This window comes from Altererythrobacter sp. Z27 (genome assembly GCF_052683155.1).
The window spans coordinates 841787-898331 of sequence record NZ_JBQYMC010000001.1; the positions used below are offsets into that span (position 1 = coordinate 841787).

Genomic DNA, 56545 nt, shown 5'->3' on the forward strand with positions numbered 1-56545 from the left:
GGCGCTCGTCATCAAGCACATAGACCGCGATCACCGGGCCAGCCTGCGCAGCGTAATAAAGCGCGGGATTGTCCGCCATGCGCAGATCGCGCCGCAGCCAGACGATTTGAGGAGAACTCAATCCTACCTCCGTTCGCCCTGAGCCTGTCGAAGGGCTGCTTTTCTTGAAGTGAAGGACTGGGCTTCGACAAGCTCAGCCCGAACGGTGTTGGGCAGTAAGCGATTTACCTGGAGGGAAGTTCCTCACATTTCACATCGGGCAATGAGACCGCGAAACGATCCCGCGCGCGCGGATCGTAAAAGCGGGCGTCGCGCAGGATGACCGAGCCGTCGGTTGCGCGTTCGGCAAATGGCGCGCGCGACCAGAGCATGAATGCGGCCGCCTCTCCAGACTGTGCCCCCGCATCGTCCGGCATACCGCACAAGACAATACCGGGTGCCCTGTAACCGTAACCAATGTCCTCACCGGACCATGTAGTGGAATACCAGCGACCGTCCGCTGACTCGATGATCCTCTCACGGACCCAGAATGCCAAGGGAGGCGGGCTGGCGATTGCCAGAACCGGATAAGGTTCTGACGAGGTGCCCCTCACGGTTTCATTGTAATATGTGATGGCCCAATTCATCCCGATATACGCAAGCGCCACTGCAATCGCGATCCGCGCCGGTCGCATCCACTCGCCGCCCTGCCTTTCGCGCCGCAGCGAGAACCATGTCGCAAAGCCCAGCAGCACCCACAGCCACACATCGATGATGAACAGCGTGTCGCCATAGAACCATTGGCTCGAAAACGGTTCGAGGAAGCGCACACCATAGACATTGAGCCAGTCGAGCGCCGGGTGGCTGAGCGTGGCGATGAAACCCAGCAGGAACAGCCATTTGAAATTGACCGGCAAGCGGTCCTTCGGGCGCGTACCCCGCCGCTCCTGCCAGCGATCATAACCCCACAACAGCCCTGCCAGCATCAGTGGCAGCAGCAACCATGCGATCGGGCCATGCGTGATCCCGCGCCGGAAACCGAGGTGCTCCACCCCCTCCAGCCAGAAGAAGCATGCCGCATCGACATCGGGCAGGTTCGCGCCGATGATCAGCGCGGGCATGGCCAGCCCGGTCTTCTTCTTCAGCCCGGCCTGCCCCAGCAGCGCGCCGACAAGGCTATGGGTGATATTGTCCATCGGGCGAAACTAACCGCGCTGGATCAGCCCTCCACCGTCCAGGTCTGCCCGCTGCCGAGCAGCTTGGCGAGGTTCGCTTCCTTGCCCGCAGTCGCCTTTGCGCGCTCTTCGGCCACGCCGCTTTCGAAGGTCGGGCGCGGATCGTCATAGAGCACGCCCAGCGCCATCGGGAACGGGCCGAACGGCAGTTCGACCAGCATGTGCGCGATCGAACGGTTGGTGACGTCGTGCACGATCACTCCGGCGGCTTCCCAGTCGCCGTCGGCCACGTCGACCACCTTGAGGCACAGGTTCTCATTGTCGAGCGCGATCCCCTGCGTGCCACCGGCAAACAGCATCGGCTGCCCGTTTTCGAGCCAGAGCTGGCGATCTTCCGCACCCTTGGGCGCGGCGAAATCGTTGAACACGTCCTTGTTGTAGACGATGCAGTTCTGGAAAATCTCGATGAAGGCGGCGCCCTGGTGCGCATGCGCGGCCTTCAGCACTTCGGGCAGGTTCTTGGACACGTCGAAGCCGCGGCCAACGAAGCGCGCGCCAGCGCCCAGCGCAAAGGCGCAAGGGTTGGCGGGCCGGTCGACCGAGCCGATCGGGGTCGACGGGCTGCGCGTGCCGATCCGGCTGGTGGGCGAATATTGCCCCTTGGTCAGGCCGTAGATCTCATTGTTGAACAGCATGATCTGCATGTTCACATTGCGGCGAAGCACATGCAGCATGTGGTTGCCGCCGATGGAAAGGCCGTCGCCGTCGCCGGTCACCAGCCAGATGTCGAGATCGGGATTGGCAAGCTTCACGCCCGTAGCAACCGCGGGAGCGCGGCCGTGGATCGTGTGGAAGCCGTAAGTCTCCATGTAATAGGGGAAGCGGCTGGAACAGCCGATCCCGCTGATGAAGACCGTGTTCGACGGGTCAGCGCCCAACTGCGGCAGCGTGCGCTGCACCGCCTTGAGGATCGCATAGTCGCCGCAACCCGGGCACCAGCGCACTTCCTGGTCGGTTTCCCAATCCTTGAGCGTGGTTTCGATCTTGGTCATCTCGTTCATGCCAAGGCCTCCTCAATCGCAGCTTCGAGCTCGTGGACATAGAATGGCTGTCCGCTCGTCTTGGTAATCGGTTGCGCATCGACCAAATACTGGTCGCGCAGCACGGTCTTGAACTGGCCGGTGTTCATTTCGGGCACCAGCACCTTGTCATAGCTCTTGAGCAGCTCGCCAAGGTTGCCCGGCAGCGGCCAGATATGGCGCACATGGATGTGGCTGACGTCGAGCCCCTTGTCGCGCGCGACGCGCACCGCACGGTGGATCGGGCCGAAAGTGCTGCCCCAGCCGACGACCGCGAGCTTGCCTCCCGGCGCGCCTATGCACACGTCCTGGTCGGGCACGCTGACCCCCAGCACCTTGTCCTTGCGGGCATCGGTCATCGCCTGGTGGTTGGCGGGCGAATAGTCGAGATGGCCGGTGTTCAGCTGCTTTTCGATCCCGCCGATGCGATGCATCAGCCCCGGCGTGCCGGGCTTGATCCACGGTCGCGCGCCCTTGTTGTCGCGCTTGTATGGCAGAAGCTGGTCGCCATCGTTCTTCTCGGTCAGGAACTTGGCCGGGAACGGCGCATAGCTGGCCGGATCGGGCACTTTCCACGGCTCCGCAGCATTGGCAATATAGCCGTCGGTCAGCAGCATGACCGGAGTCATGTATTCCACCGCGATGCGGCAGGCCTCGATGGCGCATTCGAACGCGTCTTCGGGGCTGCGCGCGGCGATCACCGGCAGCGGCGCATCGCCATTGCGGCCATAGACCGCCTGGTAGAGGTCGCTCTGCTCGGTCTTGGTCGGAAGGCCGGTCGAAGGGCCACCGCGCTGCGAATTGACGATCACCAGCGGCAATTCGGTCATGATCGCGAGGCCCATCGCCTCGGTCTTGAGCGCGATGCCGGGGCCGGACGAGCTGGTCACGCCCAGGCTGCCGGCATAGCTCGCGCCAATCGCGGCGCAGATCGCGGCGATCTCGTCCTCGGCCTGGAAGGTCGTGACGTCATATTGCTTGAGCCGCGCAAGGTGATGCAGGATCGCGCTGGCGGGAGTGATCGGGTAGCCACCGAAGAACATCGGTAACCCGGCGAGCTGCGCACCCGCAACCAGCCCGAGCGAAACCGCTTCGGCGCCGGTGATGGTGCGGTAAAGCCCCGGTTCGGCGGGCATCGCAGGCATGTGCACCTGCTTGAGCGGCCCCGAAAGCTCAGCCGTTTCGCCATAGGCGTGTCCGGCGTCGAGCGCCGCAATATTGGCTTCCGCAAGCTCGGGCTTCTTGGCGAACTTCGCACGCAACCAGTCATGGATCGGCTCGCGCGGACGGTCGAACATCCACAGCGCAAGGCCCAGCGTCCACATGTTCTTGCAGCGCAGCGCATCCTTGTTGCCAAGGCCGAAGGGTTTGACCGCTTCGATCGTCAGCGCGCTGATGTCGAAAGCCAGCAAGTCGTATTTGGCGAGGCTGCCGTCTTCGAGCGGGTTCGCATCGTAATGCGCCTTGTCGAGGTTGCGCTTGCTGAACTCACCGGTGTCGGCGATGATCAACCCGCCCGGCTTGAGCGCCGAAAGGTTGGTCTTCAGCGCGGCGGGGTTCATCGCCACCAGCACATCGGGTGCGTCACCCGCCGTATTGATCTCGCGGCTGCCGAAATTGATCTGAAACGCCGAGACGCCGAACAGCGTGCCCTGCGGCGCGCGAATCTCCGCCGGGAAGTCCGGAAAAGTGGCAAGATCGTTGCCCGCCAGCGCGGTGGAGAGCGTGAATTGCCCGCCGGTCAGCTGCATGCCATCGCCGCTGTCGCCCGCAAAGCGGACCACCACGGCATCGGGTTGCTGCGAAAGTGCCGGCTCGTGCGGCGTATCAGCGGCCTGGGTCGCCATGTGTATTCCTCGTCGCGCGCCCTGTCGGACAAGACGCCTTTCCATTGCTGGAGGCCACCTATTGCGCGGCTCCTGCTCCCGCAATGAAGTTTTTCTCCTCTAGTCACAAATGTCGAGTGGAAATGGAGGTGGCCCGACACTAACCTGTCGAAAAGAACGAGAGGAGAATACCCCAAATGGCCACCGAAACACCCTATGTCCGCCCCGATGTGAAGGCATTCATCGATGCGATGGCGGCTATCGGCGGCCCGGCGCTGGCCGATATGACGCTTGAGGAAGCGCGCGCCAGCTACATCGCGCTGCACGGCATGGCTGACCGCCCGGCGCGCGAACTGGCGGCGATCCGCAATCTCTCCTGCCCCGGCCCTGCAGGCGAAATCCCGCTGCGGCTGTACGACTCGCGCGAAGCGCGCGAACCGGGTCCGGTGATCGTGTTCTACCATGGCGGGGGCTTCGTGATCGGCGACCTCGACACGCATCACAATCTCTGCACGGAGATCGCCTGGCAGATGGACCTGCCCCTCGTGGCGGTCGACTATCGCCTCGCACCCGAACATGTCTTCCCCGCTGCGGTCGACGATTGCGAAGCGGCGGCGCGCTGGGTCGCGTCCTCGCCCGAAGCGCTGGGGCGCAAGGCCACCGGCATCATCAACATCGGCGACAGCGCAGGCGGCAACGCCACCATCGTCGTGACGCAGGCGCTCGCGTCCAATCCCGCTGCCGCGCCGGTGGTGCTGCAGGTGCCGCTGTTCCCGCTGGCAAGCGACTCGTTCGGCTCGTTCAGCCTCGACGAGTTTGCCGAAGGCTATATCCTGACCAAGGCCGCGATCGAATTCTTCGACGCAGCCTATGCGCCGAATCGCAATGACCCGCGCGCCATGCCGATCCTTGGCCGGCACGAGGGCACTCCGCCCACCGTCCTCGTCACCGCTTCGCTCGACCCGATCCGCGACTCGGGGCGCGACTATGGCGCGGCGCTGTCCAAGGCCGGGGTCGACCACGTCTTCCTCGAGATGAAAGGCGTGACCCACAGCTTCACCAATTTGCGGCAGGCAGTGCCCGGAACGCAGGCCGACCTCGAACGCGTGATCGCAGCGATGAAGCTGATGCTGGGCCGCGCCACGGAAGCGAACGCAGCATGAGCGAACTGGGTTACCGGCCCTGCGCCGGTTTCATGCTCGCCAACCGGCAGGGGATGGTCTTCGTCGGCCAGCGGATCGACTCGCAGCACCTTGGCGCGTGGCAGATGCCGCAAGGCGGGATCGACCCGGGCGAAGACGTCGCTGAAGCCGCGCTACGCGAGCTCGAAGAGGAAACCGGGATCGGCGCGCATCTGGTCGACATCATCGCGCGCACCCACGAACCGCTTCGGTACGACTTGCCGGAAGACCTGATCGGCAAGTTGTGGGGCGGCAAATATCGCGGGCAGGAACAACACTGGTTCCTGGGGCGCTACAAGGGCAATGACGAGGATGTGAACCTCGAAGCGCACGACCCGCCCGAATTCCACAGCTGGCAATGGGTCGATGCCGAGCGGCTTCCCGACCTGATCGTGCCGTTCAAGCGCGAAGTCTATCGCGCGGTCGTGCGCGAGTTTCGTTCGCTTATCTGAAAATCGGGATCAGTTCGGCTTGGCGGCGGTTTCGGCTTCGCTCGAAGCCACGCGCCGCTGCGCGCCCTGCCGGATGGTGGATTGCAATTGTACCGCCTCAGGGCAGCCGGCACCGCAGATCGTCTCGATCTGCGCGAGGTTGAGCTTGGCCTTTTCCAGCGCGCCCTTTTCCACCATCGCCTGCCCCTCGCCCGAAATCGCGGCGAGATTGCCCGGATCGCGCGCCAGCGCCTCGCGGTAATAACGGATCGCCTTGCCCTGCATCCCTTCGGCGCGAGCGGCCTTGGCAAGCTCAAGGAACACCGGCGTATGCCCCGGATCGAGCGCCAGTGCAGCTTCGAACGCGTCAACCGCGCCCTGCACATCGCCCTGCGTCAACGCGGCGCGGCCCTGTTCGATCATCGCGGCTGCGCGCGGATCGGGCAACCTGTCACCCGCATGGCCCATGCTCGCGGTAATCGCGAGAGCCAGGGACAGGGCGGCAGCGGCGGGCGCAAAACGCATGATCAGTTCCTTCGAGACATCCATCCGGTTGAGTGAAGGCTCAGCCATAATCGATATGGCTAACATGCTGAACCCAGCATGGCGACAAAAAACCCGTCCGTGCCGTCGTGAGACGGGCTGAGGCGGATCCCTTGCCTGTGCGGGCGGCCGAGCGGGAGCGAAATCTCCTGCGCTTTCCATTGCTTGTGACGGGTGAGGAAAGCCTCGATGCGGTCCGCGCCTTCGTCATCGAGCAGCGAACAGGTGATGAAGAGAATCCGTCCGCCGGGATGCACAAGCGTGGTTGCAAGGTCGAGCAGGTGATCCTGCGTGGCCGCGAAACGCGCAAGGCGGTCGGGGGTGAGTCGCCATTTAGCCTCAGGCTTGCGGCGCCATGTGCCCGTGCCGGAGCATGGCGCATCAACCAGCACCGCGTCGACCGTGCCCGCAATATCGGCCAGTGCGTCGCTCTCACGGCCCGGATCGAGCAGGCGGGTTTCGATCATCCCTGCCCCTGCCCGTTCGGCGCGCGGAGCAAGGCGCGAAAGGCGCGAGCGGTCGATATCGCAGGCGAGGAGCCGCCCGGCGTTTTCCATCGCAGCGGCCAGACCCAGAGTCTTGCCCCCTGCCCCTGCGCACAAATCGATCACGGTTTCGCCGGGCCTCGCCCCCAATGCGAGGCAGGCAAGCTGGCTGCCATGGTCCTGCACTTCGACCAGCCCGTCGCGCCAGGCGGGCCATTGTTCGACCTGCGTGCCGCTTTCGAAGCGCAGAGCTTGCGGGGCGGCGAGTTCCTCGCCCGCTTCGGGCAGTTCGATGGTCGCGCGATCGGCCTTGAGCGTGTTGACCCGGATGTCGAGCGGTGCACGTCCCATCAGCGCCCGCGCTTCGCTTTCCGACACACCCGAAGCGGCGAAGCGCTCCATCAGCCATTCCGGGGCGACGCCTGCCGCCGCTGGCTCTTCGCCCGCGCCGATTGCGGCGGGACCATATTGCGAGCCGTCGAAGCAGCAAGCCAGCGAAGGATCGTCCTGTACAAGCCGCAGCATCACGGCACGCCCGCTTTGCGGCACCGGCCCGCAGGCCCGAATGGCGGCATAGACCAGCTCGCGCACCGCGCGGCGATCTTTCGAACCGGCATAGCGGTTTTCCCGCGCCCAATCGGCGATCAGCCGGTCCGTCGGCGCACCTTCGCGCTTCGCCGCACCGATCACCGCATCGAGCAGTTCGATCGCGGCCTGGACCCGCGCAGCTGGAGTCATGGCCCGACCGTCACGGAATCAGCGAGAAGGATAGTTCGGCGCTTCGCGCGTGATCGCCACGTCATGCACATGGCTTTCCGAGAGGCCCGCATTGGTGATGCGGACGAACTTCGCACGCTCCTGCAGGTCGGCGATCGTGGCCGATCCGGTGTAGCCCATCGCCGCCTTAATGCCTCCGACGAGCTGGTGGATCACCACCGAAGCCGGGCCCTTGAACGGCACCTGGCCTTCGATCCCCTCGGGCACCAGCTTGAGCGCCGAAACGTCCTGCTGGAAATAGCGGTCGGCACTGCCGCGCGCCATCGCGCCCACGCTGCCCATGCCGCGATAGGCCTTGTAGCTGCGCCCCTGGTACAGGAAGGTTTCGCCCGGGCTTTCTGCAGTACCGGCCAGCATCGAACCGATCATCACGGTCGAAGCCCCGGCGGCAAGCGCCTTGGCGGCATCGCCCGAAGTGCGCAGCCCGCCATCGGCGATCACCGGCACGCCCGATTTGGCGGCCTCTGCGGCGCTTTCCATGATCGCAGTGAGCTGCGGCACACCCACGCCCGCTACTACGCGCGTGGTGCAGATCGAGCCGGGGCCGATGCCCACTTTCACCGCGTCTGCACCGGCATCGATCAGCGCGCGTGTCGCCTCGGCAGTAGCCACATTGCCTGCAATCACCTGCACCGAATTCGAGAGCTTCTTGGCACGTTCGACCGCGCGCGCCACGTCCATGTTGTGGCCATGTGCAGTGTCGATCACCACCACGTCGACTTCGGCATCGACCAGCGCTTCGGTGCGGGCGAAGCCCTTGTCGCCCACGGTGGTCGCCGCCGCGACGCGCAGCCGACCGGCAGCATCCTTGGTTGCATTGGGATAGGTCACCGCCTTTTCGATGTCCTTCACCGTGATCAGCCCGATGCAGCGATAGGCATCGTCCACCACCAGCAGCTTCTCGATCCGGCGCTGGTGCAGCAGGCGGCGCGCATCCTCCTGGCTCGTGCCAAGCGGCACGGTGGCGAGGTTGTCCGTCGTCATCAGCTCGCGCACCGGCTGCAGCGGGTTTTCCGCAAAGCGCACGTCGCGATTGGTCAGGATGCCCACCAGCTTGCCGTCATTATCGGTCACGGGAATGCCGCTGATGCGGTTCTGCGTCATCAGCAGCTGCGCTTCGCCCAGCGTCGCTTCGGGATGGATTGTGATCGGATTGACCACCATGCCGCTTTCGAAGCGCTTTACCTGGCGCACCGCGGCGCATTGCTCGGCAATGTCGAGGTTGCGGTGAAGCACGCCGATCCCGCCCAGCTGCGCCATGGCGATCGCCATGTCGGCTTCGGTCACCGTGTCCATCGCCGCCGACAACACAGGGATGTTGAGCGCGATCTCGCGCGTCAGCCGCGTCGCGGTGTTGGCCATGCTCGGCAAGACATCGCTTTCGGCCGGACGCAGCAATACGTCGTCGAATGTTAGGCCGAGGGGGATATCCATAAGCGCCACTTTCATACTGGTCCCGCCCCGCAGGGTCCGGGAGATTCGTGGCGGCCCATGTAACCGCACTTGGCGGCAGCCGCTAGAGGGGGAAGTGCGCTTTTTCGCGCCGCAGCATTTGCTTCAGGGATATTGCTTGGGATCGGCCAGCCGCCGGATCAGCATCTCGTGCAAGAACAGGTCGTCGACTGCCCCGCCCAGCTCGAGCTTGCCCGGCTCGTCCGAGGCCTGGTGGTATGTGCTCGACATGAAGGCGCGGAACCGCTCCTCGTCGCCAAATGCGTTGGACACCAAGACAGCGGGTACGTCGCGCTGCAGCAGCGCCCAGCCGTCCTGCCGCTGGAGGAAAGGCTCGGCCCGCTCTCGCGGCACCAGTTCGCGCCCGGCATCGGCGACAGCCTGGCGGACCACCTCGTCAAGCGCGGTACGCCCCTCGCCGATGAAGCCCACCGCACTGCCGCGCGGCCCGATCGCCACCGTGTCGAAATTGAACGCCGCAACGATGCTTTCGAGCGGAATCGGCGGCTCTTCGGCAAAGGCCCGCGCGCCAAGCAGGCCCCATTCCTCGGCGGTCGTGCCCAGCACATAGATGTCGCGCCCGAGCGGCGGGCCCTTGGCGAGCCGCTTGCCCAATTCGATCATCAGCGCCAGCCCGCTGGCATTATCGACCGCGCCATTGCACAGCCGGTCCGCCGCATCCTCGGGCCCGCAAGTGCCGAAATGGTCCCAATGTGCCAGCAGCAGGATCGCGCCCGCATCGGGGTTCGTGCCGGGCAGGCGCGCGATGAAATTGTGCGAGGGCACTTCGCGCCGCTGTGCCGTGGCCTCTACCGTGATACGCGCGTTGAGCTTCACCGCGGAAAAGCCGCTTTTCGCATTCGCCGCCGCGAGCAGCTCTTCCCATGCCTTGGCGCCCAGCGCCCGCGCCATTCCTGCCTCGGTCACGAACAGCGACAACTGGTCGTCGGCATCCATCGCGAGTTCCAGCCGCTCGCGCGATCGCTGCGCGCGCATGCGTTCGATTCTCGAACCGTCGCTCAGCACGGCCATGACTGCCACCGCCCCGCGTTCGAGCAATTTCCTGCGCGTTTCCGCCGCTGCCTGTGGCTCGCCAGCCAGGAACACGGCCACGCGGCCACGCACAAGATCCTGGCCCAAGTTTCCGCCGCCAAAGCCGACAAAGGCAAGTTCGCCCTGTTCGATCAGCCCGCGGCGGCGGTTTGTGAAGGCCGCGGCTTCCTCCGCCTCAAGCTCGACCTTTCGCCGACCGATCTGGAACTCGATCCGGCTTTCACCGCCAGCCACGCTGGCAAGCACGACCGGCGCGTTCCACGGGTGCGCGGGATCATTGGTTCCCGATACGAAACCTGCGCGTTCGAATTCGCTGCGCAAATAGTCGAGCGTCCTGGTCTCGCCGATCGTGCCGGGGCGGCGACCGCCGAATTCCTCGCTCGCCAGTATGTCGATATGCTGCGTGAAGCGAGCTTCGAGCGCGACGAATTCGGAATCCTTGATGCGACTGTCGACGGGCGCGGTGACGCAGGCCGAAAGTGCCAGCAACGGGGCCAGCAACAGGGCCTGCACCATGAAGCGCATCGCCCGCGTGCCTGCCCCTGTCACCCCCGTTTCGCTCACTCGGCGGTCCACCCTCCGTCTATGCTCCAGTTCGCGCCGGTGACGTTGCCGGCTTCCTCGCGGCACAAGAACGCAGCCAGCGCGCCAACCTCGTCGGGTTGGACGAATTTCTTAGTCGGCTGCTTTGCCAGAAGCACGTCGTTGATTACCTGCTCGCGGGTCAAGCCGCGCGCCTTCATCGTGTCGGGGATCTGCCCTTCGATCAGCGGGGTCCAGACATAGCCAGGGCTGATGCAATTGGCAGTGACGCCGGTCTGCGCCAGTTCGAGCGCGATCGTCTTGGTGAAGCCGTCGATGCCGTGCTTGCTGGCGTTGTATGCGCTCTTGAAGGGCGAAGCCGTCTTCGAATGGGCGCTGGCAGTGTTGATGATCCGCCCCCAGCCGCGCGCCTTCATACCCGGCACTGCAAGCCGCGTGGTGTGGAATGCAGCCGTGAGGTTGAGGCCGATGATCGCGTTCCATTTGTCGATCGGGAAATCCTCGACCGGCGAGACATGCTGCATCCCGGCATTGTTGACCAGGATGTCGACCACACCCGGTTCCGCCATCATCGCTTCGATCTCGGCCACATCGAGCAAATTGGCGGAGGAATGGGTCGCGCCCAATTCGTCGCAAAGCGCAGCAATTTCGCCTGCATCGCCAAAGCCGTTGAGGATGACTTCCGCGCCTTCAGCACTGAGCGCACGCGCAATGGCAAGCCCGATGCCAGAGGTCGAGCCGGTCACCAGTGCGCGCTTTCCCTGAAGGAACATGGGGTTCTCCTGAATAATCCGACGAATCGCGGACCAGCTTTGCCGTGACCCGCGTGCCTGTCCAGCGTTAACATAGGCCGGACCGGTAGCGAAGGGAGCGATTCGATGAAGCTGCGCAAATACGACACCGACAATATCCGCGTGCGATCGGGCAGAGACGGCAGCGGGTTTCCCGGCGGTCGCGGCGGCGGAATCGGGCTCGGTACGCTGCTACTCGCAGCGATCGCCTATTTCGTTTTCGGTGCGGATCCGATGCAGACCATCGGAACAATCCAAGACGCCCAGCAGGGCGCGCCCGCAACCGGGGAACATAGCGCGATGAGCGAGGAACAGGTTTGCTCGCAGGGCCCCTATGCGGTGGAAGCCTGCAACGCCCTTCAATCGCTCAACCAGACATGGGGGCCTGCCTTCCAGCGCGCCGGCATCGCCTTCACCGATCCTGTCCTCACACTCTATAGCGGCGGTGTGAACACGCAGGGCTGCGGCAGCGCCAGCTCGGCTGCCGGGCCGTTCTACTGTCCCGCCGACCTGGGCATCTATATCGACACCAGCTTCTACGACACGCTTGCACGCATGGCGGGCGATCGCGGCGATTTCGCCCGCTATTATGTGATCGCGCATGAATATGGCCACCACATCCAGAACCTGACCGGCCTGGCCGATCAGGTGCGCAAGGCGCAGCAGCAAAATCCGCAGCGGGCAAACGACCTGCAGGTGCGAATGGAATTGCAGGCGGATTGCTATGCAGGCGTCTGGGCGGGCAAGAACCGTGCGCTGATCGAGCCGGGCGACATGGAAGAGGGGCTGCGCGCCGCCAGCGCTATCGGCGACGACACGCTGCAGCGCAGCGCCGGGCAAATGATCAACCCGGAAAGTTTCACCCATGGCTCGAGCGCGCAACGCATGGATGCACTGCGCACCGGGATGGAGAGCGGCGACGATGCGGTGTGCGACCGCTATTTCGCCTGATGTCGCTTGCAAGACCAGACGGAGCGTCGGCCGAATAGAAAAGGCGGCGAAGGGTCACCCCTTCGCCGCCATTCCGGGTCTATCGCAAAGAGCGATCAGCCCTTCTTGCGCTTTTCCCATTCCTTGATCTGCGCATCGAGTTCCTTGAGCACTTCCTTGCGCACGTCTTCCGGCATTTCCTTGTTGCCGGCGATTTCGTCGCGAGCGGAACGCAGGCCGCTGATGGCGCTGGCCATGATCTCGCTCTTGCAGACCATCACCACCTTCTTGCCGTCTTCGCCGGTCCATTCGCTGGCGGGGCCCTTGCCGTCGCACTTCATCTCGACGCGGACCGGATGCTTGCCGTCCTTCATTTCCTTGATGATGAGATGCTGCTCGCGCATCGCTTCGTCGATGTCCTTATTGGCTTCGGCGAGGTCGCGGCGCATCTCGGCCATCATTTCCTTCATTTCAGCGTCGGAAACTTCCTCGCCATTGCGGACGATCCGGATCTTGCGGACTTCCTTCGGCTCATGGCCGTCAGCATGGCCTTCATGCTCCTGCACCATCTCGCGCTTGATCACGAAGGTCTTCACCGCATGTTCCGGAGCTTCCGGCGCCACGGGCGGTTCAGGCGGGGTCGGCGGCGTGGGAGCCGTCGGCGGAGTGGGCGGGGTCGGCGCGGCGGGGGCTTCCGGCGCGTCCTGCATGCTTTCAGCATAGGTGACCGTGGCAGTCAGCGGCAGTGCGACCAGCGCCGCTGCAAGCAGGCCGCGACCCGCCAGGCGGCGGCGCTGCGAGTGATTGTTCATTTTCAGGCTCCTCAAACGATGGATTATGGATTTTTCACCCAGCACCGGACAGGCCATGGGCGCAGCCAGCGCGACATTGGGACCGGCTGCGAAGCTGGCGATCACGCGGGCATAGGTTGCTAGGATTTCCGGTTCGGCGGCGGAAACCACGCGCGCATCGCAAGCCGCCTCCTGGTCGCGCCGCAGCGCCATCCAGCCAAGATGGCCCAGCGGGTTGAACCAGTGGAGTGCGAACAGCGGCTGCACCGCCATGTTGATCAGCAAATCATGCCCGCGATGGTGCGCCAGTTCGTGCTCGAGCGCGAGATCGCGCGCTTCGCGGTCCCAGCTGGCGAGGAAACCCACCGGCAGCGCCACCACCTTGTCGATCACGCCAAAGGCAAGGGGCGCGCTGGTGGAAGGGGTTTCAACCAGCCGCACCTTGCCCGCTCGGCCGACGTCGCGCGCTTCGGCCAGCATGTCCTGCCGCATCTCGCGATAGGCGCGGAAGCGCAGGAACAGGAAGGTCAGTGCCCCGGCCAGCCAGGCTGCGAGCACCACTTCAACCAATGTGAAGGGGAACATCGGCGCAGCTTCCGCGGCCATTGCGGGTTCGACCACGATGAACATCGTTTCCGAAGCCGCAGCGACGGGCGCGACCGGTTCAACCGGGGCCATCCACGCAGGCAGGGTCAGCGGGGGCAGCGCCAGCCGCAGCAGCGGCAGCGCCCACAGCGCATAGGCGGCCTGCGCACCGAAGCAGCGCGCCACTGGGCGGCGAATGACTAGCACCAGCGCGATCAGCGCGGCGGTCCAGATCAGCGTATCGAGCAGCCAGTCCGTCATTGCCGCAGCTCCTTCAGCAAGACTTCGATTTCAGCGAGGTCGTCTTCGGTCAGCGCTTCCTGTTCGGCCAGGTGGGCGAACAAAGGTGCGGCGCGCCCGCCGAACAGGCGCTCGACCAGGCGGCGGCTCTCACCACCGACATATTCGGCGCGCGCGATCAGCGGGGAATAGAGATAGCGGCGGCCATCGGGCGCGGCGGCGATCGCCTGCTTCTGCACCAACCGGCCCAGCAGCGTCTTGACCGTGGCGAGGCTCCACCCACGCTCGGCACATACCTCGTCGCACACTTCGGCAGCAGTGAGCGGGCTCTTCGCCCACAGCACTTCCATCACCGCATGCTCGGCATCGCTGATGCGTTCGGGCCTGTTGTCGTCACTCTCGGCCAAGGAATCCTCCCACGGGCGTTCACGCCGTTGATTACATCTGTAGTCACATCGACTACGGCTGTAAACATGAAGCCCTTATGAACGGGCGTTCATATGGCTTGCTTCTCGTCGAACGACATTTCACGATGGACGAATGACATATAAATTCGCTCCGCTTGCCGCCCTCGCCGCTGCCCTGGCTCTGATCTGCATTCCTTCGCTGGCGAGCGAGCCGATCATGCCGCAAACGGTCACTGTCGCGTTCGACCTCACCGATCCGGCAAACGAGACAATCGGCGAACTGACCTATCGCGGCGGGATCGAGCTCGAGCCGGGCGAGGAGAAGATCGGTGGCATTTCGGGGCTCGAATGGTCGGACGGCAAGCTCTACGCGGTGATGGATGACGGGCGCTGGCTGGTGATGACGACGCGCGAATTCGGCGACCGGCTGACCGACATCCTCGAACTGGAAACCGGCCCCCTGCTCGACACCGAGGGCAAGCGGCCAAGGCGCAAGGACAGCGCCGATGCCGAGGCCATCGCGCGCACCCCTTCGGGCGAATGGCTGGTCGCGTTCGAGCGCGACCATCGCATCTGGCGCTATACCGCGCTCGACCAGCCGGCACAGCCGGTCGATACCCCCATTGTCGGCCTCGTCGATGGCGCCGAGTCCAATGGCGGGCTGGAAACGCTCGCCACCACAGTTGATGGCCTACCGCTTGCTTGCGGCGAATGGGCAGGCGCGCAGAAGCCCAATTGCCTGCGCGATACAGGGTCCGGGCTCGAAAGCCTCGACATCGCCCCACCCGCCCCGCTCGATACGCTGGGCGGCGCGCCAACCGATGCCGACTGCGCCAGCAATGGCGTGTGCTATGTGCTGTTCCGCAGCTATTCGCGCGAGGCGGGCAATGGCGTGGCGATCGTCGCGATAGGGCCCGACGGTAATCGCGAGACTCTGGCGAGCTGGACGCAGCCGCTCACCATCGACAATTTCGAAGGCCTTGCCGTGCGCGAGGAAGGCAAGCGCACCTATCTCTACCTCGTTTCGGACGACAATTTCTCGAGCGCACAGCGCACGCTGGTGATGAAATTCGAAGTGAGCGCGCGCGCCGCCGCCACTCCCGGCGTTCCCGAAAAGGTCTACGCCACCACCAATGTCATCCTGCAAACCACGATGGGCGACATCACCATCGCACTGGAGACAGAGCGCGCGCCGATTACCGCAGCGAATTTCCTGCGCTATGTCGACGAAGGCCGCTTTGCAGGCGCTGCCTGTTATCGCGCCATGCGGGTGACAGGCGGCGAGCAGCCATCAGGCTTCGTGCAATGCGGCGCGCAGAACCAGCCCGACCGCATCCTGCCCCCGATCGCGCATGAATCGACCAGCGAAACCGGGCTGACTCACACCGATGGCGCGCTGTCGATGGCGCGCTTCGCGCCGGGAACGGCGACGGGCGACTTCTCGATCATGATCCGCAACCAGCACGGGCTCGACGCGCAGCCCAGCGCCGATGACCCGGAGCAGCGCCCCGGCTTCGCCGTGTTCGGCTATGTGATCGGCGGAATGGACGTGGTCCATGCAATCCACGCCACGCAGATCGATCCGGCCAAGGGCGAGGGTTTCCTCAAGGGGCAGATGCTGGCCGAACCGGTGAAGATTATCGGCGCCCGCCGCGCCGAAGCGGCAACCGCTCCCGAATAGCGCCTAGTCGCGCGCGACCGGTTCCGTCGCCAGCCTGCTCATCAACACTGCGGCCCGCTGGGCCTGGCGCGTGAGCGTCGGCAGGTTGATCGTTTCGCCCGGTGCGTGCGAGCGCGTTCCGCCCGGGCCGAGCCCGGCAATGCCGTCAGCCAGGTGCGCGACGAAATTGATGTCGCCCGCACCGCGGCCCGCGGGCGGATAAATGCCCATCTCGCCCAGCCCCATGTCGATGCTCACCGCATTGAGCTTGTCGAACAGAGCCAGATTGCCGTCCGTCGGCGGCATCGGCGGATAGCGGAAGGCGAACTCGATCGTCGCATCGGTTCCCGGCAGGTTGTCATCGACGATCGCCTGCATCGCAGCGGCGATCCGGTCGGTCTGCTCGATCGAGATGGTGCGCAAATCGCCGCGCGCCACTGCCGAGGAGGGGATGATGTTGGTCTTGCCCACGGCGCCCACCGAAAGCCCGTCATCCGATATCTCGGCAGGGGTACCGCCCGCGGCGACACCGACATTGAAGGTCAAATTTTCCTCAGGCAATTCCTGCCGGAACCGGTCAAGGATGCGCGCCAGCTCGTAGATCGCGCCATAGCTCACCCCTTCGCCGAAAATGCCCGAGCTGTGGCCGGAAGCGGCGGTCACGCGCAACGTCCAGTTATTGGCCGAACGGCGCGCGATCACCCCCATGTCGCGCCCGTCCATGCGCGAAAGCCCTTCGAAATCGAGCGCGACATCGGCCCATTCGGCCGCCTTGACGAGGTCGGCCCGAGCGAGGTCGACGGGATTGCCCGCCTCTTCCTCGTCGCCTGTCAGCGCCACGACGATATTCGCATCGGCCAGCGTGCCTGCGGCCTTCATCGCGCGCAGCGCCGCAAGGATCACCACGATCCCGCCCTTGTCGTCGCCCACGCCGGGGCCGATCGCGATGTCGCCTTCGCGCACGAAGCCTTCGAAACCGGAATCGGGTTCGAACACCGTATCCATATGCGCGATCAGCAGCATCTTGGTGGTGCCGGGCTTGCCTTCATGCCGGGCGAACAAATGCCCTGCCCTGCCCGCAGCCGACTGGTCGATCCATTCGACCTTGAAGCCGAGCGCCTCGAATTCGGGCGCCAGCATATGTGCGACCTTGCGCACGCCATCATGATTATGCGTGCCGCTGTTCTGCACCACGATTCGCTCAAGCAGCGCGACGTCCTGTTCGAAACCCGCTTCGACCGAGGTGGCCATCGCCTGTTCGGTTTCGGTCAGTTGGGCTGCGGCGGGAGTGGCGACGAATGCCGCAGCGACAAGAGCGAGCAGCGGCAAACGCGAAAGCCGCATCAATACACCCGCTTCTTCGGCTTGATGTATTCGATGTCGTCGGTCAGCGTGTATTCATGCACCGGGCGGTAAGCGATCTTCACATTGCCGCCATTGCCGCCCCAGCCGTCGAACCACGCCACGGTGTGCTTCATCCAGTTGGCGTCATCGCGATCGGGGAAGTCCTCATGCGCATGCGCGCCGCGGCTTTCCTTGCGGTTTTCGGCCGAGGCCATGGTGACGCAGGCCTGCGCCATGAGGTTGTCGAGCTCCAGCGTTTCGATCAGGTCGCTGTTCCAGATCAGCGAGCGGTCGAACACCTTGATGTCCTGCATCCGCTTGTTGGTCTCGGTCAGCAGCTTGACGCCTTCGGACATCAGCGCGCTGTCGCGGAACACCGCAGCGTGCTTCTGCATGGTCTTCTGCATTTCCTCGCGCACCTTCGCGGTGGGCGAGCCGCCATCGGCCTTGCGGAAGTGGTCGAGCCTGCCGAGCGCGAAATCGGCGCTGTCGGCGGGCAATTCTTCCTGCTTCGCCATCGGCGTGAGATTGGCCTTGAGATGCAGGCCCGTCGCGCGGCCGAACACCACGAGGTCGATCAGCGAGTTCGAGCCAAGGCGGTTCGCGCCATGGACCGAGACGCAGGCCGCTTCGCCCACGGCATAGAGCCCGGGCACGACATGGTCGGGATCGCCATCCGGGCCGACGGTCACGACCTGCCCGTGATAGTTACAGGGGATGCCGCCCATGTTGTAATGCACGGTCGGCGTCACCGGCAGCGGTTCGCGCGTCAGGTCGACGCCCGCGAAGATCTTGCCGCTTTCGGTGATACCCGGCAGGCGCTCGGCCAGCACCTTGGGATCGATATGGTCGAGGTGCAGGTAGATGTGGTCCTTTTCCGGACCCACGCCGCGCCCTTCGCGCATTTCGAGCGCCATCGAGCGCGAAACCACGTCGCGGCTGGCAAGGTCCTTCGCGGAAGGCGCGTAACGCTCCATGAAGCGCTCGCCCTCGCTATTGGTGAGATAGCCGCCTTCGCCGCGCGCACCCTCGGTGATGAGCACGCCCGCGCCGTAGATGCCGGTCGGGTGGAACTGGACGAATTCCATGTCCTGCAGCGGCAGGCCCGCGCGCAGCACCATCCCGCCGCCGTCGCCGGTGCAGGTATGCGCCGAAGTGGCGGTGTAATAGCAGCGGCCATAGCCGCCGGTCGCCAGCACTACGGCCTGTGCGCGGAAGCGATGGATCGTCCCGTCATCGAGGCACATGGCGATCACGCCGACGCAGCGGCGATTGGCGCCTTCGCCCGTCATGATCAGGTCGAGCGCGAAATATTCGATGAAGAAGTCTGCATCATACTTCAGGCTCTGCTGGTACAGCGCATGGAGCATGGCGTGGCCGGTGCGGTCGGCCGCGGCGCAGGTGCGCTGCACCGGCGGGCCTTCGCCCATGTTCTGCATGTGCCCGCCAAAGGGGCGCTGGTAGATCGTGCCGTCTTCGTTGCGGCTGAACGGCACGCCGGCATGTTCGAGCTCGTAAACCGCCGCCGGGGCTTCGCGCGCGAGATATTCGATCGCGTCCTGGTCACCCAGCCAATCCGACCCCTTGACGGTGTCGTACATGTGCCAGGTCCAGTGATCGGGCGTGTTGTTGCCCAGCGAAGCGGCAATGCCGCCCTGCGCCGCCACTGTGTGGCTGCGGGTCGGGAAGACCTTGGTAATGTTGGCGGTCTTGAGGCCCGCTTCGGCGGCGCCCATTGTCGCGCGCAGGCCGCTGCCGCCCGCGCCCACAACCACTACGTCATAGGTGTGATCGATGATCTTGTAGGCTGAAAAGTTAGCCATTACGCGGCTCCTGCAAGGGTGCCAGAGGACAGGGCGAGACGCACGACCGAGAAGACGGCGAATGCGCCGCCGCCGATCGTGGCGAGGTTGAGCAGCGCGATCACGCCGAATTTGGTGCCTGCGTTATGGACATAGTCTTCTACCAGCACCTGCAGCCCCAGCCGCGCGTGCCAGAAGCTGCTGACGATCAACAGCACCATGGCGGTGGCGGGGATTGGCCCGGCCAGCCATTCGCTGACGGTGGCATAGCCAAGGTCGGGCAGCCACAGGATGCTGCCCATCAGCCAGATCATCAGCACCAGATTGCCGATCGCGGTGAAGCGCTGCAGCAGCCAGTGGTGCGCGCCTGCATGCGCCGAGCCGAGCCCGCGCACCTTCCCGATGGAGGTTCCGTTACCCATTGCTAAATATCCTCAGCGCTGAAGAATGAGGGCCCAGAAGCCCGCAGTCAGGACAATGGCGATCAGCGGCGACGCGATCGACCAGAAACGGTTCGAATTGAGCTCGTAACCCGCGCCAATGTCGAGCACGAAGTGCCTGAGGCCGCTCATCAAATGGGTGAAGAACGCCCAGCTCAGGCCCACCATCACGACATAGCCCATCGGCGTGACCATGAATTCGCTGAAGGTAGCGTAATATTCGGGACCGCTCGCCAGCGCGCCCAGCCACCACACCAGCACGAACAGGCCGACCAGCGCCATCCCGTCGCCGGTGATGCGGTGGAGGATCGAGACCAGCATTGCCGGGCCCCATTTCCAGATCTGCAGGTGCGGTGAAAGCGGTCGGTTGGCCATGCTAACTTGTCCGTTTGCTCTTGTGAGCCCTCCCCTTAGCGCTCTCGTCGCGAGGTGCAAGGTCGGTTTGGAGCAGTGTGGCTCGACACCGCCTGCAAAGTTTCGGATAGAGCGCGGCATGACGCACATACTCCTCACCGGATCGAGCCGGGGAATCGGCGCTGCGGCGCGGCAGGCACTCGAATCGCGCGGCGCGACCGTGATCGGCCAGGCCACCGGGACAGGCGATGGCAGCCTGATCGCGGCCGACTTTGCCGATCCTTCCGCCCCGCAAGCGCTGTGGGAGGCGGCGCTCGAACGCGCGGGCGGCACGATCGATGTACTGGTCAACAACGCCGGATTGTTTCGTGCGACCCCACTCGATAGCTCCGACATCGAATGGCTCGATGGCTGGGAGGAAACACTGCGAATCAATTTGACCTCGGCAGCGCAGCTCAGCCGGTTGGCTGTGCGCCACTGGGAGGCGCGCGGCGTCCCGGGAAGGATCGTCCATGTCGCGAGCCGCGCCGGATACCGCGGCGATTCGCCCCAGCACTGGCACTATGCCGCGGCAAAGGGCGGGATGCTGGCGATGCACAAGACCATTGCCCGCGGCTATGCGGCGCAGCGGATCGTCAGCTTCGCGATCACTCCGGGCTTCACCGATACCGCGATGGCGGGCGACTATCTCGCCAGCCGCGGCGGGCCGGACCTGCTGCGCGACATCCCGCTGGGCCGCGTAGCCAGCCCTGGAGAGATAGCGAAAATCATTGAGTTCTGCACGCTCGATGCCCCTGAAAGTATGACTGGCGCCGTAATCGACGCCAATGGAGCAAGTTATGTACGATAGGATTATTTTTGCCGCCTGCGCCCTAGCGCTTGTCGGGTGTAACGCAGGCGTTGCTTCCAGCGAAAGCCCCGCGAAGGTCGCCGTTACACAGCCTGCAAGCGATCTCGTCCGCTTTGGATCGGAATGCGAGGACTGGGACGATTGGGACAAGCCGGCCAAGCCGTTCCAGATCCATGCGAACACATATTACGTTGGCACCTGCGGAATCGCCGCGATCCTGATCGTCGCGGACGACGGGCTGGTGCTGATCGACACCGGGACTGAGCCGGGTTCGCAAGTGGTCGAGGCCAATATCGCTGCGCTCGGACATTCGATCTCCGCGGTGAAGGCAATCCTCACCAGCCATGAACATTTCGACCACGTCGGAGGGCTGGCAAGGCTGCAAGCGCTCAGCCGGGCAACGGTATATACCGGAACCGACGCCGCACCTGTGCTTAGGACTGGAAAAGACGATCCGCGTGACCCACAGGCAGGATTGCATGAACCCATGAAGCCGGTAGCCGGAGAAATTCGCGCTGCCGCGGATGGCGAGGTTCTCAATCTCGCTGGGACGCGGATCACCGCGCTCGCCACGCCCGGCCACACGCTCGGCGCGATGAGCTGGGAATGGGAAAGCTGTGACGGCGCAGGATGCGTTACCATCGTGCTTGCCGATAGCCTTTCGCCGGTCAGCGCGGACGATTACAAGTTCACCGAGCATCCCGAATACGTCGCCATGTTTCGCAAGGGCATTGCCCGTATGGCGGGGACGAATTGCGACCTGCTGCTGACCCCGCATCCTTCGGCGAGCGACATGATCGAGCGGGCGAAAACCGGTTCCTTTGTCGGTGGGACATCGTGCGCGGACTATGCGGACACCAAGGCAAAAGGCCTGGAGGGCCGGCTTGCCAAGGAAGCCTCCGCTAAGTGAGCAGCTGGAAACTCTCGGCCTTCGCATCCAAGCCGGTCGTGCAGGACGCACTGTTGGCGCATGACGAGATCGAGGATTGGGACTTCGAAGTGGTCCTGTCGGGCCGCGAAGTGGCGGAAGATCGCCCCAACGACTGGGTGCTTGAGGCGTGGTACTCGCACAAGCCGAGCAAGGCGGAGGTCAGCACGGTCGCCGCGCTCTTTGCTGGGACGGCTCCCAAAATCACCGTCGAGAAGCTGCCCGAGCAGGACTGGCTGGTGCTGAGCCAGCAGGGCGTCGAGCCGATCCGCGCCGGGCGATTTTACGTCCATACGCCGGAGTATGAGCCCGATCCGGACGCGATCAGCTTCGCGATCCCGGCCAGCCAGGCCTTCGGCACCGGCCAGCACGAAACCACGGCTGGTTGCCTCGCGATGCTCGACGCGATGAAGCGCAGCGGAGTGGTGACGCGCAACATCGCCGATATCGGCACCGGCACCGGCCTGCTCGCCTTCGCCGCGCTCGCGCTGTGGCCGCGCGCGCTGGCGACCGCCTCGGATATCGACCCAGTCTGCACCGGCGTGGTCGAAGACAATGCCGCGCTCAATTCGATGCCGATGGGCGCTGCCGCAGGGCAACTGACAATGGTGGTGGCCGACGGAATGGAAGACCCGCTGCTGCAGGCGCGCGGGCCATACGATTTGCTGATCGCCAATATCCTCGCCGGGCCGCTGGTCGAACTCGCGCCCGATTTCGGCAAGGCGGTGACGCCGGGCGGGAACCTGCTGCTTGCCGGGCTGCTCGAAACGCAGGAAGCGCGCGTGCGCCGCGCCTATCGCCGCGCAGGGTTTCGCCTTGCCCGCCGCCTCGTCAATGGCGACTGGTCGATCCTGTGGCTGCGCAAGCGCCGGGGCTGACGCGCGCGCGGCGGTGGGTCGTCTGGCCTTCGGCAGCGCTGATCGCGCTCGTCATTACCTTCTTCCTGAGCGCCTGGATCGGCTCGTCGATCCCGCGCAACACGCGCTGGGTCGAGCCCGAACAGGGCATCGCGATCATGGTCGAGACCAATGGCGTCCATACCGCCATCGTGATGCCGCTGGTGACCGCGCAGAAGGACTGGCGCGCCGACTTTCCCACTGCCGATCTCGCTGCGCCCGACTCGCCTTACACCCATGTTTCGGTGAGCTGGGGCGAAAAGGAAGTGTTCCTCAACACGCCCACCTGGGGAGACCTGAAACTCTCGACGGCGGTGCGCGCGGCATGGGACGGCGAGGCGCTGCTCCACGTCAGCCATTACGTGCGCCCTGCCCCTTCGCCCGATCACCGCGTGCTGATCGTGCGCCCGGAGGAATATGCGCAGCTGGTGCGCGCGATCGAGCGCCAGGTCATGCTCCCGGCCAATCGCGCGAGCTATCCCGGCTATGCCGCTTACGACGCCTTCTACGACGCGCCGGGCGCCTACAATCTCGGCAATACCTGCAACCAGTGGACCAGCAACATTCTCGCCGAAGCAGGCATCAAGACGGGATGGTGGACGCCGCTCGCCGGAGGAGTCATGAAGTGGGTGCCAAAGCCCCGATAGGGGCCGGGAGGGGGAAACATGGGCGTCAGGAAATGGCTTGGCCGGGGCGGCCTGATCGTGGCCGGGGCAGCGGCGCTTTACGGTGGGCTGATCGCCTGGGGACCGGGCATCGAGCGACACGGGCAAAACCCGGCAATCGCTCCGCCACAACCGGTCGGCGATTGCCGCCCGCCCGACGACCTCTACGGACCATGGGCCAAGACCGCGATCGCATTCGAGCATTTCGATTCGGGCCGCACGCATAATTTCGGCTGCGCCACTTTCGGCGGAACGCACGATGGCGCGAATATCGTGTCGGCGCGCCAGCTCCCCGGAAGCTACCCCACCCCTTACAATTGGGTGATCGACGAGGCCGGAAACGGCTATGTCTATGGCGGGGCCTATGGCGATTTCCCCGGAGTGCCCGGCAGCTTCGTCGCCAGGATCGCGCCAGACGGCAGCGAAGTGTGGCGGCGCCAATTGTTCGATGCGCCCGCACATCCCGAACGCTGGAACTACCCCGGTGTCGTGGGCTTGCACAGCAACGGCAGCTTATATGCCGTGTTCGGCACCAGCCTGGCGCGGATCGACCCGGAAAGCGGCGAAGCGATTGCGACGATCGAACTGCCTTCATCCGATCCTGCCAACACCGCTTATAACGGGTTCAACGGCTTTGCAGACGGTGCGCTGGTGATGAAGACCGTGAACCGTGCCAAGGGCTGCGACTTGCAGGGCTTTTCCGCTTTCCTGCGCTGCGAAGGTGCGCTGGAGGTTGGACCGTCCGAGATCGCCGTGGTCGATCCCGACAGCATGCAGGTGATCGCCTCCGTGACTGCGCCCGAACACATCGGCGGACGCCTGACCGCGACCTGCTGGCAAGGAGTGGACCGGCTCTACCTGGCGGGCGAGCAATCGATGTTCCGTTACAATTGGGACGGCAAGGCGCTCGCGCTCGACGAAGGCTGGGGCCCGGTTCCGTTCATGCGCGAAGGGCAAACCCCCGCCCCAGCAGCGGCGGTGATCGGCGACTGGATTGTCGCGCAGACCAACGCCCTTCCCGCCAAGACGCCGATGAGCCTTGTCGCGATCAGCCAGCGCAACGGGCGCATGGTGCGGATCGATCCGTTTGCCGACTTGCCATTCTGGGCCGCACCGCCGCCGCGGCGTTCGTTCCTGCCTGCAATGCTCACAGTCGATCCCGACAATGGCCGCGTCTATGTGATGGACGCGGCGATGGGGCTCGTTGCCGCCTATGGCTTCGACCAAGGCGACGGAAGTTTCGAGCTTCTATGGCGCGTGCGGCAGCGCACGATGAACTTCTCGACGCTGATCGGCCCGCCGGGTGAGCGCGTGTTCGTGGCGACCGACATTGGCCGCTTCTGCCCGCTGCTATCCTGCCTGCGCAGCTATCAGCAGGAAGCCGTGGTTTTCCGAGACGCGGCAACCGGGCGCGAACTGGCGCGTTCAGGCCCGTTGCCCAAGATGACGAGCGGCGCGCTCGTCACCCCCGCGAATGGTGGCGAGCTGCGCTACCTTGGCCTTGCAGGCGATGTTTTCGCGCTCTCGGTGGCGCCGAAGGAAGGTCGCTAACCGGATCGGTAAACGGGTGCCGCCCCGCAAGGTAACGGCACCCGCACTTCGTCAGAACCCGGCGCTGATCCTCATCCAGACCCCGCGCCCCGCGCCCGGCAAGCGTTCGCCCAGCGCGACATCGGAATCCGCAACGCGGTTAAGCCCCGAAAGATGCGGCTGGTAATATTCGTCGAACAGGTTCTCGACGCCTGCGGAAAGCGAAATTCGCTCGCTCAGGTCGAAACTGCCTGACAGGCCCAGCACGACATAGCCATCGCTCGGGCTTTCGCCATTGGCGGCCGAGACCTTGGCTTGGTCCGCCGCCGCCTGCAATTCCGCCCCCAGCGACCAGCGCCCGGGGCTCCAGATCGCGGCGAGGCGCAGGTTCGGCGGAGCGACGCGATAGAGATTGTCATCCACATCGCGGCGCTTGCCCCGCACCCAGCTGGCGGTGCCGTCGATCGCCAGATCCGCGCCAAGCTCTGCCCGGAAGTCGAGATCGACCCCGAACAGTTCGGCATCGACATTGCGGAACATCAGCGGCGTGGGATCGCCATTCATCGCCGAAACCATCTCGACGGTGGAATCGACCACACCCGGCGTCGCATCGAAAGGGGTGCCCTGGATGTAATCGTCGACCCGCCGATAGAACAGGGTCGGGCGGAAGGTCAGCGCCCCCGCCGAAAGGTCGAAACCGGCTTCGGCGATATAGGCCACTTCGGGCTTCAATGCCGGATTGCCGACATAGATATTGCCATCGGCCAGCCCATAGCTCGCCTCGGTCGGCAGCCATGCGAAACGTTCAAGCGTGCTGGGCACCCGCACCTTGCGCGCCAAAGTGACGCGCGGAGTGATCATTTCCCCGGGCATCCAGCCGCGCAGCACCAGGTCGAAACTAGTGTCCGAAGCCTCGCGTGCCGAAGCGGCAAAGGCATTGGCCAGCATGCGCGGCCCCATCGGTACCGCCGATCCCAACTGGGGAACTCCCGAGTCCTGGCTGGTGTGGTCGATCCGGCCACCCAGCTCGAATTCAACTGCGCCCATTGCGCTGCGCAATTCGGCGAATGCGCCGAAGCGTTCCGCAGCGAGATTCGACTGCGCATCGAGGAAGAAACCCGCGTTGAACGGATTGGTGATCCGCACGAATTTGTCGGCCAGCTCGAAATCGCCGCCGATACGGACATGCCGGTTGGAGCTGCCAAAGCGCAGGCTCGCTTCGCCGGTGAAGCTGTCGGCATCGGCGAAGGTCGCGCGCGCCGAAGCCGCCGGTGCGGCGGGCTGCCGCAGGGTCTGGTTGTCCATCAGGTGCCGCACCGCGACATGGCCCAGCCGGACATCCAGCGTCACCTCCTTGGCGAGTTCTCCCTTGAAGCCGGTTTGCAGGAAGTCCGTGTCGAAATAGACGATGTCGAGCGCAAAAGGCGGGTTGCCGGACGGGTCGGTCTCGCTGCGGCGATATTCGAGGAAGAATTCCCCGCCCGCGGCGCGATATCCGGCCTGGACACCGTAAAGGTTGCGTTCGAACGAGGTGCCTGTGGCAGTGCCGCCGGGGAAGCGATAGTCCTCGCCCTGCTCGCGGCTGCCGATCACCCCCAGCCGCCAGTGCTCGTTTGCGATCCCGGCAAGGCCGCCCACGGCATAGCTGTCATCGACGCTGCGATATTGCGCCATGAAGCGCGCCGAGGCGTCGGTTCCGGAAGTTTGCGCAAACGGCTGCTGCAACAACACAGCGTTGACCGCACCGGCCAGCCCTGGGCCCGATGACACCGGCGCCACGCCACGCGCGATCTCGATCCGCTCGAGCAGGATCGAGGGCGCATAATGCAGCGGCGGGTCCATCGCATTGGGCCCGCCAGTGGCGAACCTTTGCCCGTTGACCTTGCCGGTCACGCGTTCGCCGAACAGCCCGCGATAGGCCAGCTGGCCGCTCAGCCCGCCATTGCCGACCAGCGCCCCGCCGGGGGTCCGCGCGGCTAAGGCGGCGGTGTCTGCCGGAAGGGCCACCTGTTCGGGAGTGTCGAGCGTATCGGTGGCGATCGTGCCGAAACGTGCTGCAGTGACCACGATCACGTCGGTCTGGATATTGCCAGCAGTGGCGGGCTTTTCGGTTTCATCCTGCGCCAGCGCGGGTGCGGACGTCGTGAAGGGCAGCAGCGCCAGCGCGCTGCCCGCAAGCAGTAACTTCATTGTGTAATTCCTGTCTGAACTTGGGGGGCGCACCGGACGAGCTCCGGCGCGTGGGGTTCAGGCAGGCAGGGGTGGCGCTCGGCCCGGCGGCAGGATACGGGCGAGCCGTTGCAGCAGCAGCGGCGCAAGCACCGCGACCTTCTGCTGTTCGGTTGGGACGCGGTCCGCCAGTTCGGCAAAATTCCCGCCAATCGGCGCATCGCCGCCAAATCCGGCGAAGGCGCAAGGCGGTTTTTCCTGGTCCGCACGCGGAGGTTCCTGCTCGCGGCCAAGCTTGATCACGATCGGCTGGGCGGAGTTGCATAGCTTCGCCACCAGCACATCCGAACTGTCGGACGCGGGCATGTAACCGGCCGGAACCAGCGCGCGAACCATCAGCGTGGCCGCGATCAGCAGCCACAACAGATTGCGGTTCACGCCCAGGGTGAGCCTCTGTCGCATGCGCGCGCCGTTAGCGGACCCGCGACGGCGCCACAAGCACGGCGTTGGCGATGAGCAGGTCCAGCCCGTCAAGGAAGGCGCGGGTCGAAGGATCGTGCACGAAGCCCACGGTCAGCCCTTTGCCGGTCCGCTGCGCCATCATGAAGGGTTTGAAGGCAAGCTGGCGGCGGTTCTCGTCCCACACATAGCCGCTGGCGATCAGCGACCCGGCGGGGGCGAACCGCAGCACGTTGATCCCGTCGGCGCGATCGAGCGGAGTGTAGATCTGCGATCCGCTCGCCAGCACCACGGCGCCCGCGTCATAACCTGCGGACAGGAAGTTGTCGCGGTCGGCCACGGTGTTGAGCAGCGCACCCGGCAGCGTGTCGGGCAGCGCCTGCTCGTCCTGTATCGCGGTGCGGTACTCGGCCTCGGTGGTGATTTCCTTCGCTTCCGCGAGCGGCGACTTGTCGCCTTCGTCCTTCTTCGACGGATCTCGGCCCAGCGCCGCTTCGCGCTTCGCCGCGATCAGAGCAGCATCGCCCGAAGTGAAGGCTTCAAGGCTGTCGCCGACCGCCACCAGCACGCCGCCGCGCGCGACGAAATCGTGCAAATTCTTCATCCCGCGCTCGCCCAGCACGCCTGCGGGCGAGCCTTCGGGCACGACCAGCACGTCGTAATTCGACAGGTCTGCCCCCGCGAGGCGCGCTGTGCGGATCGGCGCGACAGGCAGCCCCAGCCGCTGTTCGAGCACATAGCGCATCGAACCTGCGCTTAGCGGCGAGATCCCGTCGTCCCACGCCATCGCCACGCGCGGCAGGGCCAGGCGCACGAAGGATTCGCTGCCGAGGTTCGGCCCGTCCTCTACCCAGCTCGAATCGAGCGCGACTGTGTTGGCACCGATCTCCTGCGCCAGAGCGGCAAGATAGGCCATGGCTTCATCGCCATTGGTGGCGCGGGTGAACACCACCGTTCCGCGCGGGAAGCTGCGCCCGCCCTTGGTGAATTCCTTGTCGGTCATGCGAGCTTCCAGCCCGGCGCGCAGCGCCAGCGTGACAAGCCGCGCCTGCCCGCTGTCGGTCCACGGCACGGCCACGGCGAATGTGCCTGCGCCCTCTGCCGCCGGTGCGATGGCTGCGTCAGCCGCCAGCAGAGTTCCGCCCGCGGCGGCATTGCACAGCGCCACGTCGACGCCAGACATCAGGCCAACCGACCATGCGGTGACGTCATAAAGCTCATGCGGCAAATCGCTCGCGCGGCGCTTTTCCTGCCGCGTCACGAAATCGCGCGGCAGCGGCGTATCGGTGTCGAGCAGGCTGCGGATCAGCCGCGCGGCGGGCTGCGCCTGCGGGACTGCCAGATAGCCGTTCAGATAGGACTTGCCGCAAACCGTCGCCGGGCCTTCGCGCCGCAGCACCGCGATGCCCTGCGCGGCAAGCCTGCGGCCCAGCGCTTCGGCGTTCCAGCGGCGCTGGCCCAGGTCGATCACATAGCTGCCGCGCCCGGCCGCGCCATTGGCGTTGGCTGCGCGATAGGCGGCGAACTCGTCGAGGAACGACTTCGCGTTCTGCGCCACTGCCTCTGCGGTCGAAAGGCTGGCGACGAAGTGATTGCGCACCCCGTCGGCATAGGTCAGCATGCTGCCGTCGCGCCGCTCGAACACCAGCCCGCGCGCCGATCCCTGCTCATAGGTGCTGCCGATCGCGCCCTGATGCGCGTTCCACGTATCGCCATATCCGGGATAGAACAGGTCATAGACTTCGCGGGTGAAATAGGGCTCGCCCATGCGGTCGAACCACAAGGCATTGTTGCGCCCGATCACTTCATAGGCGCGCTGCTGCGCCGCTGTGATGTTGGGGTTCACCGGCTGTGCGGCGGGGCTGAAGAAATAGGTGTCGTCCCCGCCCATTTCGTGGACGTCGACCACCACCACCGGGTTCCAAGCCTGGATCGCCGCAACCTTGCCGCGCGTTTCGGGCTGGCTCAGCGTGAACCAGTCGCGGTTGAGGTCGAACAGGTAATGGTTGAAGCGCCCGCCCGGCCATGGCTGGTCGTGCTCGGCAGACTGGCGGTCGGCCACAGGCTCGATCCCCAGCGCCGCGCGGAACGAATTGACGAAGCGCGCGCGCCCGTCAGGGTTCTGCATCGGGTCGAGCACCACGATGCTTTCGCGCAGGATCTTCTGCGCGCGGGCATCGTCCTTCGCCGCGAGCAGGTGATAGGCCGTCATCAGCGAAGCGTCGGTCGAGGAAATCTCGTCGCCATGGACGCCATAGGCGAGCCAGGTGACCGGCAGTGCCGCGCCATTGCCGGTGCGCCCGGCGGCGATAGTGGCGAGATCAGCCTGCACCGCATCGAGCCGCGCCATGTTCTCGGGCGCGGTCAGGATCACGTAGAACAGCGGGCGCCCTTCCCAACTGGTGGCATATTGCACCATGCGCATCCGGTCGGGCGCAGCCTTTTCCAGCGCGCGCAGGTAAGCCACCGCTTCCTCGGGCGAAGTGACCTGCACGCCGGGCTCATGCCCCACCGTGTCGGTCAACGTCGGGATCGCGGGATCGAACTCGCCGCCAAGGAAGGATTGCGCCTGGGCCGGCTGGACGATGAGCCATGCCGTCGCCAGGATCGCCGCGATCCGGCCAAAGAAACTGCGCTGCATTCTGGAAACCCCGTTGCGACTCTGGAAAGGCGCACCTCTCCGCGATGTGCCAGCGAAGGTCAATGCCGCGCGGTCATCACCAGGCTTTCCTCGAGCAGGTCGAGCGCGGCGCGGGTAAAGGCCTGCATGTTGGCGATGCGGTCGTCACTGTCGGTCGCGGTAAGGCGAACGCGCTCGAAACCGTCCGGCCCGACCACTGCCGCGCAGCTGCGCCCCGATGCGACGCCGAGCGGATGCTTGCTGCTGCCTGCAGAGCCGCTTTCGGCAATGCCCCACTGCCCGCGAAAATTGTCGCGGATCGCATGTGCCTGGATCAGCGCATATTCCTCGGTCGCCGAAACCATGCCGGCAAAGGCATCGCGCGGCAGGCCGAACAGCACGTCACGAGCGCGGAAGGAATAGACGATCCCGCCGCCACGATAGAATTCGAGCGCGCCGGGCACAGTCAGCAGCGCCGCCGCGATCAGCCCGCCGGTCGCGCCGTCGGCCACCGCGATCTTCTCGCCGCGCTCGCGCAGCATGGTCGCGATGCGCAACGCCTGCGGGTGGAGTTCTTCAAGGATCATTGTGTTACCCCTCCGGCCTCGACCAGGTAGAGCCGGATCGCCTCCACCTCCTTGTCGGTGAAATGAGCGAAGCGATTGCGCGAGACTTCGCTCATCAGGCCCACTTCGCGGTCGCCCGTAGCCTTGCCGGTGCGCATCAGCTTGGCGAAATCGGCCGGTTCATAGGCCGGAACCATCATGGTCAGATCGGGCCGCACGGCATCGCCGGGTAATGGCGCCGGGCCGCCCTTCAGGTCGATCTCGTGGCACTCGGCGCAGGTCGCGCGCACGATATGGCGCGCCATCGCGTGCTGCGGGCCGAGGTCAGGCGGCCAGGCATCGCCTTCCTTCGCCACACGCTGCGTTGAATCGAGATATTCGCCCGCAGCCTTCAATTCTGCCAGCTTGGGGCCGATAGTCGGCGCCGGGTGGATTTCGTCGCTTGCGGGCACGCTGCGGAGGTAGGCCAGGACCGCGCGCAGATCGTCCTCGTGAACATGCGTGAACAGATGCGACGGCATCTCGGACATGGCACGATCGGGCCGCCTGCCGGTGGCGATCATCGCAAGGAGTTCGTCGTCGCTATGCAGCTCAGCGCTGCGCGTGAGGTTCGCGGTCCACAACACGCCCAGCTCGGGATCAGACCAGTCCTTGCCGGTGAAGTCCTTGCCGTGGCAGCCATTGCAGCCAAGCAAGGTCGCGACGCGTTTGCCGTGCTCGATCTGGTTCGAGGAAACTCTCTCGAAACGGAGCTGCTCGACAGGTTGAAGCGGGGCTTCGTTTGCCGAGCAGGCGGCCAAAGCGAGCACGGCCAATGCTGTCGCAGGGCTCTTCATGGTTCGAGCAGCTCGATCGTAAAGGGCTTGTTGGTGAAGAACAGCACGTCTGCCGGTCCGTCTTCGGTCGCGCCGTGTTCCGCCACCGATCCTTCGGGAAACCACAGCAGCTCGCCCGGCCCGAATTCGCCATCATTGGCCCGGATGCGCCCCGAGACGATGTACATGGCGTGCCCGCAGCCATGGGTGTGGGTTGGAGTGACTTCTCCCGCTTCATAGCGAACCATGAAGGCTTCCATGCCGGTTTCGGGGTCATTGAGCAGCGGCATCAGCGCCACCGAATGGTCCGGCTCGGCATAAGTGATCCGCTGGAATTCCATCGTCGCCGGGTTCACCGCGATCATTTTTGTCATTCCCGCCCCCTCTTTGCCAGCTACCCCGCAGCCGCGACGATAGCAGCCCAGCCCGCTTCGTCGATCACTTCGATGCCCAGTTCGGCGGCTTTCTTGAGCTTGCTTCCTGCCCCCGGCCCGGCGACCACCAGGTCGGTTTTGGCCGAGACCGAGCCCGCCGCCTTCGCGCCAAGCCGTTCGGCCTGCGCCTTGGCCTCGTCGCGGCTCATCGTTTCGAGCTTGCCGGTGAACACCACGGTCTTGCCCGCAACCGGGCTGTCGATCGTCTCGACGACATAGGGCGGCGGCGAGAGTTCGCGCAGCAAGTCTTCCCACACCTCCACATTGTGCGGCTCGTGGAAGAAATCTCTGATAGACTCGACCACAGCGTCGCCAACACCGTCAATTGAAGTGAATGCGAGATATCGATCATCCTCTGCTGGTGGTTTTAGGCGAGCTCCACCTTCAGCCTGATAGTTCGCATTCAGATATTCTGCCGCCTCCTTGATCCTCGAAATATCACGAAAATTCTTCATCAGATCGCGCGCGGTGACTTCGCCTATGTGCCGGATTCCAAGTCCGAAAAGCAGCCGCGCGGCATCGGGCGAACGCTTGTTTTCCACAGATGCCAACAGATTATCCACAGACTTGTCCTGCCACCCTTCGAGCGCGAGAATCTCGGCGCGGCGATCCTTGAGGCGGAAGATATCGGCCGGGCTTTCGAGCCATCCGAGCGCGAAGAACTGGTCGATCGTCTTTTCGCCCAGCCCCTCGATATCGAGCGCCTTGCGGCTGACGAAATGCTTGAGCCGTTCGGTGCGCTGTGCAGGACAGATCAGCCCGCCCTGGCAGCGGACATCTACTTCATCGTCCTCCGCCACCGCTTCGCTGCCGCATTCGGGGCAATGGTCGGGGAAGACAAAAGGCGCGCGATCCGCATCGGGAGTGAGGTTGCTGACAAGCTGCGGGATCACGTCGCCCGCGCGCTGCACCACCACACGGTCGCCCGGGCGCACGCCCAGCCGCGCAATCTCGTCGCGATTGTGCAGCGTGACATTGGTCACCGTCACCCCGCCCACCATCACCGGGGCAAGGCGACCGACCGGGGTAAGCTTGCCGGTGCGCCCGACCTGTATGTCGATCGCCTCAAGCGTGGTTTCGGCCTGTTCGGCGGGGAATTTGTGCGCCAGCGCCCAGCGCGGAGCCTTGGCGACGAAGCCCAGCCGCTGCTGCAGGTCGAGCCGGTCGACCTTGTAGACGACGCCGTCGATCTCATAGGGCAGTTCGGCCCTCACCTTGCCGATCGCGGCATAGGCAGCGAGCATTTCATCCACGTTCTCGCAGCGGCGGAAGTGCGGCGAGACGCGGAAGCCCCAGCGCGCGAGCTGCTGCATCACTTCATGCTGCGTCTTGCCCGGGACTTCGCTCGCGACGCCCCATGCATAGGCCCAGAAGCGCAGCGGGCGCTGCGCTGTGACTGACGGATCCTTCTGCCGAAGCGAGCCCGCCGCCGCGTTGCGTGGATTGGCAAACAGTTTGCCGCCAGCCTCTTGCTGCGCAGCATTGAGCGCAGCAAAAGCCTGTTTTTCCATGTAGACTTCGCCGCGCACTTCGAACATGTCGGGTGCTGCGCCATCGGCCAATTGCTGCGGAATATCGGCAATGCTGGCGACATTGGCGGTCACGTCTTCGCCCACCTGCCCGTCGCCGCGGGTCGAAGCGCGCACCAGCCTGCCCTGCTCATACCGCAGCGAGCAGGAAAGCCCGTCGATCTTGTCTTCCGCGGTGATCGCGATCGGCTCATCGTCGGCCAGCGACAGGAACCGCCGCATCCGCGCCACCCATTCGCGCACCTCCTCGGCATCGAAAGCATTGTCGAGGCTCATCATGCGAACCTCATGCGTCACCTTGCCGAGCGGAGACGACAACACCGCATAGCCGACATTCTTCGACGGGCTGTCGGCGCGCACCAGCTGCGGGAACGCCGCCTCCAGCACGGCATTGCGCCGTACCAGCGCGTCATATTCCTGGTCGGTAACTTCGGGCGCGTCTTCAGCGTAATAGAGCCGGTCGTGATGCCCGATGATCCGCGCCAGCCGCATCAGCTCATTGGCGGCTTCGGCCTCGCTCATTTCCGCAGGCGGCTTGTCCGAAATTTGCTCGATTCCCATACCCTACGCTATGCATGAGCGCAGGCGCCGGGAAAAGTGCCGCGTAACGGGGTCGCACATCCGTTCGGGGGGAAACCGATGATCGACCGCTATCTCAAGATGCTGACCTGCACGATTATTGGCGCAATGGCGTTGACTTATGTCGCGCATAATTTCGCCAATCTCGGTGCCGCGCATGACTTCTTCATCTACGTCACCAGCCACCAGGGGCAGGAAGCCTACCCGGTTACCTTGCTGCCGGTGCCGCCGGGGCCACTGGTCGTGGCGGCGATGGCGCTGGTGTTCGGCCTCGAACTCGCAGCGGGCGGCCTGTTGCTGCTCGGCGCATGGCGGCTGTGGCAAGCGCGCGCGGCCGATGCCGCGGCATTCAACGCCGCCAAGCGCACAGCCAAGATCGGACTCGCCTGCGCCATCGCGAATTGGTGGGGGCTGTTCCAGGTGATCGCCGTGGCGGGCTACCAGCTGTGGCAGATGCCCGGCGGGATCGGGCCGGACCACGGATCATGGGTGTTCGGCGCGATGTCGATGCTGGTGCTGATCCACCTCAGCATGCGCGAGGACTAGGCCAGCGAGGCGAGAAAGCCCAACAGCAGCCGGTTGCACTCTTCGGGCCGCTCCTGCTGGGTCCAGTGCCCGCAGCCTTCGAGCACATGCGCGCCGCGCAGGGCGGGCAGCAGCTTCGCCATCGTTTCGAGCGGGTCTTTCCCCGCCAGCCGCGTCGCAAGGTCGCGCGTCCCGCCGATGAACAGGCTGGGCTGCGCGATCGCATGGCTGTCGAGCCGCGAGAGCATCTCCCAGTCGCGCCGCCGGTTACGATAGCGATTGAGCGGCCCGCGGAAGCCCGAGCGTGCGAACTCCCCGGCAAAATAGGCGACATCCTCATGGCTCAGCCAGGGCAGAGGCATCGGTGGTTCGGGCAGGCCCTTGAGCAGGCCGTCTCCCGGTTTCTTGTCGGTCGGCCAGGTGCCTTCGGGCGCATCCCCTGAGAGCGCGTAATAGAAGCGGCGGATCGTCGCCGCCGGATCACCCTCCAGCTCGGCCTCGGCCTCGCCCTCGCGCTGGAAATCGACCACGTAGAAATATCTGCCGCGCTGGGTGAAGAACCGATCCTGCAGCACGTCGGCGGATTCCGCTCCCGGCGCCGCATGCGGCACCGACATTCCGGCGACGGCGCGGAACCGGTCGGGATGCAGCAGTGCCGACGTCCACGCGATCGGCGCCCCCCAATCGTGCCCGACGATGACCGCAGGCTCATCGGGCGAAAGTATCTCCGCCAGTCGCGCGCAGTCGCCCGCCAGAGTTTCAAGCGAATAGGCTTCGATCGCTTCAGGCGCGGATGATCCGCCATAGCCGCGTACATCGGGCGCAACCACTCGCCAGCCCGCCCCGGCCAGCGCCGGGATCTGGTGCCGCCAGCTGTACCAGCTCTCGGGAAAGCCGTGCACCAGTATGACGAGCGGGCCGGAACCCATCTCGGCATAGCGCAGCGTCACGCCCGGCTGCGTCTCGACATGGCCGAACCGGACTTCGGAAAGGATGCTCATCTTGCCTGGTGCCCGCCCAAACGGATCAGGGCTTGGTTTCGCAAACCACGTGGCTGAAGAAGGTACGGTCGCCGCTCAGCTGGACGCGATAGGAAAGCACCCGGCCAAAGCGATCGCCCAGCGCCTGCTGGCAGAGAGAATTGCTGCGTTCCTGGCTGATGTTGTAATTGCCGTTCGCCCACGGCGCCAGCTCGGTCGGTGTGAAATGGAGCACCACGACCTGCTTGCCCGCACTCTGCCTGAGCGCGTCGATTTCCAGTTGCAGCGCGTTGAGCCGCACCATCACCGGGTCGAGCGTGGGTGCCTGTATCGTCGGTGTAGTGCGCGGCTGCGTGGTTTGCGTGCGGGTCTGCGCCATGGCCGGATTGGCGACGATGAAGGCCATCGCGGCAGCGGCAAGTCCAAGCTTCTTCATGATGTTTCTCCCATCGATGGCGGGGTGGATCGCGCTCAATCTGATGCGCGAGTGCTCCGGGAATGTGCGTGCAGGGCCAGGATCGCAAAGACGACCAGCATGAGCGCGATGCCATTGGCAAAACCGCCGAGGTCGAGCAGTTCGAACCGGTCGACAGCCAGGATCAGCGAACAAAGCACGATAGCCGAGAGGTAACTGCGCATGGGTCGATCTCCCCGGATGATCCTGATTTCCCTGACGCAACAGTCGCATCGAAGGTATTGAAGCGCAAGGGCGCCGATGGGAAGGCCACTTGTGTCCGCAAATGGGTGGAAAGCTGACCTAGTCGCACATGTCATGACGGCGGTATCCGTCAATCCAGTCGGCAATCATATTTGCCGGTGGGGGGCCAACATTCACAATGCGCGAAGCGTAAAAGTCGCGAGGATAGGAGTTTAAATGGCCGAATGCGCCGTCCGAGACTGTTACCCATCCGTCGACCTCGATGGTTGCAAATCCTGAATGAAATAGGGAATCCTTGATGCACCCGTTGAGATAATCTTGATCCAATTGATTATCCAATTGGTCGCCACAGCCATTTTTCGGACAATGAAACCAAGCGCGCGTGTCACTAGGCCCGAACTCGCTGCGAACAGGTGGGAAATCTGGACTAGAAAAGTTTGATGCTTCGAATCCAGTTACTAGAATGCCTTTGAATCGTCCTTTGGGTGTCAGTATTGCGCAGCCGACATCTTCCTGATCCAGTTCGCTCGGAATAGAATAATTCGGGAGCCCAATGGCACAGGCGGCGTGCAGCATAGTTGGCCTATCGACCCAATACCATGCGCCCAGTCCAGCTGCGGCGATCAAAAGACCGAATACAATAGTTGATACTTTTCTCATGATGTTTGGAAACTACCTGAAATCCCAACGTCCGCAATTGGGTCGTTAGCGGACATTCCTTTGCCACCACTCAGATGGCAACCGGAACAGTCACGCCTGCGCCAACACCGTAACGGTCATCGCCCGGCGCGGCCTGAAGCCGAGCGATTCATACAGCGCAATCGCCCCCGAATTCTTCGCGTAGGAGTGCAGATAGGGCACTTCGCCCTGCACCCTCATGCGCTCCATCACATGCCGGATCAGCCGCTTTGCCAGCCCCTGCCCGCGAAATTCGGGCCATGTGCACACGCCGCTTACTTCGCTCAGCCCCGGCGCGGGCAGCATGCGCTGGCCTGCCATCGCGGCAAGCTTGCCGTCGCGCCAGATACCGACAGAATTGGTGTAGCGATGGGTCAGTTCGCCCCATGGCCCCGGCTCGGTCGCATGGGCGATTTCCGCCATGGCTGCGGCATCGCCCTCGACCAGTTCGACGATTTCGGGATCGTGCGGTCCGGGAACAGGTGGCGACCCGTCGGCAATCATCTGCAGCAGCGGCGCGGTGCGGACCAGCCGCGTGCCCGGCGGCGCGGGCCATGCCTCCGGCTCGACCAGCCAGATCTCGTCATCCGGTCCGGCAATCAGGCTTGCGAGGGCAGCCTGCGCCTCGTCCGAAGCGTCGCGCGCGGCGGCAAAGGGGCCGTAACGCGGATCGAGCCGTATCGCGGCCCCGCCATCTACGGCGAGATGCGCAAGCCGCCCGTGCAACATGTTCCAGACTTGCCGGTCGAGCGCCGCGTCGAATTCGGCGCTCACACTCCCTCCAGCAGCCGGTCAGCCTGCGCACGCGCCTCGGGCGTGACTTCGGCACCGGAAAGCATGCGGGCGATTTCCTCCTGCCGCCCGGCTTGGTCGAGCAGCGTCACCCCGGTCTTCGTCACCGTGCCTTCCGAAGACTTGGCGATGAGGTAATGCGTGCGCCCGCGCGCCGCGACCTGCGGCGAATGCGTGACCGCGAGCAATTGCCCGGAATCGGCCAGCCGCGCGAGCCGCTCGCCGATGGCCGAGGCCACCGCCCCGCCCACGCCGCGGTCGATCTCGTCGAAGATCACTGTCGCCGCCCCGCCCTGTTCGGCCAGCGCGACCTTGAGCGCCAGGATGAAGCGCGACAGCTCGCCGCCCGACGCAATCTTGTTGAGCGGCGCGAAGTCCGCCCCCGGATTGGTGGCGATCAGGAATTCGACGCTGTCGATCCCGTGCGCGCCCCAGCGCTCTTCCGGCAAGCGACCGATCGCGGTGAGGAAGCGCGCGGCATCGAGCTTGAGCGGGGCCAGTTCCGCCGCCACCGCCTTGTCGAGCACCTTTGCCGCCGCAAGCCGCGCCGCATGCACCGCTTCGGCGCGCTGGCGATAGGCCTCGCCCGCTTCGCGCGCGGCGACCTCGAGCGCGTCCAGCTCGGCCTCGCCGCCCTCGATCGCGTCGAGCGCGCGGCGCATGTCGCGCATTTTCCCGGGCAAATCGTCAACCTCGCAGCGATGTTTGCGGGCGATGGCGCGCAGTTCGAACAGCCGGGTTTCGGCAGCCTCAAGCTCCGCCGGATCGTGGATCAGCGCCTCCGCCGCCTTGGCCAGCCGGTCCTCCGCTTCGCCCGCCTCGACCAGAGCGCGGTCGAGCGCGGCAAGCGCTTCGGAAAGCAGCGGGTGCTCGGGCGCGATCCGGTCAAGCCGCCGGGCCGCGACGCGCAGCGCCGCCAGCGGCGAATCCGAGCCTTCCCAGATGTGGCGCAGTTCCTCGAGGTCGCCCGCCAGCTTCTCGCCCTTCTGCATCGAAGCGCGGGTTTCGGCGAGCCGCGCCTCTTCGCCCGCCTGTGGTTCGAGCGTGGTGAGTTCGGCCAAATGCGCCAGCAGCAGGTCCTGGTCTTCCTTCGCCTGCTCGACCTCGGCGCGCGCCTCGGCCAGCCGCTCTTCGGCAGCGCGCCATTCGCGCCACGCGGCGGCAAGCGCATCGACCTCGGCCCCGGCATAGCGATCGAGCAGCATGCGGTGGCCGCGCGGGTTCACCAGCCCGCGATCGTCATGCTGGCCGTGGAGTTCGACCAGCGCGGGTGCGATTTCGCGCAGCAGCGCCACCCCCACCGGCTGATCGTTGACGAAGGCCTTGCTGCCGCCGTCCGCCTTGAGCTGGCGACGGATGATCAGCGGCTCGCCCGGTTCGATCTCGAGGTCGGCTTCGTCCAGAGCTTCGGCGATTGCGGAAGGCAGCGCTGCGAATTCGAAGCTGGCGGCGACGCTCGCCTTGTCCTGCCCCGCGCGGACCAGCGCGCTGTCCGCACGGTCGCCCAGAACCAGCCCCAGCGCGTCGAGCAGGATCGACTTGCCCGCGCCTGTCTCGCCGGTGAGCACGCCCAGCCCGCGCCCGAAATCGAGATCGAGCGCTTCGATGAGGACGATGTTGCGGATCGAAAGCCGGGTCAGCATTGCGCCGACCTAACTAGCGCGCCCGAGCGCCCGCGTCACCAATCGCGCGCGGGTTGCGAACAGCCAAATCAGGTGGGGTGTACGTCAGGCGCGTGCCGCTGGACCAGCTTGTAGGCTTTTTCGTACCACTCGCTGCCCGGATAGTTGGCGCCCAGCACCGCAGTGTACTTCACCGCTTCGTCAGGGATGCCCAGCGCAAGGTTGGTTTCGGCCATGCGATAGAGCGCCTCAGGCGTGTGGCTGGTGCTCTGGAAGCTTTCGACCACGTTCTGGAAGCGCAGCTGCGCCGCCAGCCACATGCCCTGGCTCTGGTAGAGCCGGCCGATCTCCATTTCCTTGCCCGCGAGGTGGTCGTTCACCAAATCGAGCTTGAGGCGGGCGTCTGCGGCATATTCGCTGGTGGGGAAGCGCCGGTCCACTTCGCGCAGCGCGGTCTGCGCCTGCTTGGTGATGCTCTGGTCGCGCTGTACGTCGCTGATCTGCTCGTAATAGCTGAGCGCGATCAGGTAATAGGCATAGGGCGCGTCCTTATTGCCCGGGTGGATCGACAGGAAGCGCTGCGCGCTCTGGATCGCCTGGTTGTAATCCTGCGCGACGTAATAGCTGAACGCGCTCATCAGCTGCGCACGGCGGGCCCAGGGCGAATAGGGATGCTGGCGCTCCACCTCGTCGAACAGCGCCGCGGCGAGCCGCGTATTGCCGCGATCGAGCCGGCGCTTGGCCTCGGCATAGAGCGACTCCACGTCGCGCGCGACATAGGCCACATCTACATCGCCCGACTTGGCGCCCCCGGCGCAACCGGCGGTGAGCAGGGTAACCGCGGCCATTGCGGCGGCAAGAACGGGCTTTGGGGTGGTCAAGCGCGAATTCCCGGAAAATGCGAACAACGTCATGGGAGCCAGCCTATAACCAGCCCCCGGCTGAACGCCAAGTGAAGTTCCAGCAAATTCCTCAGCCTTGTGCCTCCACCTCGCCCGCACCCCCTACCGGCGGGTTAACCAGTGCCTTTCGGCACCCTGTTAACCGCTCGGGGGCATGATTCACCCTCCAAGTGCAAACGGGGTTTTGAAATGTTGCGAGCAATCCTGAGCGACGAGCAAGGCGCAACCGCGATCGAATACGGCCTGATCGTGGCGCTGATCGCGATCGGCCTGATCACGGCGCTGAATTCGATGGGCACCCAGATCGAAGGCACGTTCAACACCGTGAGCGACACGATGGCAGACGCCAACGCGGGGTGAGTCATAACCCGGCTTGCGCCCAGCAAGCCGCAAGGCCGACCGGCCGCCCGCAGGTGCCCGTAGCGCAGCGAAGGGACAGCACCGAGGACGCACCCACGGAGGTGGGTGCGCAATAAGAGGTCCCCCCATTTTCCTACTCGGCGTTTTCCTGCTCTATCCTGCCGGATGAGCACGCCAGCACCACTCCCCCTCCAGTTCACCCCCGTCCCCCGCGCCAAGCCGCGCAGCAACGGCTGGAAACCCGACATCCAGCGCGCCTTTATCGAGGCGCTGGCCGATACCGGCAGCGTCAAGGCCGCCTGCCGCCGCGTCGGCCGCACCGAGCACGGCGCCTACATGCTGCGCCGCCACCCCGAGGCGGAGAGCTTCCGCGCCGCGTGGGAGGCTGCGCTCGCGCTCGGCATCCGCCGGATCGAGGACGTGGCGATGGACCGCGCGCTCAACGGAGTGGAAGTGCCGGTCTATTCCTATGGCGAGCTGGTCGGCACCCGCACCGTCTATAACGATCGGCTGCTGATGTTCCTGCTGCGCAACCGCGCGCCCGAACGGTTCGCGGAAGGCCGCACCAGCGCCATGAACGCGGTCGACCGGATGGAACTCGCCCGGATGAAGAAGCAATGGCTGAAGGAGGAACTGGGCGACGAGGGCGAGATCATCGCCGAAATCAACGCGAAGCTCAGCGCGGCGAAGGCGCGGTGGTACGAAATGCTCAGCCCGCGCACCCGCGGCGCGTGGGCGGCGTTTCGCGCCTGCGAGGAGGAAGACAAGGCCGCAGGCTATAGCTGCTACGCCGACCCGGAGCATGCGCTCTACGAGGATCCCGGCGAGCACCCGTCTGCAGCGGGATGCAATGGCGAGGCGATGCCCAAGCCAAATTCCGTTCGCCCTTTGCTTGTCGAAGGGCAGCGCGCCCGTACCCCGGCCTCAGTGCCGGGGGAGGATATCGCACCCGCAGAGGCGGGCGCGGAAAACAAAGACACGCCCGGGATCAGGCGGCTAAAGGATGAGGGTTGGGATTAGGCTGCCGTGGAAAAGCTTCCAATATGGAGATTTTCCCTCACCATCCGCTTGCCAGCGAGTCCCGTAGAACATAACGTGTCCACGAACGACAATCGAGGTTTGGACATGAAGCTCAAAGACGCTTTGGCAATCGAGAAATCCGAAACCCCCTCGAAGCCAAAGTTCCGCTTTATCGATCTGTTCGCCGGAATTGGCGGAATGCGCATCCCGTTCGACGAGTGCGGCGGTGAGTGTGTATTTTCGTCCGAGTGGGACAAGTTTGCCCAGGACACTTACGAGTTGAACTTCGGGCACCGACCCGACGGCGACATAACCAAAATCGCGGCGAAAGACATTGGCCAACACGACATTCTGCTTGGAGGATTTCCGTGCCAGGCATTCTCGAATGCCGGCCTCAAGCGTGGATTCTTTGACACTCGGGGCACAATGTTTTTCGAAATTCAGCGAATCCTTGCTGAATGGCGGCCGAAGATGTTCTTGCTGGAGAACGTCAAGCAACTGCGAGGCCATGACAAAGGCCGAACACTCAGTACCATTACCTCTATCCTTGAAGGAAAGGATCCGGCGATCCCCGATGACATACCCATGTCACTTGAAGCTAGGAGGTCACTTTCGAGGAAGCTCAATTATTCGGTCGGTTTCAAAGTGCTGGCCGCAACCGAATTTGGTGTGCCACAGCGGAGGGAGCGTGTTTATATTGTAGGCTTCGATCGCGACCATTTCGGTGACGTCGATGCCAAGGACGTGTTTGCGCGGCTAAAAGGTCAATGTAGTCAGACCCGCCTCGGTGAAGCATTGGAAGCAGAAGGTGCAAACAGCTTAGCTCAGTACACAATTTCCGACCGGCTTTGGGAAGGCTTGAAACGTCGTATGGCGCGACACGAAGCAAAAGGTAACGGCTTCGGCCATAAGGTTTTCGAGTATGATGATCGTTACTGCAACACGATAACCTCGCGATATTATAAAGACGGTCGCGAGATACTGATCGATCAGTCACACCTTGGACTAAATCCTCGTCGTCTCACGCCACGAGAATGCGCGCGTATACAGGGTTTTCCTGAATGGTTCGATCTGTCGGCCTGCTCGGATACACAGCTATATAAGCAGTTCGGAAACTCGGTCTCCGTCCCAGTCATCCGTTCAATTGCCAACGCGATGATCGAGCTCTCTGAAGAACTGGAAATGGCTAAGAAAAAGACTGCCGTTGGCTGATATAGTAGATCCGAATAAGCGCTCGCAAATGATGGCGGGCATCGGGGCGAAAAATACGAAGCCCGAGATTCTTATTAGAAGAATTCTTCACCAGCTTGGTTACCGATTCAGATTGCACCGGAATGATTTACCCGGAAAGCCTGACATAGTACTACCTAAATGGAACGCTGTGATCTTTGTTCACGGTTGTTTCTGGCATGGCCATGAAAACTGCCCGCTATTTAGACTGCCCAAGAGCCGAACTGAATTCTGGGCAGAAAAGATTTCTTCCAACAAACAACGGGACGAGAACATTCGAGAGGCATACGCGCGAATGGAATGGCGAACTATTGAGGTTTGGGAATGCGCGACGAAAGGACGAAAGTCCCTCCCACCGGAAGCTCTTTCTAGCGCTCTAGATAGATCCCTCAAAAATATCGAGCTGGCTTATCAAGAAATAAGAGGCAGCTAGATTGCGTAAAGCGCCAGGACATCGTCCTCGATCCAACCTACCGACTTAATGAAATCCGATCTCAGCTTCACGAGATTTGCCAGCCTGTCTCCAAACACATCAAACGGACCGAAATGTACCAACCGGTGGGAAAGGGGATTAAGGCAGCAGATGTTTTCAGGAACATCGAGTGAGACAGCGAAACTATCCTGCAACTTCATTGGGATCAAATGGTGCGCTTCCATGAAATTCCGTCCGGAGGTGCGTGAATGAAAGGTTGGGTACTCAGGAAATAACTCGCAGCTGAAGTCGGCTCTGTTTATCGCTTCCAGCGAGAACTTTCTGTTGCGATCGTAACGGTAGATCTCGCTCTTCTGCTTTTTAGGAACCGAGCCATCATTCAGATCTGACTGAAACCCATCTTCATCAGGCTCTAAATTGTTACCCCGGTCTTCGAGGTCGAGTGTATTAGAGTTAATCTTCTCAAGTAGGTCTGGACTCATTTCGCAAAGCCACAAATGACCATCTCGCTCGAAGACGCCCCAGTACCAGCCGGGATCGGGTTTGAACTGATCAACTCGCAGGTAGAGCCGGAGTTCTCTTGGTTTGTTGGTCTTGTACGAAGTAGTTAAAAAAACAGGCTTTCCTGACGGGAAGAGCCTATATTCGAGGTTAGGATTGATCCCAAGCGCTTCGATCGCTGCGATGCTGCCGTGCCGCTGATCTAGCTGTGCTCCAAGAAAGTCTTCTGCGAGCTCCTGCTCCGGTCCGACAAAGGTAATCTGGGATTTGTTATATTCATCGTTAGTTACGACCGAATATGCTCCCCTGTTCGCTCCGAAAAACCGCTTCATCTCATGAGTGAATTGCTCGCTCATCACTCTTCCCCCATCCGCAAGGCCGCGATGAAAGCTTCCTGCGGGATGCTCACGTTGCCGTATTCCCTCATTCTCGCTTTCCCCTTCTTCTGCTTCTCGAGCAGCTTCTTCTTGCGGGTGATGTCGCCGCCGTAACACTTCGCGGTCACGTCTTTCCGCAGCGCGGCGATCGTTTCGCGCGCGATCACCTTGCCGCCGATCGCGGCCTGGATCGGGATCTTGAACAGGTGCCGCGGGATCAGGTCTTTCAGCCGCTCGCACATGCCGCGGCCGCGCTCTTCCGCAACGCTGCGGTGCACGATCAGGCTGAGCGCGTCGACCGGCTCGTTATTGACGAGGATGTTCATCTTCACGAGGTCGCCCTCGCGCATGCCGACCTGCTCGTAATCGAAGCTGGCATAGCCGCGGCTGATGCTCTTGAGCCGGTCGTAAAAGTCGAACACCACTTCGTTGAGCGGCAGTTCATAGGTCACCTGCGCGCGCCCGCCGACGTAAGTCAGATCGGTCTGGATGCCGCGCCGGTCCTGGCACAGCTTCAGGATCGAGCCGAGATATTCGTCAGGCGTGTAGATCACCGCCTTGATCCACGGCTCGTCAATGCTGTCGATCCGGTTCTGGTCGGGCCAGTCCGCCGGATTGTGGAGCATGATCTCCTTCGCATCCTCATTCTTCGTATGGCCGAGTTGGATGCGGTATTCCACGCTGGGCGCGGTGGTGATCAGGTCAAGATCGTATTCGCGGCTGAGCCGTTCCTGGATGATCTCGAGGTGCAGCAGGCCAAGGAAGCCGCAGCGGAAGCCGAAGCCCAGCGCGGCGGAGCTTTCCATCTCGTAGCTGAAGCTGGCGTCGTTGAGCCGCAGCTTGGCGATGCTTTCGCGCAGCTTCTCGAAATCGGCGGCGTCGACCGGGAACAGGCCGCAGAACACCACCGGCTGCACTTCCTTGTAGCCGGGCAGCGGCGCGGTGGCCCCGCCCTTCACCGTGGTGATGGTGTCACCCACGCGGGCCTGCTCCACCTCCTTGATCTGCGCGGTGATGAAGCCGATCTCGCCCGGGCCGATCTCGGGCAGGTCGACGCGCTTGGGGGTGAAGGCGCCGACGCGGTCGATCAGGTGCTGGGTGCCGCCCTGCATGAATTTGACGTTGAGGCCCTTGCGGATCACGCCGTCGATCACGCGGACGAGGATGACCACCCCGAGGTAGGGATCGTACCAGCTGTCGACGAGGCTGGCCTTGAGCGGCGCGTCGCGGTCGCCCTTGGGGTGCGGGATGCGCGCGACGACGGCTTCCAGCACGTCTTCGATGCCGATGCCGGACTTCGCGCTGGTGAGCACGGCGTCCGACGCGTCGAGGCCGATGATGTCCTCGATCTCGGCCTTGACCTTCTCGGGCTCGGCCGCGGGCAGGTCGATCTTGTTGATGACGGGCACGATTTCGTGGTCGTGCTCGATCGACTGGTAGACGTTGGCGAGGGTTTGCGCCTCCACGCCCTGCGCCGCGTCGACGACGAGCAGCGCGCCTTCGCAGGCGGCGAGGCTGCGGCTGACCTCATAGGCGAAGTCGACGTGGCCGGGCGTGTCCATGAGGTTGAGCTCATAGGTCTCGCCATCCTTGGCGGTGTAGTTGAGGCGCACGGTCTGGGCCTTTATGGTGATGCCGCGTTCGCGCTCAATGTCCATATTATCAAGGACTTGCTCGCTCATCTCGCGCTCGGTCAGCCCGCCGCAGGCCTGGATCAGCCGGTCAGCCAGGGTCGACTTGCCATGGTCGATATGGGCGATGATGGAAAAATTGCGGATCTTCGAAAGGTCGGTCATTCGCTTCGCATTTTAGAGAAATCGGCACACAATTTGCCGCCTTGCGCGGCCCTTAGCCGCACATGACGCGCCTGTCAGCCAACAATGCGAGATTGGGGTAAATCCACCCGAATTTCGAATTACGACGCCTCGTACATCCCCACCGGTGCGTAGCTGAATTTGGGCACGCTCCCCTCGCCGCCAAGCATCACGCCCTGCATCGAATTGTAATTGCCGGGCGCCAGCGCCGTTAGTGGAGCACCTGCAGATGCCAGTTCATAGGGAGAGACGCGGTGGCGCGTACAAAGCCCGCCTGCCCCATCATCCACCAGCGGGTATTCGAACTCGAGGCCCTGCGTATCGCCCGCCGCCCGGATAACGGTCGCAACTGCAAGTTGCCCGCCGCCTAGATCGACCACGAACTGTGTGCCAAGCGGAACGTCGTCCAGCCCCTGGATCAAAGCGCCGGTCTTCGAGAGATTGCGCAGGGTCACTTCGTAAGAGTGGTCATCATGGATCACATGGATCTTGCGCAGCACTGTGCGACGTTTGGCGCGAGACGTGCGATTGCCGCTCGGTTCGATCGCCCAGTTCCCGGTCGACAGCTGATCTTGCACTTCTTCGCGCGACACCGCTTCGGAGTAGACCGGCCCTTGCACGCAGCCCACCCCCGCTTCCTTCAGCGCCTTGTGTTGGGCAACGGTTTCAATTCCGCCTGCAACCGTGGCCATTTCGAGTGCCTGGGCCAGCGCGACCACCGCCTTGATCAGGTCAAGCTCGCGGCTCTGGCTATCGAGGTTCGCCGGGCAGAAATTCGACCCAATCTTGATCGAATCGAACGGGGCTCGGCGCAAATAGCCAAGCGATGAATATCCGGTTCCAAATTCATCCAGCGTAAGCCGCACGCCCAGCTTGAAGAGCGAGCCAAGGAGCTTGTCGACCGCATTGTTGTCGCCGAGAAACACGGTTTCCTTGACTTCGAGTTCTAGCCGCGACGGATCGAGGTCAGACTGCTCGAGAGCCTTGCTGACGCTGGCGAGAAACCCTTGGGATGTGAACTGCCGCGTTGGCACATTCACAGTGACACGCAAGCTGTCCGGCCACTGGCTTGCTTCGAGGCAGGCTTGCCGGACGGCCCATTCGCCGACCTCAACAACCAGCGCAGAGTTTTCGACGATCGACTGGAACTCGTCATTGTCGATCTCGCCGCGTTGGGGATGATCCCAGCAAACCTGCGCTTCGAGCGCGACAACTTTCTGGCTCTTCGTCGAGACCACTGGCTGGTAGGTCAGGAACAGCTGGTCTTCGCGCACGGCCTCCTGAAGGTCGCCTTCAAGCCGACGGCGGAAGATCGCCTCATTCGCGAGATCGCCCGAGTAGAAACGGAACTGTCCCCGGCCACCGTTCTTCGCGGCATAAAGCGCCAAATCGGCCGAGCGAACTACTTCCTCGCGCGTCACGCCGTCATGCGGCGCAATGGCGATCCCGACCGAAGCGCCGATCACGCAGCGACCTTCGTCGAGCGAATAGGGCTGCGTCAGCATAGCGATGATCTTCGAAGCGATCTCGCCAAGCTCGCCGCGGTCGTCCACGTCAGGCAGCATGATCTGGAACTCGTCCCCGCCCAGGCGACCGATTTCACAATCGCGTTCGACCGCGCGGGTCAAGCGACCAGAAACCTGCTTGAGCAGTTCGTCGCCAGCTGCATGGCCCAGCGTGTCATTGACCTGTTTGAACCGGTCGAGGTCGAGCATGAGGATAGCGCAGTTGCGCTTCGCCGCGCGGAACGCAGTCAGCGTTGTCTCGATCGAATGCGCCATGCGATGGCGGTTCGACAGGCCGGTGAGCGAATCGAATTTCGCCAGCCGCATGGTTTCTTCTTCGCGGTGGTATTCTTCGGTGATGTCGGTCCCGGTGCCGCGGAAACCGAGGAATGCACCCTCTTCCGAAAAGGCAGGGCGGCCCGACAGGCGAATTACCACGTCACGCTGGCCGCGCGCCGGTGTCACGGCAAATCCCGAGAACGACTTGCGCGCGCCCAGGCGCAGCGAAAGCGACTGGGACCGCCCCTCGCCTTCCTTCGAGGCAAAGGCGGTCGACAATGGCTGGCCGACCAGCTCTTCGATCGGCATTCCGGTCCGTTCACCGATTGCGCTGCTGAGATAGGTGAGATTGCCTTCGGCGTCGGTCGACCAGAACCAGCCCAGACCCGACTGTTCGAGTTCGTCGAGCATCGCCAGCTTGTCGGCGTCAGTCATGCTGCTGGCGCCGTTTGACAATTGGCGGCGAGCGATGCCGGCGAGAAGCCCGCCGCCCGCTTTCCGACCCGACAAGATACCCTTGAGGGGCACTGAGGCACTCTCCTTGTTATGCTTCGGCTTCAGCTCGAAGCTACCTTCCACGGTGTAAAACGGGTTGGTTATTTTTGTCCTAATAACCCGGCCTAACCTGAGGCCGGTTCCAATCAGGCAGCCGCAGTGTCGCGATAGGTTATATCGGCCTCGACAAATGCCTTCGATTTTGCCCCGGTCGAAGCACCCCCACCCATGGCGGCGTATGCATCCTGCGGGAGTGCCGCCAGTGGCTTGCCGGCTGCCTCGATCTGGTAGGGGGAAACCCTGTGCCGGGTGCACAGGCCATCGTCACCATTGCTGATCAGCGGAGTTTCGAATTCGAGCCCCTGGCTGTAGCCCTCGGATCGCTTCACGGTTGCGACTGCCAACTGCCCGCTGCCAAGGTCGAGAACCACTTGGGTGCCCAAAGGAACATGCAGCAACCCATCAATCAGAGCGCCGGTCTTCGACAGGTTACGCAGCACCACATAGTACCGGTGATCGTCATGGATCAGGCCAATTCGGCGGAACTCTGTACGCCGTTCGGAGCGATATTTCTCCGGCCCGAGCGGCTCGTATGTGAGATCCCCCGCCTCCAATCGTTCAAGCAAGTCGGATTGCGAGACGGATAGCGAGAAGATGCGGCCCTGAAGATGCGTGGCACAGCGCAGCTTGACCAGTTCGAGTTCGTCCTTGGTCTCGATACCCTCGGCAACCGTTTCCATTTCAAGCGCTTCGGCGAGGCTGACGATCGCAGCGATGATCGCCGAGTTGTTGTTCCCCTTTTCGGGAGAACCACGCACAAAGCTCTGGTCGATCTTGATCTTGTCAAATGGAGAATTTCGCAGATAACTCAATGAGCTATAGCCGGTACCAAAGTCGTCAAGCGCGAGGCGTATACCGAGTGCCTTCAAGCGCTTGAACAGCTTCTGCACTTGCCCGTAGTCGCCCATGAAGACGCTCTCGGTGATCTCCAACTCAACACGGTGCGGTGCGATTCCTGTTTGGCTCAGCACAGTTTTTACAGTGTCCGGAAAGTCTGCCCTTGCAAACTGTACTGCGGAAACATTGATCGCTACGCGCAATTCTGCCGGCCATTCGGCCGCCTGGCGGCATGACTCGTGGAGCACCCACTCCCCGAGTTCCTTTATCAAGCCGCAATCCTCCGCCACCGGAATAAATACGCTCGGGGCAATTGACCCGCGCTCCGGATGTGGCCATCGAACGAGCGCTTCAAGGCACACGACCTTGTGCGTCTTGGCGTCGACGATCGGCTGGTATTCCATGCGGAGTTCGCCATTAAGGATCGCATCGCGCAGATCCTCCTCTATCTGGCGACGCAGCTTGGCCCCGTCCTGCAAATCGCTGGAAAAGAAGCGGTATTGTGCCCTGCCGCCGCCTTTGGCCGCGTAGAGCGCGAGGTCTGCCGCCTTGACCAGTTCTTCGCTGTCGATCCCATCATAGGGCGCGACCGCGATGCCGACCGATGTCCCGATAATCGCGCGCGATCCATTGAGCGAATAAGGCTGAGATACCATCTGGATGATACGTTGGGCCAGTTCGCCCAATTCGCCCCGATCGTCCATGTCCGGCAGGATGATCTGGAATTCATCCCCGCCGAGCCGCCCGATTTCGGCATTGTCGCCCACGAGGCGCTGCAACCGACCCGCGACTTGCTTGAGCAGATCATCGCCTGCCGGGTGCCCTAGCGTGTCATTGACGTGCTTGAAGCGGTCGAGATCGAGCATCATCAACGCGCAGGAGCGTTTCGAATTTCGATATGCGATCAGAGTCTTATCAAGACGCCTTTGCATGCGGTGCCGGTTGGCAAGCCCCGTTAGGGGGTCATATTGCGCCATCCGCGCGGCATCGCGCTGGCTCTCGCGAACTTTGGTTATGTCCTTGCCACTGCCACGGTAGCCGATGAATTCGCCTTTCGCATCGAACTGCGGCTTTCCGGCAATCTCCCACCAGAATTCCTTTTCGGGATGCGCAATCTGTACCGGAAGTGCGCTGATCGAGTTGCGGGCACCAAGCAGGAAAGCGAGCGGCCGTTCCACCCGATCCGAACCGGCATCGGTATCCGCCGTGAACAGGTCTCCCAATTGCGTCCCGATCAATTTGTCTCGATCGAAGCCAAGCTGCTGTATCGCGCTAGCTGATAGGTAGATCAGGCGGCCATGCGCATCGCTGGCCCAGAACCAACCCAAGCCTGCCTGCTCGAAGCTGTCGAGCAGTTCGACCCGGCGCGCGAGGTCCTTCTCCGAAATCGGGGCAAGCGGCTCAGAGCCGGAACTCGACTTCTTCGTCGCCTTCCCGGGCGGCGTCATTCTCGCGAGCAATCCCTTCATCGCAGCGTTCCCGTAAGTTCGTTTTTATTGCGCGCCCCATCTCGGTGGATGACGCTCTATGAGAAAAAGGTTGCCGAACCGATAACCACGCCGCGGTGCCACATGGTCGCTGCAGCACCGGCTCACCGGCTACATTGAGAGCCGCAAACAGTCGTCTTGCCAAGCGCGCGGCAGAGCGTCATCTTTGCGCCAAAGCGACACAGTCGAAACCGGGAAGAGGGACATCGATGTCAAAGAGCAGCAAGCTCGAAAACGAAGCCGCGCAATCCACTTCCGCTTTGGGCCCGTTGATCGGGGTCGCACGCGAAGACTTCGTGGGTGCCGTCGCATTGTTGCTGCGCGAAAGCGCGTCGGACCCGAAGCGCTTGATGAAACATGCGCAGGCAATGGGCGAGGACATGGTCAAGATCATGACGGGCAAGTCCGACCTCGCGCCCGACCCCAAAGACAAGCGCTTCATGGACCCGGCATGGCAGTACAACCCGTTCTTCCGTGCCGGCGCGCAATATTACCTCGCGGTCCAGAAAGGCATGCACAACTGGCTGCAGGACCTCGAGCTGGACGACCTTGAGCGTGACCGCGCCAATTTCATCTCGAACATCATCATCGACAGCCTTGCCCCCACCAACACGCTGGTCGGCAACCCCACCGCGCAGAAACGCCTGATCGACAGCGGGGGGCTATCGCTGATCAAGGGTTTGCAGAATGCCTACAAGGACCTGACCCAGAACAAGGGCATGGTCAGCCAGGTCGACAAGCGCCCCTTCAAACTGGGTGAGAATGTCGCGACGTCCAAGGGTTCGGTGGTGCTGCGCACCGAGATGATGGAACTGATCCATTACGCGCCGACGACCGACGAGGTTTACGAGGTCCCACAGCTCACGATCCCGCCGCAGATCAACAAGATGTACATCAACGACCTCTCTCCCGAGAAGTCGGTGGTGAAGTACCAGCTCGACAACGGCATCCAGACCTTCGTGATCTCGTGGCGCAACCCGTCGAAGGAACAGGGCGTCTGGGGCATGGACGATTACATCCGTTCCTGCCTCGAAGCGATGGAGGCTGTCAGCGAGATCACCGGTTCGAAGAAGGTCAACGTCTCGGCCGGCTGTTCAGGCGGTCAGACCGCCAGCGTGATGGCCTCGAAACTGGCAGCGGAAAAGAGCGACCTGATGGGTACGCTCACGCTGATGGTCTGCGTGCTTCATCCCAAGCAGCTCGACATCGAGGCCGGCTCGCTGGTTTCGGAAAACGGGATGAAGCTCGCCCGCAGGCGCGCGGAGAAGAAGGGCGTGATCAAGGCGGACGACCTGTCGCGCGCCTTCGCATGGCTCAGGCCCAACGATCTGGTCTGGAACTATGTGATCAACAATTACCTGCTCGGCGCAGACCCGCCGGCTTTCGACGTGCTGTTCTGGAACGCCGATGCGACCAACCTCTCTGCCAGCCTGATGGGCGACTTCCTGACCTTGTTCGAAACCCTCGCCTTCACAAAGCAGGGCGAAGTCGAAATGGCTGGCCACAAGATCGATCTGAGCAAGGTCACTTCCGACCTCTTCATCCTGGGCGGGGTGACCGACCATATCACGCCGTGGAAAGCGACCTATCGTTCGACGCAATTGTTCGGATCGAAGGACATAACCTATGTCCTGTCGCAGTCTGGCCACATGCAGGCGATCCTCAACCCTCCGGGCAATCCGAAGGCCAAGTATTTCGTGCAAAAGAAGAAGGGCAAGCTGCCTGAAACCGCCGACCAGTGGCTCGAAGGTACCGAGGAAGTGAAAGGCAGCTGGTGGCCATACTGGATGGAATGGGTGCAGAAGCGCTCTGGCAAGCAAAAGCCGGCACCAACGGAACTGGGGAATGCGGACTACAAGCCTCTGGACCCGGCACCCGGTCTCTACGTAGTGGAAGAAAGATAGGTAACCTCGGTTAACGAGGCCGCAGGACAGGACGACGCGTTTGACCGATACTCGCGAAGAGGTGCTGGACGAAGCCCTCGACGAAGCGATGCGCGATGCGCGCATCACGATGGAAACCGTCGGCGGGCGCACCCTGCGCGTCGCAACCTGGCGGCTCGACAAGCCGAGCAAACATTTGCCAATCCTGTTCTTCAACGGGATCGGGGCGAATATCGAAGCTGTCGCGCCGCTCGCCGAAGCCCTGCCCGATCGCGGCTTCATCATGTTCGACATGCCCGGCATCGGCGGTTCGCCCGAACCGGTCGTGCCCTACAACACATGGACCATGTGCTGGACTTCGACCCAGCTGCTCGACCGGCTGGGGATCGACCAGGTCGACGTGATGGGTGTCAGTTGGGGCGGCGCAATGGCGCAGCACTTCGCGATCCAGCATCCGGGGCGCACTCGCCGCTTGATCCTGGCTGCGACCAGCGCGGGCATGGTGATGATCCCGGGCAATATCTCCTCGCTCAGCAAGATGGCCGATCCGCGCCGCTACATCGATGCGGCCTTCATGGAAGAGCATTTCCAGACGCTCTACGGCGGCGCGCTGGGCAAGGCGCTCAACAAGATGGAGCATATCCATCGGCTGAAACCGCCCTCGCCGCGCGGCTATTTCTACCAGTTGCTCGCCATGCTGGGCTGGACCAGTGCGCCGGTATTGCCGTTCATGCGCAAGAAGACGCTGATCATGATGGGCGATGACGATCATATCGTGCCGCTGACCAATGGCTGGCTGCTCGACAAGCTGATCCCGGACAGCGAATTGCTGGTGCTGCGCGGAGGCGGGCACTTGTTCCTGCTGAGCCATAGCGACGAGTGCGTCGCGGCGATGCAGCGCTTCCTGGACGAACCAGACAGCGAAGACGAGGCAAAAGCGGCCTGACCGGCAGGCGGGCCGCAAAAGGGAGGCGATCAATCCATGCGGCACATCGCGGTCATCGGTTCGGGTCCTGCAGGCTATTACACCGCCGAAGCTGCGCAAAAGCGCTGGGGCGAGGATGTGCGGGTCGATGTGTTCGATATGTTGCCGGTGCCCTATGGGCTGATCCGCTTCGGCGTCGCTCCCGATCACCAGTCGATCAAGGGCGTAACTCGCCGCTATGAGCAGGTCGCGCTGAGCGAAAACGTGCGTTTCGTCGGCAATGTCGCGGTCGGCCGCGACGTGAGCATCGACGAATTGCGCCAGCTTTACGATGCCATCGTGCTGGCTACCGGTGCGCCGCACGATCGCAAGCTCGACATTCCGGGCGAGGATCTCGCCAATGTCTATGGCAGCGCCGAATTCGTCGGCTGGTACAATGGACACCCCCATTTCGCCGAGCTCGATCCCGATCTGTCTGGCCGCCATGCCGTCGTCATCGGCATGGGCAATGTCGCGCTCGATGTGGCGCGCATCCTGGCCAAGACTGAAACCGAATTCGAAGGTTCCGATATCGTTGAACATGCGCTCGACATGCTCAAGGCGGCCAAATTCCAGACCATCACCATCGTGGGGCGGCGCGGGCCGCACCAGATCATGATGACGCCCAAGGAACTGGGCGAGCTCGCCATGCTCCAGAGGGCTTCGCCGCGGGTCGACCGCGACGATCTGCCCGACGAAGCGGAAGACCTGCTGCTCGAACCGGGCCTGCGCAAGTCGGTCAGCCATCTGCGCAGTTTCGCGGCGATCCCGGAAGACTTGCACGCCGAAAAGCCGATCGAAATCAATTTCGACATGTTCGCCAGCCCGAAGGCGCTGCATGGCGACGGCAAGGTCCAGTCGATCGAGATTGAGCGCACCGAAGTCACGCATGGCCGCGCTGTCGGCACCGGCGAAACCTATCGCATCCCGGCGGACCTCGTGGTGAGTTGCATCGGCTATCGATCCTCCCCCATCCCCGACGTGCCATTCGATGAGCGCGCGGGCCGCTTTGCCAATGATGAAGGTCGCATCCTGCCCGGCCTCTATTGCGTCGGCTGGGCACGGCGCGGCCCCTCGGGCACGATCGGCACCAACCGGCCCGACGGCTACAGCGTCGTCGACCGCATCGAGGAAGACATGGAGAGCGGCGCCCTGGGCCGGAAGGGCAAGGCAGGCCGCGAAGGCTTCGATGCGCTGGCGCAGGAACGCGGGCTCGACATCGTCACATTCCGCGACTGGAAGAAGATCGAGGAAGCGGAAGAGGCAGCTGCCCGATCCGGCTCCCCGCGCGAGAAATTCGTCGACATCGAAGCGATGATTCGCGCGAAAGGCTGAGAGGGAGCCGAGATGGCAAGTTCCGCTGCGGCTCCGCGCCGGCTGGTGATGGGCACTGGTGGCCCGATGGGGCGCACGGGCTTCGCATGGGCCGTGTTCGAATGGGCCCGCAACCCCTATTACATCCTGATCGTCATCTACATCTTCGCGCCCTATTTCGCGCGCGACATCATCGGGGCGGACTTGCTGGCAAGCGGCTCGCTCGATGGAATGTCGCCGGAGGCAGCGCGAGCAACCGCCAACGCCCAGGGGCAGGCGACGATAGCCTCCGTAACCAAATGGGCAGGAATGATCGCCGCGCTCACCGCGCCCTTCCTCGGTGCCGCGCTCGATCGTGGTGGCCGCCTCAAGCCGATCCTTGCCATTACATTGGGCTCGATCACTTTGTGCTCGGCCCTGCTGTGGTTTGCGATGCCGGGCGGACAGGGGCTGCCGGTCCCGGCGATCATGGCGCTGCTGGTGATCGCCTATGTCAGCTACACCTATTCCGAAGTGACCCATAACGCGATGCTGTCGGTCGCGGGCGCACCGAGGAGCCTCTCGATGATATCGGGGCTCGGGCTTGGCCTTGGCAACCTCGCCGCGACGCTGATCTTCGTGTGTCTGGTAATGTTCTTCGTGCTCCCCAGCATGATCGGATGGCCCTTCGCAGAGCCGCAATTCGGAATCGACATAGCTTCGTTCGAGCACATGCGGATCGCCGGGCCGATCTGCGCGGTCTGGCTCGCCTGCTTCTCGATCCCGTTCTTCCTCAATGCGCAGGATCCCGGCCAGAAGGGAGCGGGCTGGCGCGAAGCCTTCGTCGAAGGCGCACGCAGCGTGATCCGCACTTTCCGTGAAGCTTCCCATTATCGCGAGCTGATGAAGTTCCTCGTCGCGCGCATGTTCTATGCCGACGCGATGGCCGCCCTGCTCGCGCTTGGCGCGGTCTATGTCGCGCTGTTCCTCGGCTGGGGTTTCCTTGAAATGCTGTGCTACGCGATCTTCGCTTCGGCCTGCGCATTCGGCGGAGGCTTGCTGGGTGGCTGGCTCGACGTGCGGATCGGCGTGAAACGGGCCTTGATCGTCGAGATCGTGGCCATGGTGATGGCGCAAGTGAGCCAGCTTTCGATCACGCGGGACTCGCTGTTCTTCGGCCTGGTCGAGAACCGGCAGGTCTGGGACGGGCTGGTCTTCAAGACCTTGTCCGACCTGACATTCCTCGGCCTGATCAGCGTGGTCGCGATCGCCGCCACGGCCAGCATCTCCTCGAGCCGCACGATGCTGGTGACGCTGGCGCCCGAAGGCCGCAGCGGCGAGTTCTTCGGGCTGTATGCCATCGCCGGCACGATCACCGTGTGGATGGGGCCGCTGCTGGTCGAGTATTTCACCCTGTGGTTCAACGACCAGCGGATTGGCATGGGATCGATCGCAATCCTGTTCGCGATCGGCCTTACTGCGCTGTTCTTCGTCCGGATGCCTGCGCGGAGCTAGGCCAGCCACTCCTCCAGCGCCGCGTTCACTTCGTCGGGAATGTCCTGCTGCACCCAATGCGAGGCATTGGGGAAGCGGCGGACGGTAAGATCGGGGACATATTGCTCCATCCCGTCGAGCACATGGATATCGATCGCTAGGTCCTGCTCGCCCCAGATCACCAGCGTGGGCACATGGACAATGCCGTCACCCAGCCTCAGCCCGTCGCGCGTCTGGAACAGCGCGCGATAGTAATTGACCATGGCCGTCAACGCGCCGGGCTGCGCAGCCGCAGCGCGATAGGGTTCCGCCTCTTCGCGCGTGAAGCGGTGCTTGTTGACCGCCGATTCGCGGAAAATGCGGCTGATCGGTTGAGCGTCATCTCGCCCCAGCATCCGTTCGGGCAAGCGCGGAAGCTGGAAGAAGAACATGTACCAGCTCTTCTTCA

The 56545-nt window shown here is 63.5% G+C and carries 52 protein-coding genes (2 of these 52 cut by a window edge); 18 read left to right on the plus strand and 34 right to left on the minus strand.

The genetic code is table 11. The annotated features are described in order from the left end of the window. From ACUJ47_RS04155 to ACUJ47_RS04170, 4 genes are all read right to left on the minus strand, one after another. Positions 1–121 carry the 5' end (the start) of a cryptochrome/photolyase family protein gene (locus ACUJ47_RS04155; RefSeq protein WP_445537182.1) on the minus strand. It extends 1268 nt beyond the left edge of the window, so only the first 121 of its 1389 coding nucleotides appear in the window; its start codon is at positions 119–121; its stop codon lies off the left edge, out of view. 103 nt (positions 122–224) lie between these two features. Then, positions 225–1175 (minus strand): metal-dependent hydrolase, encoded by a 951-nt coding sequence (locus tag ACUJ47_RS04160; RefSeq protein ID WP_445537183.1) that lies wholly within the window; start codon positions 1173–1175, stop codon positions 225–227. 23 nt (positions 1176–1198) lie between these two features. Next, positions 1199–2215: a 2-oxoacid:ferredoxin oxidoreductase subunit beta gene (locus ACUJ47_RS04165; protein ID WP_445537184.1), complete on the minus strand. Its 1017-nt coding sequence runs from the start codon at positions 2213–2215 to the stop codon at positions 1199–1201. Continuing rightward, complete coding sequence (locus ACUJ47_RS04170) at positions 2212–4080, minus strand: 2-oxoacid:acceptor oxidoreductase subunit alpha (RefSeq protein WP_445537185.1); 1869 nt, start codon at positions 4078–4080, stop codon at positions 2212–2214. Before ACUJ47_RS04170 ends, ACUJ47_RS04165 begins: the two co-directional genes overlap by 4 nt. Positions 4081–4256: 176 nt before the next feature. Between ACUJ47_RS04170 and ACUJ47_RS04175 the strand changes: the two genes are divergently transcribed. Both ACUJ47_RS04175 and ACUJ47_RS04180 read left to right on the plus strand, forming a co-directional pair. Then, entirely contained in the window at positions 4257–5222 is a 966-nt protein-coding gene (locus ACUJ47_RS04175) for an alpha/beta hydrolase (protein ID WP_445537186.1), read from the plus strand. Further along, entirely contained in the window at positions 5219–5692 is a 474-nt protein-coding gene (locus tag ACUJ47_RS04180) for an RNA pyrophosphohydrolase (protein WP_445537187.1), read from the plus strand. Before ACUJ47_RS04175 ends, ACUJ47_RS04180 begins: the two co-directional genes overlap by 4 nt. A 9-nt stretch (positions 5693–5701) precedes the next feature. On the opposite strand, the gene ACUJ47_RS04185 is transcribed toward ACUJ47_RS04180, so the two are convergent. The 5 genes from ACUJ47_RS04185 to ACUJ47_RS04205 all read right to left on the minus strand — a co-directional run bounded on the left by ACUJ47_RS04185 (position 5702) and on the right by ACUJ47_RS04205 (position 11297). Next, positions 5702–6244 (minus strand): tetratricopeptide repeat protein, encoded by a 543-nt coding sequence (locus ACUJ47_RS04185; protein ID WP_445537188.1) that lies wholly within the window; start codon positions 6242–6244, stop codon positions 5702–5704. An 11-nt stretch (positions 6245–6255) separates the two neighbouring features. Continuing rightward, the gene (locus tag ACUJ47_RS04190) at positions 6256–7437 is read right to left on the minus strand and encodes an RsmB/NOP family class I SAM-dependent RNA methyltransferase (RefSeq protein ID WP_445537189.1); all 1182 of its coding nucleotides are present in this window, start codon (positions 7435–7437) and stop codon (positions 6256–6258) included. A gap of 18 nt (positions 7438–7455) precedes the next feature. Next, the gene (gene guaB, locus ACUJ47_RS04195) at positions 7456–8910 is read right to left on the minus strand and encodes an IMP dehydrogenase (RefSeq protein ID WP_445538855.1); all 1455 of its coding nucleotides are present in this window, start codon (positions 8908–8910) and stop codon (positions 7456–7458) included. Positions 8911–9033: 123 nt separating this feature from the next. Further along, positions 9034–10545 carry a M28 family peptidase gene (locus tag ACUJ47_RS04200; protein WP_445537190.1) on the minus strand — a complete coding sequence of 504 codons (1512 nt, stop codon included), beginning with the start codon at positions 10543–10545 and terminating at the stop codon, positions 9034–9036. Further along, complete coding sequence (locus ACUJ47_RS04205) at positions 10542–11297, minus strand: 3-hydroxybutyrate dehydrogenase (protein ID WP_445537191.1); 756 nt, start codon at positions 11295–11297, stop codon at positions 10542–10544. The genes ACUJ47_RS04200 and ACUJ47_RS04205 overlap by 4 nt, the downstream gene beginning before the upstream one ends. A gap of 105 nt (positions 11298–11402) precedes the next feature. Here ACUJ47_RS04205 and ypfJ point away from each other — a divergent pair, with 105 nt between their 5' ends. Further along, positions 11403–12266, plus strand: coding sequence for a KPN_02809 family neutral zinc metallopeptidase (gene ypfJ / locus ACUJ47_RS04210; RefSeq protein WP_445537192.1), 864 nt, complete (start codon positions 11403–11405; stop codon positions 12264–12266). 95 nt (positions 12267–12361) lie between these two features. Here the strand turns inward: ypfJ and ACUJ47_RS04215 are convergent, their stop codons facing one another. Both ACUJ47_RS04215 and ACUJ47_RS04220 read right to left on the minus strand, forming a co-directional pair. Beyond that, complete coding sequence (locus ACUJ47_RS04215) at positions 12362–13882, minus strand: M56 family metallopeptidase (RefSeq protein WP_445537193.1); 1521 nt, start codon at positions 13880–13882, stop codon at positions 12362–12364. Beyond that, positions 13879–14268, minus strand: coding sequence for a BlaI/MecI/CopY family transcriptional regulator (locus tag ACUJ47_RS04220; RefSeq protein ID WP_445537194.1), 390 nt, complete (start codon positions 14266–14268; stop codon positions 13879–13881). The genes ACUJ47_RS04215 and ACUJ47_RS04220 overlap by 4 nt, the downstream gene beginning before the upstream one ends. Positions 14269–14401: 133 nt before the next feature. Here ACUJ47_RS04220 and ACUJ47_RS04225 point away from each other — a divergent pair, with 133 nt between their 5' ends. Next, the gene (locus tag ACUJ47_RS04225; protein WP_445537195.1) at positions 14402–15949 is read left to right on the plus strand and encodes an esterase-like activity of phytase family protein; all 1548 of its coding nucleotides are present in this window, start codon (positions 14402–14404) and stop codon (positions 15947–15949) included. Between the two features lie 3 nt (positions 15950–15952). Here ACUJ47_RS04225 and ACUJ47_RS04230 read toward each other — a convergent pair whose 3' ends face one another. Genes ACUJ47_RS04230 through sdhC form a run of 4 tightly spaced genes read right to left on the minus strand, consistent with a single transcriptional unit; the run spans position 15953 to position 19889 of the window. Then, positions 15953–17272: a M20/M25/M40 family metallo-hydrolase gene (locus ACUJ47_RS04230; RefSeq protein ID WP_445537196.1), complete on the minus strand. Its 1320-nt coding sequence runs from the start codon at positions 17270–17272 to the stop codon at positions 15953–15955. Next, entirely contained in the window at positions 17272–19095 is a 1824-nt protein-coding gene (gene sdhA, locus ACUJ47_RS04235; RefSeq protein ID WP_445537197.1) for a succinate dehydrogenase flavoprotein subunit, read from the minus strand. Before sdhA ends, ACUJ47_RS04230 begins: the two co-directional genes overlap by 1 nt. Then, positions 19095–19496 (minus strand): succinate dehydrogenase, hydrophobic membrane anchor protein, encoded by a 402-nt coding sequence (sdhD, locus tag ACUJ47_RS04240; RefSeq protein WP_445537198.1) that lies wholly within the window; start codon positions 19494–19496, stop codon positions 19095–19097. The genes sdhA and sdhD overlap by 1 nt, the downstream gene beginning before the upstream one ends. Positions 19497–19508: 12 nt before the next feature. Continuing rightward, on the minus strand, positions 19509–19889 hold the full coding sequence (sdhC, locus tag ACUJ47_RS04245) for a succinate dehydrogenase, cytochrome b556 subunit (RefSeq protein WP_445537199.1): 381 nt from the start codon (positions 19887–19889) through the stop codon (positions 19509–19511). Between the two features lie 118 nt (positions 19890–20007). Between sdhC and ACUJ47_RS04250 the strand changes: the two genes are divergently transcribed. Genes ACUJ47_RS04250 through ACUJ47_RS04270 form a run of 5 tightly spaced genes read left to right on the plus strand, consistent with a single transcriptional unit; the run spans position 20008 to position 24758 of the window. Next, positions 20008–20718 carry an SDR family NAD(P)-dependent oxidoreductase gene (locus ACUJ47_RS04250; protein WP_445537200.1) on the plus strand — a complete coding sequence of 237 codons (711 nt, stop codon included), beginning with the start codon at positions 20008–20010 and terminating at the stop codon, positions 20716–20718. Further along, a complete protein-coding gene (gene bla, locus ACUJ47_RS04255) occupies positions 20708–21628 on the plus strand; it encodes a subclass B3 metallo-beta-lactamase (protein WP_445537201.1) in 921 nt (306 codons plus the stop codon). Before ACUJ47_RS04250 ends, bla begins: the two co-directional genes overlap by 11 nt. Next, on the plus strand, positions 21625–22524 hold the full coding sequence (locus ACUJ47_RS04260) for a 50S ribosomal protein L11 methyltransferase (RefSeq protein ID WP_445537202.1): 900 nt from the start codon (positions 21625–21627) through the stop codon (positions 22522–22524). Before bla ends, ACUJ47_RS04260 begins: the two co-directional genes overlap by 4 nt. Next, positions 22500–23189 (plus strand): DUF2459 domain-containing protein, encoded by a 690-nt coding sequence (locus ACUJ47_RS04265; protein WP_445537203.1) that lies wholly within the window; start codon positions 22500–22502, stop codon positions 23187–23189. Before ACUJ47_RS04260 ends, ACUJ47_RS04265 begins: the two co-directional genes overlap by 25 nt. A gap of 18 nt (positions 23190–23207) precedes the next feature. Beyond that, entirely contained in the window at positions 23208–24758 is a 1551-nt protein-coding gene (locus ACUJ47_RS04270; protein WP_445537204.1) for a hypothetical protein, read from the plus strand. A 51-nt stretch (positions 24759–24809) separates the two neighbouring features. On the opposite strand, the gene ACUJ47_RS04275 is transcribed toward ACUJ47_RS04270, so the two are convergent. The 7 genes from ACUJ47_RS04275 to ligA are packed head-to-tail and all read right to left on the minus strand — an operon-like array spanning position 24810 to position 33890. Further along, positions 24810–26927, minus strand: coding sequence for a TonB-dependent receptor (locus tag ACUJ47_RS04275; protein ID WP_445537205.1), 2118 nt, complete (start codon positions 26925–26927; stop codon positions 24810–24812). Between the two features lie 57 nt (positions 26928–26984). Then, entirely contained in the window at positions 26985–27368 is a 384-nt protein-coding gene (locus ACUJ47_RS04280) for a hypothetical protein (RefSeq protein WP_445537206.1), read from the minus strand. A gap of 10 nt (positions 27369–27378) precedes the next feature. Then, positions 27379–30006: a M14 family metallopeptidase gene (locus ACUJ47_RS04285; RefSeq protein WP_445537207.1), complete on the minus strand. Its 2628-nt coding sequence runs from the start codon at positions 30004–30006 to the stop codon at positions 27379–27381. A gap of 59 nt (positions 30007–30065) precedes the next feature. Then, on the minus strand, positions 30066–30572 hold the full coding sequence (locus ACUJ47_RS04290) for a CinA family protein (protein ID WP_445537208.1): 507 nt from the start codon (positions 30570–30572) through the stop codon (positions 30066–30068). Beyond that, a complete protein-coding gene (locus ACUJ47_RS04295) occupies positions 30569–31387 on the minus strand; it encodes a c-type cytochrome (RefSeq protein WP_445537209.1) in 819 nt (272 codons plus the stop codon). The genes ACUJ47_RS04290 and ACUJ47_RS04295 overlap by 4 nt, the downstream gene beginning before the upstream one ends. Beyond that, positions 31384–31740: a cupin domain-containing protein gene (locus ACUJ47_RS04300; RefSeq protein WP_445537210.1), complete on the minus strand. Its 357-nt coding sequence runs from the start codon at positions 31738–31740 to the stop codon at positions 31384–31386. Before ACUJ47_RS04300 ends, ACUJ47_RS04295 begins: the two co-directional genes overlap by 4 nt. A 20-nt stretch (positions 31741–31760) precedes the next feature. Further along, complete coding sequence (ligA, locus tag ACUJ47_RS04305; RefSeq protein ID WP_445537211.1) at positions 31761–33890, minus strand: NAD-dependent DNA ligase LigA; 2130 nt, start codon at positions 33888–33890, stop codon at positions 31761–31763. Between the two features lie 78 nt (positions 33891–33968). Here ligA and ACUJ47_RS04310 point away from each other — a divergent pair, with 78 nt between their 5' ends. Further along, entirely contained in the window at positions 33969–34454 is a 486-nt protein-coding gene (locus ACUJ47_RS04310; RefSeq protein ID WP_445537212.1) for a DUF2165 family protein, read from the plus strand. On the opposite strand, the gene ACUJ47_RS04315 is transcribed toward ACUJ47_RS04310, so the two are convergent. The 7 genes from ACUJ47_RS04315 to ACUJ47_RS04345 all read right to left on the minus strand — a co-directional run bounded on the left by ACUJ47_RS04315 (position 34451) and on the right by ACUJ47_RS04345 (position 40011). Next, positions 34451–35362, minus strand: coding sequence for an alpha/beta fold hydrolase (locus tag ACUJ47_RS04315; protein WP_445538856.1), 912 nt, complete (start codon positions 35360–35362; stop codon positions 34451–34453). The genes ACUJ47_RS04310 and ACUJ47_RS04315 overlap by 4 nt on opposite strands. Before the next feature lie 97 nt (positions 35363–35459). After that, positions 35460–35849 (minus strand): hypothetical protein, encoded by a 390-nt coding sequence (locus tag ACUJ47_RS04320; protein WP_445537213.1) that lies wholly within the window; start codon positions 35847–35849, stop codon positions 35460–35462. A 35-nt stretch (positions 35850–35884) separates the two neighbouring features. After that, entirely contained in the window at positions 35885–36052 is a 168-nt protein-coding gene (locus tag ACUJ47_RS04325) for a hypothetical protein (protein ID WP_445537214.1), read from the minus strand. Positions 36053–36170: 118 nt separating this feature from the next. Continuing rightward, positions 36171–36731: a hypothetical protein gene (locus ACUJ47_RS04330; RefSeq protein WP_445537215.1), complete on the minus strand. Its 561-nt coding sequence runs from the start codon at positions 36729–36731 to the stop codon at positions 36171–36173. Between the two features lie 90 nt (positions 36732–36821). Then, positions 36822–37523, minus strand: coding sequence for a GNAT family N-acetyltransferase (locus ACUJ47_RS04335; protein ID WP_445537216.1), 702 nt, complete (start codon positions 37521–37523; stop codon positions 36822–36824). After that, a complete protein-coding gene (gene recN / locus ACUJ47_RS04340; protein ID WP_445537217.1) occupies positions 37520–39184 on the minus strand; it encodes a DNA repair protein RecN in 1665 nt (554 codons plus the stop codon). Before recN ends, ACUJ47_RS04335 begins: the two co-directional genes overlap by 4 nt. A 68-nt stretch (positions 39185–39252) precedes the next feature. After that, positions 39253–40011, minus strand: a complete 759-nt coding sequence (locus ACUJ47_RS04345) for an outer membrane protein assembly factor BamD (protein WP_445537218.1) — start codon at positions 40009–40011, stop codon at positions 39253–39255. Positions 40012–40254: 243 nt separating this feature from the next. On the opposite strand from ACUJ47_RS04345, the gene ACUJ47_RS04350 reads away from it, so the two are divergent. From ACUJ47_RS04350 to ACUJ47_RS04365, 4 genes are all read left to right on the plus strand, one after another. Then, positions 40255–40425 carry a Flp family type IVb pilin gene (locus ACUJ47_RS04350; RefSeq protein ID WP_445537219.1) on the plus strand — a complete coding sequence of 57 codons (171 nt, stop codon included), beginning with the start codon at positions 40255–40257 and terminating at the stop codon, positions 40423–40425. Between the two features lie 165 nt (positions 40426–40590). Next, positions 40591–41445 carry a hypothetical protein gene (locus ACUJ47_RS04355; protein ID WP_445537220.1) on the plus strand — a complete coding sequence of 285 codons (855 nt, stop codon included), beginning with the start codon at positions 40591–40593 and terminating at the stop codon, positions 41443–41445. Between the two features lie 75 nt (positions 41446–41520). After that, positions 41521–42657, plus strand: coding sequence for a DNA (cytosine-5-)-methyltransferase (gene dcm / locus ACUJ47_RS04360; protein ID WP_445537221.1), 1137 nt, complete (start codon positions 41521–41523; stop codon positions 42655–42657). Positions 42658–42688: 31 nt separating this feature from the next. Next, positions 42689–43108: a very short patch repair endonuclease gene (locus ACUJ47_RS04365; RefSeq protein WP_445538857.1), complete on the plus strand. Its 420-nt coding sequence runs from the start codon at positions 42689–42691 to the stop codon at positions 43106–43108. Here ACUJ47_RS04365 and ACUJ47_RS04370 read toward each other — a convergent pair. From ACUJ47_RS04370 to ACUJ47_RS04385, 4 genes are all read right to left on the minus strand, one after another. Continuing rightward, positions 43105–43965: a hypothetical protein gene (locus tag ACUJ47_RS04370; RefSeq protein WP_445537222.1), complete on the minus strand. Its 861-nt coding sequence runs from the start codon at positions 43963–43965 to the stop codon at positions 43105–43107. The genes ACUJ47_RS04365 and ACUJ47_RS04370 overlap by 4 nt on opposite strands. Then, positions 43965–45782: a translation elongation factor 4 gene (gene lepA / locus ACUJ47_RS04375; protein ID WP_445537223.1), complete on the minus strand. Its 1818-nt coding sequence runs from the start codon at positions 45780–45782 to the stop codon at positions 43965–43967. Before lepA ends, ACUJ47_RS04370 begins: the two co-directional genes overlap by 1 nt. A 119-nt stretch (positions 45783–45901) precedes the next feature. Beyond that, a complete protein-coding gene (locus ACUJ47_RS04380) occupies positions 45902–48019 on the minus strand; it encodes an EAL domain-containing protein (protein WP_445537224.1) in 2118 nt (705 codons plus the stop codon). Positions 48020–48225: 206 nt separating this feature from the next. Then, complete coding sequence (locus ACUJ47_RS04385; protein ID WP_445537225.1) at positions 48226–50424, minus strand: putative bifunctional diguanylate cyclase/phosphodiesterase; 2199 nt, start codon at positions 50422–50424, stop codon at positions 48226–48228. 248 nt (positions 50425–50672) lie between these two features. Between ACUJ47_RS04385 and ACUJ47_RS04390 the strand changes: the two genes are divergently transcribed. From ACUJ47_RS04390 to ACUJ47_RS04405, 4 genes are read left to right on the plus strand one after another with little or no spacing between them, the layout of a single operon-like run. Further along, positions 50673–52367 (plus strand): PHA/PHB synthase family protein, encoded by a 1695-nt coding sequence (locus ACUJ47_RS04390; protein ID WP_445537226.1) that lies wholly within the window; start codon positions 50673–50675, stop codon positions 52365–52367. A 40-nt stretch (positions 52368–52407) separates the two neighbouring features. Further along, the gene (locus ACUJ47_RS04395; RefSeq protein ID WP_445537227.1) at positions 52408–53292 is read left to right on the plus strand and encodes an alpha/beta fold hydrolase; all 885 of its coding nucleotides are present in this window, start codon (positions 52408–52410) and stop codon (positions 53290–53292) included. 36 nt (positions 53293–53328) lie between these two features. Then, the gene (locus tag ACUJ47_RS04400; RefSeq protein WP_445537228.1) at positions 53329–54645 is read left to right on the plus strand and encodes an FAD-dependent oxidoreductase; all 1317 of its coding nucleotides are present in this window, start codon (positions 53329–53331) and stop codon (positions 54643–54645) included. A gap of 12 nt (positions 54646–54657) precedes the next feature. Next, complete coding sequence (locus ACUJ47_RS04405) at positions 54658–56118, plus strand: MFS transporter (protein ID WP_445537229.1); 1461 nt, start codon at positions 54658–54660, stop codon at positions 56116–56118. Here ACUJ47_RS04405 and ACUJ47_RS04410 read toward each other — a convergent pair. Continuing rightward, a protein-coding gene (locus tag ACUJ47_RS04410; protein ID WP_445537230.1) for an alpha/beta fold hydrolase crosses the window boundary here: on the minus strand, positions 56115–56545 show its end. 460 nt of this gene lie beyond the right edge of the window; the window shows 431 of its 891 coding nt (coding positions 461–891); its start codon lies beyond the right edge, outside the window — the gene reads right to left on this strand; the stop codon is at positions 56115–56117. The genes ACUJ47_RS04405 and ACUJ47_RS04410 overlap by 4 nt on opposite strands.

Excerpts from the sequence above, each read along its gene's own strand:
- ACUJ47_RS04365 (WP_445538857.1), top strand. The coding sequence starts at position 42,689 with ATGGCGGGCATCGGGGCGAAAAATACGAAGCCCGAGATTCTTATTAGA.
- ypfJ (WP_445537192.1), top strand. The coding sequence starts at position 11,403 with ATGAAGCTGCGCAAATACGACACCGACAATATCCGCGTGCGATCGGGC.
- ACUJ47_RS04175 (WP_445537186.1), top strand. The coding sequence starts at position 4,257 with ATGGCCACCGAAACACCCTATGTCCGCCCCGATGTGAAGGCATTCATC.
- ACUJ47_RS04355 (WP_445537220.1), top strand. The coding sequence starts at position 40,591 with ATGAGCACGCCAGCACCACTCCCCCTCCAGTTCACCCCCGTCCCCCGC.
- ACUJ47_RS04275 (WP_445537205.1), bottom strand. The coding sequence starts at position 26,927 with ATGAAGTTACTGCTTGCGGGCAGCGCGCTGGCGCTGCTGCCCTTCACG.
- ACUJ47_RS04325 (WP_445537214.1), bottom strand. The coding sequence starts at position 36,052 with ATGCGCAGTTACCTCTCGGCTATCGTGCTTTGTTCGCTGATCCTGGCT.
- ACUJ47_RS04225 (WP_445537195.1), top strand. The coding sequence starts at position 14,402 with ATGACATATAAATTCGCTCCGCTTGCCGCCCTCGCCGCTGCCCTGGCT.
- ACUJ47_RS04315 (WP_445538856.1), bottom strand. The coding sequence starts at position 35,362 with ATGGGTTCCGGCCCGCTCGTCATACTGGTGCACGGCTTTCCCGAGAGC.
- ACUJ47_RS04250 (WP_445537200.1), top strand. The coding sequence starts at position 20,008 with ATGACGCACATACTCCTCACCGGATCGAGCCGGGGAATCGGCGCTGCG.
- ACUJ47_RS04385 (WP_445537225.1), bottom strand. The coding sequence starts at position 50,424 with ATGACGCCGCCCGGGAAGGCGACGAAGAAGTCGAGTTCCGGCTCTGAG.
- ACUJ47_RS04215 (WP_445537193.1), bottom strand. The coding sequence starts at position 13,882 with ATGACGGACTGGCTGCTCGATACGCTGATCTGGACCGCCGCGCTGATC.
- ACUJ47_RS04405 (WP_445537229.1), top strand. The coding sequence starts at position 54,658 with ATGGCAAGTTCCGCTGCGGCTCCGCGCCGGCTGGTGATGGGCACTGGT.
- ACUJ47_RS04320 (WP_445537213.1), bottom strand. The coding sequence starts at position 35,849 with ATGAAGAAGCTTGGACTTGCCGCTGCCGCGATGGCCTTCATCGTCGCC.
- ACUJ47_RS04345 (WP_445537218.1), bottom strand. The coding sequence starts at position 40,011 with ATGGCCGCGGTTACCCTGCTCACCGCCGGTTGCGCCGGGGGCGCCAAG.
- ACUJ47_RS04370 (WP_445537222.1), bottom strand. The coding sequence starts at position 43,965 with ATGAGCGAGCAATTCACTCATGAGATGAAGCGGTTTTTCGGAGCGAAC.
- ligA (WP_445537211.1), bottom strand. The coding sequence starts at position 33,890 with ATGGGAATCGAGCAAATTTCGGACAAGCCGCCTGCGGAAATGAGCGAG.
- ACUJ47_RS04190 (WP_445537189.1), bottom strand. The coding sequence starts at position 7,437 with ATGACTCCAGCTGCGCGGGTCCAGGCCGCGATCGAACTGCTCGATGCG.
- ACUJ47_RS04290 (WP_445537208.1), bottom strand. The coding sequence starts at position 30,572 with ATGATCCTTGAAGAACTCCACCCGCAGGCGTTGCGCATCGCGACCATG.
- ACUJ47_RS04380 (WP_445537224.1), bottom strand. The coding sequence starts at position 48,019 with ATGACTGACGCCGACAAGCTGGCGATGCTCGACGAACTCGAACAGTCG.
- sdhD (WP_445537198.1), bottom strand. The coding sequence starts at position 19,496 with ATGGGTAACGGAACCTCCATCGGGAAGGTGCGCGGGCTCGGCTCGGCG.
- ACUJ47_RS04350 (WP_445537219.1), top strand. The coding sequence starts at position 40,255 with ATGTTGCGAGCAATCCTGAGCGACGAGCAAGGCGCAACCGCGATCGAA.
- ACUJ47_RS04295 (WP_445537209.1), bottom strand. The coding sequence starts at position 31,387 with ATGAAGAGCCCTGCGACAGCATTGGCCGTGCTCGCTTTGGCCGCCTGC.
- ACUJ47_RS04180 (WP_445537187.1), top strand. The coding sequence starts at position 5,219 with ATGAGCGAACTGGGTTACCGGCCCTGCGCCGGTTTCATGCTCGCCAAC.
- sdhA (WP_445537197.1), bottom strand. The coding sequence starts at position 19,095 with ATGGCTAACTTTTCAGCCTACAAGATCATCGATCACACCTATGACGTA.
- bla (WP_445537201.1), top strand. The coding sequence starts at position 20,708 with ATGTACGATAGGATTATTTTTGCCGCCTGCGCCCTAGCGCTTGTCGGG.
- ACUJ47_RS04165 (WP_445537184.1), bottom strand. The coding sequence starts at position 2,215 with ATGAACGAGATGACCAAGATCGAAACCACGCTCAAGGATTGGGAAACC.
- recN (WP_445537217.1), bottom strand. The coding sequence starts at position 39,184 with ATGCTGACCCGGCTTTCGATCCGCAACATCGTCCTCATCGAAGCGCTC.
- ACUJ47_RS04280 (WP_445537206.1), bottom strand. The coding sequence starts at position 27,368 with ATGCGACAGAGGCTCACCCTGGGCGTGAACCGCAATCTGTTGTGGCTG.
- ACUJ47_RS04160 (WP_445537183.1), bottom strand. The coding sequence starts at position 1,175 with ATGGACAATATCACCCATAGCCTTGTCGGCGCGCTGCTGGGGCAGGCC.
- ACUJ47_RS04285 (WP_445537207.1), bottom strand. The coding sequence starts at position 30,006 with ATGCAGCGCAGTTTCTTTGGCCGGATCGCGGCGATCCTGGCGACGGCA.
- ACUJ47_RS04330 (WP_445537215.1), bottom strand. The coding sequence starts at position 36,731 with ATGAGAAAAGTATCAACTATTGTATTCGGTCTTTTGATCGCCGCAGCT.
- ACUJ47_RS04390 (WP_445537226.1), top strand. The coding sequence starts at position 50,673 with ATGTCAAAGAGCAGCAAGCTCGAAAACGAAGCCGCGCAATCCACTTCC.
- ACUJ47_RS04230 (WP_445537196.1), bottom strand. The coding sequence starts at position 17,272 with ATGCGGCTTTCGCGTTTGCCGCTGCTCGCTCTTGTCGCTGCGGCATTC.
- lepA (WP_445537223.1), bottom strand. The coding sequence starts at position 45,782 with ATGACCGACCTTTCGAAGATCCGCAATTTTTCCATCATCGCCCATATC.
- guaB (WP_445538855.1), bottom strand. The coding sequence starts at position 8,910 with ATGGATATCCCCCTCGGCCTAACATTCGACGACGTATTGCTGCGTCCG.
- ACUJ47_RS04270 (WP_445537204.1), top strand. The coding sequence starts at position 23,208 with ATGGGCGTCAGGAAATGGCTTGGCCGGGGCGGCCTGATCGTGGCCGGG.
- ACUJ47_RS04300 (WP_445537210.1), bottom strand. The coding sequence starts at position 31,740 with ATGACAAAAATGATCGCGGTGAACCCGGCGACGATGGAATTCCAGCGG.
- ACUJ47_RS04310 (WP_445537212.1), top strand. The coding sequence starts at position 33,969 with ATGATCGACCGCTATCTCAAGATGCTGACCTGCACGATTATTGGCGCA.
- ACUJ47_RS04205 (WP_445537191.1), bottom strand. The coding sequence starts at position 11,297 with ATGTTCCTTCAGGGAAAGCGCGCACTGGTGACCGGCTCGACCTCTGGC.
- ACUJ47_RS04170 (WP_445537185.1), bottom strand. The coding sequence starts at position 4,080 with ATGGCGACCCAGGCCGCTGATACGCCGCACGAGCCGGCACTTTCGCAG.
- sdhC (WP_445537199.1), bottom strand. The coding sequence starts at position 19,889 with ATGGCCAACCGACCGCTTTCACCGCACCTGCAGATCTGGAAATGGGGC.
- ACUJ47_RS04400 (WP_445537228.1), top strand. The coding sequence starts at position 53,329 with ATGCGGCACATCGCGGTCATCGGTTCGGGTCCTGCAGGCTATTACACC.
- ACUJ47_RS04185 (WP_445537188.1), bottom strand. The coding sequence starts at position 6,244 with ATGGCTGAGCCTTCACTCAACCGGATGGATGTCTCGAAGGAACTGATC.